The organism is Evansella halocellulosilytica, assembly GCF_002335745.1.
Lineage (GTDB): Bacteria > Bacillota > Bacilli > Bacillales > Salisediminibacteriaceae > Bacillus_CA > Bacillus_CA halocellulosilytica.
Genome location: NZ_NIST01000001.1, coordinates 5,291,196 through 5,348,866 on the forward strand (window position 1 = coordinate 5,291,196; position 57,671 = coordinate 5,348,866).

A 57,671-nucleotide genomic window follows, 5' to 3' on the forward strand; every position below is an offset into this window, starting at 1 on the left:
TCTTTTCATAGGTTTTTTTGTTAACCAATACAAATGCTAATCCAGGTGAAACTGCTAGTCCTTTGTTGGAACTAATAATAGTAACATCAATTGAATTAAGATCCATGTAGTACGGGTCTGCCAGAAAAGAACTTATAGCATCTACCACTAATAACATTTTGTTTCTCTTACAAAAATTCGCTATGAGGTTAATAGGATACAATTGACCAGTTGAAGTTTCGTGAATATTAACTAACATCCCCGAAAAACCTCGATTATCATACCTTTCTAATAAATCCTCATTTATTTGCTCACCAAAATTCAATATCAATTCTTCAAACGGGATATTGTATCGCTCACATATTTCAGAAAACCTTTGACCGAACCCTCCACCATTAATAATTAGTACTTTATCCAAAGAAGAAAAAACATTTAAAACTGCCGCCTCCATCGCTCCGGTACCTGATGACGTTAAAATAGCCAACTTCGAAGACTTATCTGTAAAGACAAGACTTTTCATTAAAGAATTAACATTTAGCATTATGCTCGAAAATTCTTCTGTTCTAAAATAAGGTGGCTGTTTTCCTCCTAGTTCTAATATACTTTGTTCCATTTCAACTGGTCCGACAGTAAATAATTTCAAAAGGGTCACCCTTTCCAATAACAGTGGGTAAAATGAGTTGACTGGTTTTCCACTTCGGGAATAGACATATAATCACCGTAAAGGTCTTCTAAAATGTTATGATGGTTCTTTGGTGCCAACAATGATAGTCCACAAAATTCCACAGGCATTAATGGATAAACATCTTCTTCGGTATATGTTCCCCCTAAAAAACGATCACTTATTATGAGATACTTCTTTTTTGAAATCTTCTCTATACTTTTATAGGCGAAAACTAGTAATACTTTAGTCGTTTGAAGAAGCAATTGATATCCATATCTTGTTCCACTAATTTGAGTTAACAATTTATTATTAATCATTTTTATAAATGTATAGTTTAGTCTGTTGTATTTACTACATTTCTTAATTTTAAAAAAATCTATATATAATCCATTAAAATTTGATCGTTCTGACTCAACAATACTCGTTTTTGAATCTCTTACTCTAGCATCTATATCCCAAGTTAAAAGGTCATCACCTTGATAAAATACAGCAAGGGTTGGTTTACATCTGAGATCTATAAGCTCCATCGCTTCTTCAAAATACTCTTCTGGTACATGGATGTCTATATCATCATCCCAAGGAATAAACCCTTTATGTCTTATAGCACCTAATAAAGTTCCAAAACTCAAAACGTATGGTATTTGATTTTGTTTAAAGACATCATCGATCTGTAGCAACATATCAAATAATCGATTTTGAATTTCTTTAATACTCATGAAATTGTCGATTTTATTATTCATAAATTTTCACATCTTCCATACTTAATAATGACTATTAAATAAATATTTGCAGTATGGTATTACTAATTGTGCCACTTCAAATTCATGATATAAAACGCCGGGCTTATTGACATTTATTTCAATCAAATATAAATTTTTCTCTTCATCAATTGCAATATCAAAAGCAAGTTCATTAAGTGGATGATCATTCATTTCTTCAAAATGTACTGCAAACTTTTGAGTCATTTCTTTTATTGCGTTAACAAAGTAGTCATATTCATTAATGGAATATGTTCTTTTAATAAAGCCTTTAAAATTGCTAATCTGTCCGCCTTCATCAAGTGGAGAGATGGTAGCATAATTAAATCCAATTCGTGGATATATAATCGCGTAGTCCCATTCACCTTGATCGTTCTTCAACATATGGGCTCGTATATCAAAGGGGTTCCCCTCTTTCGTTCTAGTTCGAATATATTTTTGAACAATTAGAGTGCCTTTTCTTATAAGTGATCTAAAATAATTGGTAAGTTCGTTGTAGTTCAAATATTGCTTATTTCCACCTTCAACTACGTAATACTTGTCCAATTTAATTTTTTCTACTAAATGAACACCTTTTGCAAAAGAACCAATTTCTGGTTTAATAATAATAGCTTCATAATTATCTAAAAACTGATGTACATCTTTTATCCTATCTATTTTTCGATAAGGGATAATGTATGAATTCAATTCTTCTACAGATGACATTCTATTATATACCTCTAACTTACTCATGGAGTTTCCAAAAAACTCGTTTGTAAACGGTATACCTTCAAATTCCTGGTAAATTTTATGAAAGCTTTTAATTCCTCTTAAACGCAATCTATCATAAATAACATCTGGATATTTTGTTATTTTATTCTCCCATTTATGATTAATATAATAATGACCTTTAATTAATTTTTCCTCATAATCAATATCGTTTGGAGTAAAGTAATAAAAATTCACATCTTCATAATGAGCAACATATGCACAGGCTTTTTTTAAAGCCTCATCTTCATTTTCATCACCAATTAGCAATCCAATATTAATTCTATTATTTTGCTTAATCTCGGGTAACTCAGATAGTTGTGAATTAAAGCCATATTCTTGAGTTGTTTTATCGAATTTATTAGTTAAATACAACCCATTTTCCCCAATATATTTCGCATATGCAATTGTATTTACCGCTCTTTCTTCTTCATGATAGGTTGTTTGCGGTCCTCCATTTACTTCGTGAATCCAGATCTTGTGATTTGTATCGATTGCTAAATCCAGTCCTAATTCATCAATAGCGGAGCCATACAATTTATCTGTCGTCCATGTAATGTCCATAGTTAGTTCAATAAGTTGTTTTTCTATTGCTGAAGCGTATTGGCCATATTCTTTTGACAAAAAACGACTAAAGGAATCTGTCTTTCCTCCACGACTAATGTTACTTAAAATGCTCTTTTTACTGCCTATCCTTGGATATATTTTAGTAAGTTCCCACTCACCTTTTCCATTCTTTTGGACATGTGCACGGATATCAAATGGAGCTTTGCCTTTTGTAACACTTTGAATATATTTTTGAATCATATATTTTTCATTTTTATCTAACAATACTTTTATGAATTCAAACAACTGTTCTGATGAAAATATCTTACTTTTTTTATGATCCTTTATATGATAACTAGTACCTTTTTTTTCTATGAAATAAATTTTTTGTCCCTGTCTCCCATTAACAGGTTTAATAACTGCTTTATGATTTTTATTTAAAAAGTCTATGGCAAGATTCACATGGGTAATAATTTTAAATGGCACTAAATATTCTACAAAAACGTTTTCTTTTACAAACTTCTTTGGAACATTCAATTTGTCACCTATTCCAAATGTCGTAAATGGAAGTAACCGTTTTAATTTTTTTTCTGTAGAAGACTGTTTAATAAAAGCTGAAGGGTTAATATTGTGCACAACATTCGGAAAGTTAACTTCTTTTACCTTATTATTTTCTGATGAATAAAACTTTGCATGAATTGTTTCTTTATCAAAGTTTACATCCTCTGATGAGAAGAAAAATAATTCAACATTTTGCTTTTCAGCCTCACTCACGAGTGCTTTAATTCGGGGTTCAGGCATAACGTCTAGAGGACAAACTTTACATAAATAAACCCCTATCGAAAAACTGTTACTACTTTCATTATTAAGATTAAACTCTTCTTCTAACAATTGTTTATGCTTTTTGAATTGAGGAATTAAACTAAATTGCAATATTTCTAATATTTTCGAACTATTTCCTCTTTCTAACTCTCTTGCCAATAATAAAACATTTTCTTTTATTTTACGATTAGCTTCGATTATTTTCGAACTTAATTCTGATTGCGTATTTATCCAGTTCTCAATGACGGTAACACCATCTACTAAACTTCCATATAAAAGAATACTTTCTTTCTGTTTTTTCTTTTTCTGTAAAACTAATAACTGCTCCAATCCTTCGATTATCGTATCATTAATATGTAACAGCTGATTAACTTGCTTATGATCAATCTTTACCATACTTTCACCAACTAACTTTTAATTTTTATCACCCCACTTTTCGGATGACATTCCCATAAATTCATTTCAAAACATCCATGTAAGAAAAAAGACTCCAGCAGATGCTGGAGCCTCCTTGAATCAGCCAATAAATTAACCAAGCAATTGAAGTACTGATTGTGGCATTTGGTTTGCTTGAGCAAGCATAGATTGAGAAGCTTGAGAAAGAATGTTAGCTCTAGTCATCTCCATCATTTCTGCAGCCATATCTACGTCACGGATACGAGACTCAGCAGCTGATAGGTTCTCAGATGCGTTGTCTAAGTTAGAAATGGTATGCTCTAAACGATTTTGTACCGCACCTAGGTCAGATCTTTGTGCAGAAACTGCTTCGATTGCATCATTAATCGTTTCAATTGCAGTGTTAGCACCTTCTTGAGTAGCGATATCAACATCGTTGATTTCTAAACCTTCAGCAGACATATCTTCAATTGAGATTGTAATGTTTTGGTCAATGTTTGCACCAATGTGGAACGTACCTTCAAATTCGCCACCTAATAGGTTTTGAGTGTTAAATTCTGTATTGTCAGCAATTCGAGTAATTTCCTCTTGCAGTTGAGCTACTTCTTTTTGAAGCTCTTCACGGTCAACTTCTACGTTTGTGTCGTTTGCAGATTGTACTGCAAGCTCACGCATACGTTGAAGGATGCTGTGAGTTTCATCAAGAGCACCTTCAGCTGTTTGGATAAGAGAGATACCATCTTGTGCGTTACGGCTAGCTTGATCTAGACCGTTAATTTGTGCACGCATTTTTTCAGAAATTGCTAAACCTGCTGCGTCGTCGCCAGCACGGTTAATTCGCATACCAGAAGAAAGCTTCTCCATAGCAGATTGTTGTGCACTTTGGTTGATTCCCATTTGACGGTGAGTGTTTAACGCTGGGATGTTGTTGTTAATAATCATAATAAAAATTCCTCCTTGAAATTGTTTGTGTTTTCTTCCGTTCACATCCTTGTGAGTGGAAGGTAAATTTGATGAATCACTAGTAAAAAAGTCGGCCGCACTTTTCACTAATGATTGCTACATTTCTTTTATCGGATGATTAAGCATAATGTTTAATAGTTTTTATGAAAAAAATAAAGATTTTTGTCTGATTTTTTGCTGGACTTTGCTGATTTTAGAATTAATCATCCCAGCTATGCTTTTTTGGTTTGACTCCCTTTGCATGTATTGATTCAAATTAGTGAGAAGCTTACGCGAAATACGGACGAGTTGTGCCCCACAGAATGGTCCCTCGATCAAGCTCACCCTTTCGTCCATGTGAAAGCTAATAAGACGCGTGAGAGGATTTGGTACTTATGCCAATAAGTATAATCGAGCTGAAAAGCTTCCATCTATCCGTGTATACAAACGCCATTGTTTCGCTTTACTCCGAACAATAAATCAACAAAATAAAAAAGCAAAGGATTTCTCCTCTACTTCGTTTACCTATATGCTTCTACCCAGCCGCGGCGGATTGCGGTACTAATTGTTTCGGTTCGATCTGATGCTCCAACTTTTCTTAGCATATGCGTGATGATCGTACTCACTGTCGATGGTGCTAGAAATAGTTTTTCGGCAATGACCCGATTGTTGTGACCTTCTAGAATGAGCTGTAACACGTTCTGCTCATTTTCATTTAATAATCCATTTAATGCTTCTCTCTTTAAAACAAGTTTTTCAATCGGTTTATTTTTGACTTTTTTTCGTTCAATTTCAAACGCTAATTCTCGTAGGATTTGTGGATCAACGATTATTTCATTACTTTTCACAATCTTTATAATAAATGGAAGGTGCCCATTCAAATAGGCTTGTGTCACTAATCCGTCGATTGGATAGTTTAGATAAGTAAATATACTTTTATTTTCAACATTTTTAATAACGAGAATAATTCTTGTCTTCGCGTAAGGAGGCATTCTGAAAAGCTTCTCTAATAATGTCACGGTTTTTCTATCATACGTATGAACCATAAGCAAAAGGAGGTCGCAAGGCCTTGAGTTATGTATGAGAGCTGATAATGGTTCAAAGTGAATATCTTCATAATTTTCTCTCAGAGCATCAAGTGTATCGTCGGGGACATCACTTTGAATATCAAAAATACGCACCTCTGTTTTCACCTGAGGTTCATTGGTCGTCGTTATCATATTCATATCCCCTTTCTTCATTTATTTAAAACTAACAAAAGGATACATATCGTCACAAGATTCGATAGTCATCATTTTATTAGGATAAAAGTCATCGTTTTTACTTTTTCACATATTTTTACACTAATAGATAGGTCTTTACTTAATTTATTTTCCATTTAATACCCATTTTAATAAGCTATTATGACTATCCATTAGCAATTTAACAGTTGACTTTATTAGTAATTTAATAGTAGTCTGTTAAATCTCAACTCAATTAAAAAAACGCAATAAATTATTGCGTTTTAGTCGAATTTTTAACCGAATCATTCAATTGTTTTAATAAATTTGCTGAACTTTTGGAAGCAGCATTGTTTTCCTCTTGTATCGCTAAATAAATTTCTTTCCTGTGAATATCAATATTTTTAGGGGCATTAATGCCTAGTTTCACTTGATCACCATCTACACCGATGACTTTTACTTCAATATCATCACCGATTTTTATCGCTTCATTCAGCTTGCGAGTCAATACGAGCATCACTCATCCCCCTTTTGCCCGGATACTGCGACAGTTACTAATGGATGCTTCGTATGATAATCGGATTCATTAAGAACAATTTGTTTTCCCTTTTGCTTGCTGCCGTTTATGATGATTGGACCACGTAGATTCGCCGTTGACTCTTCTAACGTTTCCTTTAATGTAAGAACGACGAAAGTCGCGACCTCTTCTTCTTGTTCAATTTCCAAGTGCTCGACTGTACTATCTGAAAGCTTTAATTCATAATCTGGAAAAAAAGAAAAAGGAGTCATGACGACAAATGCTAATCCTGCCGTTTGAACTGATTGCAGGATGTAAAAAGGACTAGGCTCCTCACTAAATGGGAGTAAAATAAATTCCTTTTCATCTTCAAAACTCGGAATCCCTTGCTGAAAGGTAATAATATTTTTTTCGTTCACTTCCATTTCTCCAGCGTATTTCGTTTCTATTTTCATCAACATCACTCCACGCTCCGTAATCTTCTTGCACGTTTATTTTACATGTTTTTTCATTCGGGTTAAAACGATTTTATACGTTTTTTATAGCGTACGGTCAATCGTTGGATCCACGTAAAAAAACTGAATGCTTTCTTTTTGCTGTATATAGACGTCTGTTTCCCACCGTGGGATATGAACGTCTGGATCGTTCGTTTGGACACGAATGTCTGGACCTGGCCAATCGACATTCACCTTTATGTCAGATGGCGTGTAATCAAACTTCACTTTAAATGCATTTTCCGGGACAAATCCAACATTGACTTCTCGTAGCGGGCGTTCACTGTTTTGCTTTGCAATTGAAGGAAGAGCATTTATTCCATTTTCGATTCGTTTCAGTTGTTCTCCTTGTCGGGCCGTCTTTGCCATGTACTGCATGACATTTTGTTTCGCGTCCGCAGCCCATTCACTCAACCGCCGAAATGGTCCTTTTAAATCAGCATCAGCAAACGCTTCCGATTGGTCTATATAAAGTTTTGACGCTGTTGTACTAATCGTTAAATTTCCGTTGAGCTCTTGATCGATTGAAATATCCGCTGGACGTTGACTAATCGTCATTTGCGGTTTATGTTGCTGCATACCGATCTGCGCATGTTGAGTTTGAATATCTACCCGAGGTAATTGCACTTGTATCCCTCCATTCTATACATAGAAGTTTGAAAAGCCACCGGGGTACCGATGGCTTCCATTCGTTATTATCTTAAGAAATCAATAAGTGACGGTTGCATAATTCGTGCACTCGATGCAAGTGCAGCACGATGAACAGTTTCTTGCATCATTAATTCCGTGATAACTTTTTCAATATCTGCATCTTCATTGTCAGACATAATCCGCTTTGCAATCACTTCTTGATCCTGAACTCGGTCATCAATCATTTCAACACGGTTTTGGCGGGCACCAAGTTCGGCACGTTCGTCAACAATTTTATTTATTTGATGGTCAAGCTGCCCGAGCATTTCTGTTAGCTCTTCAGGCGTTGCTTCGGGATCTTGAAGGGCTTTCTCTAACTGAATCAGATCACCGAAAAAGTCGTTTGAAAAAACATTACCCGCATCAACATTTACCGGGACATTAACACCCTTCAACAACTCAATTTCCACATCTTGACTATTTGTAGATACAGCATCAATATGTGAGAAAACGATTTGTCGCTCTTTGAGCTCTGTTTCTTCTCCATTTTCCGAAAGCGTAATCGACATATTTTCTTCATCGTCTGGGTCGTTTACTTGAATCGACTTATCACTATTTAATGAACTGAATACAAATTGCTCATTGTCAAAATCGCTTGCTTCCGGGTCGAGCTGATATCGCTCCCCATTATGGGTTATTTCAAATGGAAACGCATTAGCACCATCCAGATCAAATTCGCCAAGCTGTCCAGAGAAACCGTCCACTCCTATATCCATCAACTCTTCTCGAACTGGAGCGTTCGTCGTATTTGTCCCATTGAAAATATATTTGTTGTTTGATTGTGTATTCGCCAATGACTGAACGTGCTCACGCAGCTGGCTTACTTCTTTTGCAATATTCGCACGCTCTGTTTCATCGTACGTATCGTTCGCAGCCTGGACAGTTAACTCACGAATACGGTGCATCGCCTGAGTGGTTGTATCTAACGTTGAATCAGACGTATCCATCCAATTATATACTTCAGATAAGTTTCGTTTAAATTGTTCAACCTCCGTCACCTGTGTACGATAACGCATTCCATTCATGGCAACCACAGGGTCTTGGGAGGCTCTCGATATTTTTTTTCCAGTCGCAAGCTGGTCATGAAGACGATGCAACTCTACATAGCTCTGGCTAAAATGACGTAATGAACTGTTTGTGATCATCGATTGTGTAACACGCATATTTTCACCCTTTTCTATATTGCTGTCGTTCAAAAAAATAGTGATTATCCGGCTATCTCTGCTTAAGTAGTCTTGGCGATTGGCTCATTACTTGTCTTTGGACTTTTAGCGGACATAGGATTCGTTATTATCACAAAAAGCGCTCTTTTTATTGTATTGAAGGACATGAGATCCGTTATTAGATGAAATAGAGAAGAATAGAGCAGCATATTCGTATAATAGCGGAACCCGTGTCCTTTCAACTTCCATAAAACAGCTTTTCAATCCTCATAGCGGAACTCGTGTCCTCCGAAGACGCAGCGGTTCTAAGTATTCCTCTCAAAAAACTGACTCTTACTTTATCGGCCGACAACGCCCATTCCATTAATAATCCGATCGAGCATTTCATCAATGACAGTCATATTACGCGCAGCAGCATTATAGGCATGCTGAAATTGAATTAAGTTAGACATTTCTTCATCGAGAGATACCCCACTTACAGACTGCCTGCGGTCCTCAACCGAACCTCTAAGCGTCTCAGAATTTCTCTCCATTCGCTCCGCTTCATTCGTGCTGACCGCCATATCTCCGATCACACCTTGGTAAAAGCTTTGGACATTCGTCGTTGTCCCCCCGAAGTTAAGGTCTGTATCTTTTACATTGGCGAGAGCAAGAGCGTTTGATCCGTCACCTGCAAACGCGTTGTCTCCTGATGCTGAAGCAGGTTCACCTGGTTGGATATTCGCTAACGTAAAGGATACATCATCTTCTTGTCCTTCGAATTGAGCTTCGTTCATATGAATCGTTAAACCGTTTACCTCTAATGGCAGTTCATCAATTTCTGTCCAGTCACCTTCACCGTTTAATTGGTATTGCCAAGCACCATTTTCAAAACGGACTTCAAGATCAAGTGGTCCGGTCGCTTGGAGCTGTCCCGATACCATTGGAGGCTCAGCATCTTCTCCTCCAGCTTGCTCCATTAAGAAGTATTGACCATCAGATGTCGCTGAAGCAGCGATATTGTCAAGGTCATCGATAGCAGAATCTAATTGAAGATATTTTGCAGCTCCTTTCACCCCGTTTTCTGGATCAAATTCATCAGCAAAATCAAAGAAGTTAAATCCTGCACCACCGTTTGCTTTTTCACCAGCTTCAATTTCGGACAGACTCCAGCCAGAACTATGAACATTATTAAATTCTTCTGTAAACGTATATACCATCTCATCTAATTGATGGAGCATCTCCGGATAAAGCCCGACTTCTTCTCCATCACCATTCATAAAACCGTACGCTTCAATTGTCGCTCGTAACTCACCAAATGACCGGAATTCATCTACTGTGAACTCCTTCACACCACTTTGCCCGCTAAGTTCACGAATATCATTGACACTATCTAGTGCTTTTTGATTAGCAATAAAGATTTTGTCTACAAGGTTCGTGTCTTCATCATAGGAAATGTGCAGCTCATTTGCTTCGAGTTTTCTTCCATCGACTAGCGTTACTCCCATATCATGACCTGCTTCATCAAGAAGCTTTATCGTATATTTTCCTTCAGCATGCTCTTTCGAAAGCCCGCCGCTGCTTACCTGTTCGACACTTATATTCACATATTGTGAAAGCTCGTCTACTAATAAGTCCCGCTGGTCATATAAATCATTTGCCAAGTCTCCATGTGGCTCCAGTCCAGCAATTTGTTTGTTCACTTCATTAATTTGACGTGTTAATGAATTAATTCGGTCTTGTTGAACACCAATTTGATTTTGATAATCACGCTGGATCGATTCTAATGAATTGTACGTATAATTAAAAGTTTCAATGACTGCGATGCCTCGCTGCCTGACGACCGAACGTGCTCCTGAATCCTCAGGGTTAACAGATAGGTCCTGTAATGCACGCCAAAATTGATCCATCGTATTTGCGATCCCATCATTCGAAGGCTCATTCATAATATCTTCCATTTTTTCTAAAGCAGCATGTCTCCCTGACCAATACCCATACTTATTATTCTCATTGCGGTATTGCATGTCGAGAAACGAATCACGAATACGCTGAATATCCCCAGCCTTCACCCCAGTTCCAATTTGCCCTGGAATGTTTGGTTTGTTAAAGCCTGGACTTGGATAAGCTTCCGTAGGTGTAAAATTTACTCGTTGTCGAGAATATCCTGGTGTATTTGCATTGGAAATATTGTGCCCGGTTGTATGAATAGCCGCTTGTTGCGTAGAAATCGCCCGCCGCAGCGTTTCTAAACCGTGAAATGTCGATGTCATTAAATCCTCTCCTACCTTTCAATTACATATTCGTCTATGCTTTCGAGTCAAACAATGAGTGCTTAGTGTCTGTGTTTTCTTTATTTTTCATATTTGGTACTTGATAATTTTCAAATTGTGATTGAGGCTGCATTGCATCTAGAGACATGTTCACAAAACGTAACGACTCTTCTAAAAGCTGTTGATTCAAGTCGTTTTGCTGTTTCAATTCCATGATTTCGCTAAGGAGACGGTCTTGCCAATGCTCGACTTCTTTACGTTCTCCCTCTGAAAAAAACGGTAGTAGTGTCTCGATCGTTACGTCTTCTTTTACAAGCCCCTTGTCTGCTGCCAAGACCTCGACTTCATGCAGTCGGGTTGCTTCAAGCTTATGGAGTTGCTGAATGAGGACGGATTCATCCTTCATAATTCGTTCGAGGGCAGTCATATCTCCTTCTTTAATTACCGTTAGTTTTTCTTTTGCTGACTTATTGAATTTTTCGTGTAAAACGGTCATTGCTTGAATAATTTGGACGAACTGCTTACTCAATGGGCTCAACTCCTATATTTTCATACTCATGCCATAACGTCCTGATGGTGTGAACGTTCAACTAGTGGTTAGTAATGGATGGACTTTAAACACTAGGACCAAAATTCGTAAAACTTACGAGCAACCTCTTTTGGATCAACGTTATACGTTCCATTCTCAATTTTCTCTTTAATTTCTTGTATTTTATCTTCACGGTCTACTGAACCACTTTTTGACGCTTGCATTTGCTTTGCCTCAGAAGAAATATTCACTTCATCTCGTTTATTTGATTGATTATGATCCTCGTTCCCTTTTACTTCCTGCTGTTTTCGGTACATATTGAGGGAGTGCATTGGATTAATTTTCATGGCAAACACCTCCTTGGTATCTGTTCATCTATTTTTTGAAATCGTTCATCGTTTGTGACCTATCATGTTCACATATCTACAATTAATATCGGCACGTCTTAAGAAAAGTTTAACATCTGTAAATGTTTATGATGAAAGAGTTTCTCTTGACCAAAGGGCTTCCATTCCATGAAGAGGAAGTTGGTACAAAATCGCGGAGGTTTAACAAAACTTGACCTGTCATTAGTAAGTGAATGAAGCTTACTGTGAGACTCTTATGTTTTCGTACAAGTCTTAATGACGAATGCGTTAATTGCCGTCATACAACCATCGATCGGTTTTATAAGTTTTGATAGTAAAGAACAAAAGCGCAAGCGCCTTGCACACGAGCGACACTCTTTACCTGCGACGAGTAACCGCAGGAGCAAGCACTGGAGGCCTGGAAAGAAGAAGTCCGATCTTAGACTTCAATTGACAGGGCGAAGTGACCTCGAGCGAGTAGGCGCTGAGCTAGACGTAACAACTATTTCGAGAACTTAGCCACATGATCTAAATCTATAGTTTCCTAAACGAACAAAAAACAACCAGCTCACATAAAACTGATTGTTAGTTTCTATTTATACGATTATCTAATGAATGATACGTTGTCACTTTATTTCGCTCTTCATTACGTTTGCGTTCTTCAAAAGCTTTTTGACGATCGACGATGTCCAAATCTGATTTTATACGATCACTGCACGTTTGACAAAGTCGTCCCTCACGAATCGTCGTTTCACATTTCTCACATGGATAGCCTAAATTCGGGAACTGAGATAGGTTAAGCCTTCCTTGACGAACAAATTCGATGATTAAGTCCTTTTCCACTTCGGTTTTCGCGTGAACTTCTTCCAAAGAAGCCATTCGATTTTCCCGCTTTCGGATAAATGTATAGACAGTTTGAAACTTAGCTTCTACTTCTCGGTAACAAGCTTCACAAACCGGACGAAATGCTTTGACAAACAGTTTGCCACAATTAGGACAATTTGATAAATCTGACATATGGACTCCTCCTATCGTCAATACTCCCCAACATTATATCGACTATTTTTGGAGACGCCAATATTTGTCATAAAAATTCAAAAAACAGAAGACTCGATACCTATATTTATTCCTTTTATTTACAATAAATTTAAGGATGCTTGCTTTTTCCCCACACTTCTTGCAAGTGTTACTGCACAAACGTTTTTTGCACCTGATGCGTACAGGCAAGCTGCCGCGCTCCGAATCGTCGCTCCCGTCGTGTAAATATCATCAATGATGACAATTCGCTTATCGTTAAGGTCTGCTTTCTCCTTCACATGAAATGCATTTTGTAACGCAGCCATCCTCTGTTCACGAGATAATTTGCTTTGCTTCATCTTAGCATCTCCCGTTCTCTCTAGAACCTCAACTATTGGCAAATCTTGACCAAGAAGTTCAGCCTGGTTAAAACCTCTCTCCCAGTGACGCTTTTCATTTAATGGAATAACTGTCACGACATCAAACCTGCCAAGAGAACGAACGAGAGCTTTTATTTTTTCGGAAAATAACGTTGCAAGCTCTGCATCCCCGCGATACTTAAACTGTGCAATGACTTCCTGAAGAAAGGGAGTATACTCAAATAGAGCCCGGTGCTTAAATGAGTGCTTATCCCAAGGGTGGACATTTTTCCAACGGGTACAGTCACTACATTCAATAGTGCCGCTATCATTCGTTGTTGGCCGTCCGCATATGTAGCAGCCGATCTTCGAAATTTCTTTAAATTGTTTTTTACAATGCGGACAAAGCTTAGAATGACTTTTAAACCCTAAAACAAAAGACCAGTCTATCGACTCTTGAAAAGAATCGTGACACAAAAGACAACGCTCCGTCTCTTGAACTGAATCTAACCACTTCGCCATCTAACTCCCCCCCATAGACAAATCATTTCTTCATTTTTTTAATTCACTCATCCATTTATTCATTTTTAATCATCTTCAATCACCTTCATTAATCCCCAATAATATCTAATCATCTTCATGGTTTTCAAAAATTTTTAATCATTTCTAATCAGTTATTCCCATAAATACCCATGTGCCTGGCACATGGATATAAATTGGATACAAATTGGATATTTTGAGATGTATTGGATTGATATTATTTGATTTTTTAATTATTTTTTAGTTATTTTCAGATGTTTTTGGATGTCTTTTATTAATAGGTGCTGATGTTTTCATTGATGTTTTGATTTGGTGATTTTTTTAGAGTCCATTAGTCTGTTAATTCCTTTTCTCCTAACCTGTTCATTTCTTTTATGTGTGTAACTGCTTTGACCATTTCGTTTGTTTTGCCATAGTTGAAGTAAACGACGTCACCTGTCGGTTCTTCGGGACTTCTCCCGACTCTCCCTGCAATTTGCACGAGCGCAGATTCGCTGAATATTTGCTCTTCTGCTCCTAGTACAGCAACCTGAACACCTTTTACTGTGACACCTCTCTCTAAAATAGTCGTGGTCACGAGCACAATTGTTTTCCCTGCCCGAAAATTTTTGACTTTCTCTCTACGCTCAGGATCTGCTGAATGTACTCCTTCTACGGAAAAGCTAACCTCCTTCCTCAAGAGACTAACGACATCTTCCATGACTTTCACAGTCGAGACAAACAAGAACATTTGCTTTCCGTTTTTCTCATGTTCGATCATCCAATGTCTCAGTTTTGTCGGAATTGTTCCGAATCTTAAACGCTTTTTCCATGCACCAACCCATACTAATTCCGGGACTGGCAAAGGATATCGATGGTACCTTCTAGCAACTTTCACCGTTTCTAAACGCCCTCTCTCAGATAAACTTTTCAATTCAGGATTTGGTGTTGCAGTAACGTAAACAGACAAACTTTCGGCCTTTTGTGCTTTTGTTACTGCATATGTTAATTTCTTATCTGCTGTATAAGGAAAAGCATCGACTTCATCAATAATGACCAAATCAAATACATTGTAAAAACGAAGCAATTGGTGTGTCGTACTAATAACGAGTTCCGCTTGAGCATAGCGGTCATCGACGCCACCATAAAAAGCATGAATAATCGTATTTGGAAACACCTCTTTTAATCGTGGTTCAAGCTCCAATACTACGTCCGTTCTCGGAGTTGCTATTAAAACACGGAGTCCTTGTTGAAGTGCGGTTTCGATGCCCTTAAAAACCATCTCCGTTTTCCCAGCACCGCAAACAGCCCATATGAGAAATTGACTGTACTCGTTTTTCCCCTCTAAAAAAAACGTTTGAACTTTTTCACACAGTTTGTCTGATGCTTTTTTTTGAAAAATAGAAAGTGTTCCATCCCATTTCAACCTATGATGTAAACTTGGGGATCTCGTTTTCTCTGCAACTTGCCACGAGAGCAGCGGTGTACAAGTCGCAACACGTCCCATCATGATACAACTGCGACAATAATAACAAGTTTCCTTGCATCGAAAACATCGATAGTGACCAAATAGACGGGAGTCTTCATTGCCACATCGATTACACATATAATGGGACCTCGTTTTCGTCAGGCCAGATTCATATCGTATAAATCCAAGCCTAACATGCTCGTGGAGTTCAGCAAGTGAAAACGGAAGCTCATCGATTAAAAGTCTTCTGCCATATAAAAATCGTTTCAAATCTTGATTATAACTAGCTGATTTGCTTTGCAAGGAATGAAAAACCTCGGTTTGATTAAATTGGATAATAGGCTTGGGGTTGCTCAATTCTAATCGGGGTTGATGTGAGAAGAGTTGTTCGAGACTATGTTGCTTAGTATCACATTGTGATAAAAGCGGTGGCGGATCACACCCAGCAACTTGATCGATTAACGGTTCCGGAATTAACCAAAAACCATGCTGCTCACCTCCCTTCATTTCATAATCCTGCAACGGCAATAAATGCTCAAACATACAGTATTGTTCTCTGTACCTCATATCAAAAGAATAAAACCGCATAAACATTCCTCCTATACAACATTGAAGTCAGGCCGGTGTATAAAAATACAAAACCTATAATAAAGGTGCCTGGCACATGGATAAAGTTGGAAATCGCAATTTGGAAAATAGGAAATTATAAAATTGAATGAGGTTAGAAATTAAAATTGTATGGGTGTCGGTCGTATTGCTGGTGGTAACTGGGGTACGGTTGAGGAGATCTCGGTGCTGTTTTGGTTTAACGGTTGGTAAGTGGTGACCTGCGGCACTTACTTACCGCAGGTCGTACATCATTACATTTATTTATCCTTTGATCCAGCCGATCCCCATACTTCCTTCACCAAGGTGAGTACCGATAACTGGGCCAAAATAACTCACAGTGACATTGGCATGTTGATATTTTTCACGAAGGTCAGCAGCAATTTTTTCTGCTTTCTCCAGACGGTTCGCATGAATGACGGTAATATCGATTGGTCCACCATCTTTAGCCGATTCATCTAACAAACTGTAAATGCGGTTCATTGCTTTTTTCTCAGTACGTACTTTTTCAAACGGAACGATAACTTTATTCTCGAAATGGAGAACTGGTTTAATTTGTAACAAACTCCCGACAATAAGCTGGGCTCCATTTAATCTTCCTCCACGATGAAGGTGGCTCAAGTCATCTGCCATAAAATAAGCTTGCGTATTCCCCTTCATCTTTTCGAGATGTGCTAAAATCTCGTCTGCAGCTTTTCCCTCTCTTACTAATTCAGCTGCCTTTAATGCATAAAAACCTTGTACCATACAGCTAATCCCTGAGTCAAACACGTGCACTTTCACATTTTCCAACATTGATGATGCACTTACTGCTGTTTGATAAGTCCCACTAATACCACTCGATAACGTAATGACAATAATTTCATCGTGGTTTTTTGCAAGTTCTGTAAACGTTTCTTCAAACAATCCAACAGCAGGCTGGGATGTTTTCGGCAGCTTCTCGGAGTTTTTCATTTCTTCATAAAACTGCTCTGCAGTAATTTCCCACTCTTCTTTGTATGCTTCTTCACCAAAAATCACGTTGAGTGGTACCATTGTAATATTGTTTTCATCACGCATTTCTTGCGGTATGTATGCAGTACTATCAGTTACTATTGCTATTTTACTCATTAAATCATCACTTCTTCCATTTTTTGAATAATAATTAGTTAAAACTATGGAAATGAATATAAACCGTCCTGTCCATCTATTAAATGTAATTGTCAGACTTCAAAAAAATGACTATTCCTTATCTATTTATAGTACCAAGATTTATATTCGATTGTCCATATCCATGGCCCATAAACACTACTCAAACAGAATAAAGTCCATAATTACAGACCACCAACCGTGTACTAGGTGTACGAAAAAGAAACATGATCCTGACTAATGGTGCTTAAGTTCCTTTGAATATTTATATTTTTTCACTGGAAAACTATGTAGTATATAGCCCCCTCTACGTCCACTCGCCCCCTGCTAAACGCTTACGGTGATCATAGTCGAAACCCCTTGATTTGGTAGTTTTTCACCTATCTGATCTTGACTCAAACCTTCGCTTTACATTTCTCTAATTTGTTCATGCACCTTCTCGGGCTCACGAAAACATTTTGCAATCTACACTATACATAACTTAGCTTGTCGTAAAAGGGGCTTAGCAAGTGTATGCTGCCAGCCTATAAACTTTTATACTTTCTATAAATGCCGAAAACCTTTGTTGTGGTTATACTATCACCCATAGATTTTAAATTCTGATAGTATAAGAAAATCTAAAAATCCCTAATTCGAAAAAATAGGCTGTTAGAATTCACAACGAGCCCTTTAATTGACCACTAATTAAGTAATTTGACTAATATTACTGTTCCTATTGTTATAGTCTTTTACCTTTTTTAAATTTTTGGACAGATGATATAAACAATCTTCCAACAATATTCGTAGTATATCCAGAATAGAATAGTTGTAGAGGAGATGTATATGTTTATGGTAGGTTTTTCAAATCCACTTATCGGAGTGTTCACAAACAACGGGGTGATCCGAAAGTTAAATAAGCAAAAACGTAATTTCAAATCTTACTTTCGTATAGATTTTCTTACAAAAGAAAGTATAAAAGCGGACATCCCATTATATTTTTTTTCAATCTATGATGTCGATTTTAAAAATTCGACTGTAAGAGGTACGTACTTTAATCAGCATAAGGGTATTTGGAAAAAAAAGAAGTTTCCTTTGCCTGATATTCTTTATGACAAAGGTGGAGGGTTTCTAAAATCACAGAAAAAGAAAGCAAAAAGGATAAGAAGAAAATTCTCCGAGTTGGGTATAAAAACGTTAAACTCACAACATTATTTTGACAAATGGATCACTTATAAATCCCTCAAAATGGATCCCGAAATACTTCCACACCTTCCTCAAACAGAACGTTGTGACAATCTTAATGACTTAAAAGCATTCATGAATGGAAAAGATAAAATATATATAAAGGGGATCTATGGTAGTAGAGGCAAAAAAGTCGTTTGCTTAAAAAAGACCGAAGATGGGATCTACGAATTAAATTATTTTATTGAGAAATTGGTGAGCAGAAAAGAACAGAGTCTTGAGGATGTATACGACTTCTTAACTTCTTTCTTAGGGAATGAAAAATTTATTATTCAACAAGCAATTTCCTTGATGGTCATCAATGATAAGTTGATTGATTTTCGTGCAGAGTTACAAAGGAATAAAAGTGGAGAGTTGGAAGTTGTAGCTGTTCCTGTTCGTTTTGGAGTAAAACAATCCCCAATTACTATTCACTCTGAAGCATATTCATTTGATGAATTCTTTCGCAAATTTTTTAATTATAGTGAAAATGAAATCATCCAAAAAAAGAATGAAGTAGACAATTTCCTAAAAAAAGTTTATGAAAGTGTTGAAGCATATTTTGGACCTTTCGGAGAAATCGGTATTGATTTTGGGATGGACGATCAAGGAGATCTTTGGCTTATTGAATGTAATGCAAAATCAGCAAAAGTTTCTTTATGCAAAGCATACGATGAAGAAACAGTTAAAAAAGCCTTTTTAAATCCGCTGGAATATGCAAAGTTCATTTATAATAAGTCATTTATTGAGTTTTCAAATGTAACTGTAGAAAACATTCGAAAGGCAATTTATGATTACGTTGAAGAATCCGTAGACCGTAAAATGAATAGGATTGTAAAAGAGAAGTTTGATAGGCTTTTAAATGAAGATATGGAAGACCAAGATGATGAAGAGGAGCCAACCTTTTGATGCCGTTGCTTACGTCGTAGCTTCTGAAAACTGCTTAACGCTCTGTTTAAAGGAATCGGATAAGAAATTGATATTGTATTAATCGCAAAAAGAATAAAGCTGTTCTAAAAGGTTATAAGACGCTTTGGATAACAGCAGCGTAGTTGTCATTCCCAGTGGAATCGTGTAGAAAAGGGAATGATAAATTTTATAATAGACCGTTAAACCATTTTACCTTTTACCAGTAAACTATTTTCCATTTTACCGTTAAACCATTTTACCATTTTCATCCATGTGCCTGGCACATGGATAATGCTGGAATATACTCGCCGCTGTCTTTGGTATGGTCCTCCTAAGGTAGACAGATTGAAAAATAAAAATCTGTTTCTCCTTAGGCGGATTCTTTGTGGGAATTTCCACTTAGATTCTCATAGATTTTAATGGTTATTTTTATCGTTTTGCATGGGGTTTTTACAAGGTTAAATAGGTTCCTACTTTCCTCATTCTTGATATTTCGTTCTTTTTTTGAATATTTTGTTGTATTTTCTGGAAATGGTGTAGTATAATATTTTCTAACCTCATAGTCTTCCATATTTTCACTTTTCCCATAACAATTTGATAGAGAGCTTTTCAGATTTAGTAAGCTGCTATTTTTGTACTGAACAGCCAATAATGTGTTTACTCTTTTAAAATGGTCATAATAATTCATCTTTCGACAAACGCATTTCATATTGCAGTAATATGAGATAGAAATGCCATCTTTAGGCACAATAGCATAAATGATTAGTTAAACTCAATTCTAGTAGTTGCTAAAACTATACGTTTTTTCTGGCTAATCGTTAATCCACTGTCCGCCTCCAAAGCCTTTATGCCACTCTATTCGACTGGGAACACACACAACAAGAATAATGATAATCAATACAATAAATAGAATTAGAGGTGATGCAATGCCTAGGAAAAAGCGGATATGGCTGCCTGATACGTACTATCATGTAACCGACCGCGGAAACCAGAAGCAAACGTTATTTTATGACAAGAGTGATTATTTTGTTTTTCAAAATGTGTTAACGTATGTGTGTAATAAGCATCCCTTCGAAATCTGCGCATACTGCCTCATGTCTAACCACTATCATTTCATCATTAAATCAATAAGTGACCCACTGTCCATTATTATCGGATTAATCAAAAAGCGATACGCAGACTACTTTAACCGAAAATACAATTTAACAGGTCATGTTTTTGAAGAACGATTCTTTGCAGATCCATTATCCTCCTACGTTAACATCCAAAGGACAAGCTACTATGTCCACTATAATCCAGTGAATGCTTCAATCGTCCCGACTCCACAAGATTACATATGGAGCAGTTTCCAATATTATCTCGATGACTTACCTAAGGAGTGTAAAAATCTCCCTCCTTTCCTATCTACAGATCCAATCCTCTCAATTTTTAAAGGTACAGATTGTGAAAAGAAAAAACAATATATCTATTGGTGCGAAAAAGCCCATTTCGACTACAAAAACAAGAATAAAAAAGGAAATAATAACCAAGTGCCTGGCACGTGGTGAGAAATGGAAACAATCGTTAAGGTGGTTATGTTGGTGAAAATGGTGAATTTGGTAACTCCGGAATTTAAAATATTCAATTTAATTAGAGGTGATTATATGTCAACGATCGATCATGTAAGGTCAAATGTTCACGATAATGAACAGGTGATCTCTTCCCTTTCAAGCAAATCTACTAATATTACGAATAAGTTCATTTTAAAAGAATGCTTAGAATTTCAATCTACACTCGCTTCACACTTACATGATGAATATTTAGAGGAAATTTCCATGCTCATGGGGGATATCAGTCATATTTTCTCACAAATAGGCGCAGCTAACTATAAAGAAGAGTGGGAAAGCCTTTTTATGATTTTCGGCTATTTTATGGAATCATGGGCTACTTTCCATACTGTGATGAAGGGAAACACAGCTTCAGTTTTCGCTGAGATATTTAACAAAAACAAAGATCAATTCCGCTACAAAGAAACAGAGAATTCTATTCAAACATGGTATGAGACTAAACCTGCATTTTACAATGTTGAAGAAGTTGCGAATGTGAGCACACTTCTTTCTGAGATCAATTCAAACAAATACTACCATGTATACCACCTGAATACCTCCCCACCGAAAAAAGGAAGTAAGCTGCTAGCAATGCTTGTTCCAGTTGGGGAAAACTACGTTTTTTATACTCACCCTTTACCGATCCCTAGCGAAAATTTTGATGACTTAATGGCTCATTTAGAACACGGTCGCGCTTTTTTCCGCCCCCCATCACACAGTTATCAAACGATTAAGGAATTCCTTATACATGATTTCCCAGCTGCAGCGACAGTAATATTCCAATGGTTCACTGATCCTTTCTTTAACCAGCTCCACTTCTCTTGGCCAGACAAATCTGCGACTCAAGTAGTCAAACTGATCGATAGTTACCAGCTAAAATACCGTTCACATCAACAATATAATATGATTGAAAAAACACTGTTTAAACATTATTATGAAAAGGTTTCTCCAAATATCCAATCCCCTCAATCGTACGCAGCAGCAACTATTTTTTTAGCTAATAAAAGAATCCATCAAGAAGACCCTTCTCTAACCATCGAAGACGTTTGTCGTCAGCTGGACGCAAATTTATTTCAAGTTCTTCATTTATCCCAAAAAATTGAAGAGTTAATCGGTGGAAAGCTAGATGAGCTATCGAACTTCGTAAATGAAGATAGCGATTATTATACGTTTGATCCTGAAGATGATGATGATTATGAAGCAAACTGGCCATTTTCATATGTGATCGACCCACTTTATGTCGATGGTCCTGAAGAGGGAACATTTTTCACTTCAATATATAATTTTGAAAAAAGTTTAAAAGAAACGTCATCCAAAACAGAAGAGCTTCTTGAATTAAAAGCAGCCGCTATCATTTATCATGCATTGGAAAAGTCAAATGATGAAAAAATCTCAGCAATCATTGAAGCATTATCGATTGCACCTAAATGTATCGAAGCCTACTCACTTGCAGGAGACATTGCTCCAGACTTTCAGACAGCATTATCTTGTTATGAAAGAGCCATAAGTATTGGTGAAAAGCGTCTGCCGAAAAAAAAGGAATCAGATCGTTGGAGAACCGGAAATGGAAAATTCTATAACAGACCATTTTTACGGGCTAAAGTTAGTTTAGCGAGATTATTTCGTCAAACAGGAAATGAACAAGAAGCCGTTGCAAACTATATGGATGTAGTCTTCTTTATTGATGTTCATAAAGATCCTCTTAATTGTCGTTATGAATTACAGACCTATTTATTCGAAATAGAGAATTATAATGAGCTGAAAAAAGTGTTATATGCATTTAGAAATGACCTTGCTTGTATGACCTATTACAATGAGGCTCTTTTAGAATTTATTCAACACGGTCGTACAGAAAACTTGACTCACTTGCTTCATTCGAGCATTAGGTTCAATAAGAAAGTAATTGAATGTTTGAAAAGCGATGATGATCTATCCGACTTGCAGTTTCTTTACTTGGAAACTGGTGAATACAATGAAGCTCTTCATTATGCAAAAGAATGTAAACACCTTTGGCAACAGTATCCCGAACTGCTGAGTTTAGCTGAAGATGTGCAAGCCGACATTGAAGCAATGGATAAGCACGAGCGAAGCAAAACAGATAAACGATAAATCAACACCATCTCCACGTCCAAACCGATTGAGCATATATGCCCATTTTTCGTTTTCCATTTTTCCCCATGTGCCTGGCACCTGGTTAATACTGGAATCCCCCTTCGTCCTCAGCATACTTTCCCTACTCATAATAACCCCATTTAATTTCCAGGTGCCAGGCACTTTCCAATAATATACAAAAAGCTTCCGCTCGGTTTAGCGGAAGCTTTTTTTTAATTTACTTTGACCCAACCGTTTTTGATTGCTTCAACGACGGCTTGTGTACGGTCATTCATATTCATTTTTTGAAGAATATTACTTACATGGTTTTTTACCGTTTTTTCACTAATGTACAACGTTTCGCCAATGGCACGGTTACTCTTTCCGTCTGTCATCAGCTGAAGTACTTCACACTCACGGCGTGTAAGGAGGTGAAGTGGGCGACGATATTCAACCTCTCGGAAGCCAACTTCTGTTTCCGGTTTATCGTCATTCGCTAAACGACGATATTCATTAATTAAATTCGCGGTTACCTTCGGATGGATGTATGCTCCTCCAGCTCCGACAACTTTCACCGCTTCTAGTAATGCCTCTGTATCCATTTCCTTCAATAGATAGCCTGAAGCACCAGTTTTTAAGACGTGTGTCACATATGTTTCGTCATCATGAATAGAGAGAATCAAAACTTTTACATTTGGAAAGGTTTCAACTAGATTTTTTGTTGCTTCGACTCCATTCACGTTAGGCATATTAATATCCATTAAAACAACATCAGGTTGATGTTCACGAACAAGATCTATGACCTCGTCACCGTCGCTCCCTTCAGCAACGACTTCAATATTTTTTTCCATGGATAAAATGCGTTTAACACCTTCTCGAAACAATTGGTGATCATCAATTAATACGATTTTGATATGATTCTCTACTTCACTCATGTTTTCTCCTCCTCCAGGATATCTTTTTTCCTGAAAAATTCTATTCTTTTCCAAACAAGTTTATCTTCTTATTTTATCGGATAACCCCGATAGAAAGTACATAAGTCAAAACTTGCGGTTTTTCTCCGACTTATTCCTTATTCATTCCCATTAATCGGTATTTGAACCATGATCAAAGTCCCCTGATTCGGTTTAGAATCAATACTCATTTTACCATCTATCATATTGACTCGCTCTTTCATTCCAATTAAACCGAAGGAACCTTCTTTTTTCACACTAGGATCAAAACCTTTCCCATCATCTTTTATGACGAGAATCGCATGAGAAGGTTTAAGTTCAATTTTCACAAGAAGTTCTGTTGGTTTAGCATGTTTGTATGCATTTTGCGCTGCTTCTTGAACAAAGCGAAAGATGGCGACTTCCATTTCAGAAGGGAGTCTTCTTTCTTTGCCCATATTCTTGAACGTAATGTTCATATTTGTATGTTCAGCGAAGTTCGTTAAATATTTTCTTAGCGTCGGGACGACCCCTAAATCATCTAACGCCATTGGCCGTAAATCATAAATAATCCGGCGAACTTCAGCTAATGACTCCTTAACCATCTGACGCAAATCAGAGATTTCCTTTATTGCTGCAGATACCCCATGCTCATTATACACTTTTTCAACAATTTCTGAACGGAGCATAACGTTCGCCATCATTTGGGCTGGACCGTCGTGAATTTCCCGAGAAAGACGTTTTCGCTCTTCCTCTTGGGCTTGGATGATTTTTAAACCGAGCTTTTGCATCTCAACTGCATCTGCAACCATCTCAGACACTTGCTTTAAGTCCCCGGTTAAATAATGCATCACAACATTTATTTGATTCACAAGTGCTTCGGCACGCTCTACAGTATCTTTCAGCTTCATTAACCGCCGCTCAATCTGATCACGGCGCTGCCTAAGCTGTTTTTCCTCTTGTGCAAGTACTGCTAATTGCACTTGATAATCATTCGCTTGCTCGTATGCTTCACGCACTTCGTTATCCGTGTACTTACTAAAGTTTTTACTAACTTCAGCAAGCCGGTTGCGTGCAAAACGAGAATGAAGCTCCATCATTTCCAATTTATCAATCACTTTGATGACATCCGTTTGGATTTGTTGGAGTTCATTTTTCAGCTGGTCATATTCCACACGGGACTCTTCACCAATCTCAAATATTTGAGATTTACTGGAGTCTACAGTTTCTATCATTTTTTCTACAACCGTCTCTAATGTTTTGTCCATGTCCATTAGAATCCCCGCTTCTCTTATAGAAAACTACTTCACTTCTCTCACTAGAGCCCTACTCCTATTGACCCCCTGCACATATGAATCGATGTTCATCTAGCAATTATGGGGGTGATTTACACTTTTTCCAGGAAAACTTTGAGAAATTATAGGCCATAAGGTAAAGACAGTTTGTCCACTTTATATCATAGATGATTTTTTCGTGTTTGTCGAAAATTTGTACTATTTTCCTGCAAGTTAAGTGACTTTTATATTAAAAGTTTGAATCCTTGACAGGCATATACATCCATCATACCCTAAAAATAATGAATAGCCACTTATTTCACAAACTTTTTGAGAATTTCCCAAAATAATTCAATGATCATAACATAGAGGCTACTATTTTAAGGAGCGATATTCATGCTTTCATCTTATTTTACAATAAAAGGATACGGAGTACACGAAATTTCTATCCAGCGTTCAAGATTTATTACATATGTAAACCGAGTCACTTCAGAGGATGAGGCACAAGCCTTTGTTGAAAAAATAAAAAAAGAGCATTGGAATGCCAATCATAATTGCTCTGCTTATATGATCGGTGAAAATGATCAAATTCAAAAAGCGAACGATGATGGCGAACCGTCCGGAACTGCAGGGGTCCCTATGCTCGAAGTACTTAAAAAGCGTCAATTAAAGGATACTGTCGTAGTCGTCACACGTTACTTTGGCGGAATTAAACTAGGTGCTGGCGGATTAATTCGAGCTTACAGTTCTGCTACTTCAGAAGGGATTAAAGCAACAGGTGTTGTCGAACGAAAATTAATGCAAAAATATACTGCATCTATGGACTACCATTTCTTAGGTAAAGTCGAAAATACTCTTCGTACTTCACCATACCTAATTGATCAAATTCATTATTTAGAAAACGTACAAATTGACACGTTTGTTGAAAATGGACAGGAAGAAGAATTCGAGGAATTTATGACAAACTTAACGAGCGGACAAGCGACACTAGAACAAACCGGAGTCCAATACTTAGAAGTAGATATCGAACACTAACTGATCAAGCGCCGAAACTTTCATATGTTCGGCGCTTTTTTCAAAAAAATGGGATCAACCTTTTTAAAAATGTCAATATACAACACGAAATTGTGCGGTACCAGGTCCCGCACAATTTTCAAAAATAAAGTTGCAAACTTTTCCCAATCACTAGTTCTCCACCTATTTTATTTAAGTTCCTCTGAACGAGGTGACAGTAAAAATGAAATTCATCATCTAGTATTGCCGATAGCGACTCATCTTCCAAAGAACGAATCTCGACCATTACACTCATCTCATGATTATAATAAAAGGTTACATACATTGAATTTGCCTCTTGGAGAAAGTCCACCCATTTCTTTATAAGAAGTTGGGTAAACATGCGAACTTTATTTTTATCAACCAAAATTTTCGCAGACGTATTTTCACTCCCAGATGCCTTCCAATTAATAAATGGCGAGATTTCTGGGTTTTCCTGTTCGAGAGACTCTTTCACATAAGTGAGAAGCTCATCTAATGTACAACGGTCTTTATTTGAAATCTTAGGATGGTTCAGGGATAGGAAATCTTGAATATATCCTTTACTTTTCATAATCCCTTTTTTGGATTGTTCAATGAGCTCTTCATACGAATGAAAATATGGTTGACCCTCAATCAACTGCAGCATCCCGGATATCGGGGTTAATGCATTGAGCACTTCATCAGCGTACCTCATACTCACTTGCCGCATTAACCTTTCTGTTTTCCGATCCCAGTGCCCCTCCTCACTCATATGTATCGAATTCGTTAAATGTTCATAGTCATTCGTCTCCGTCATATTTGAGAGTTTGTTATTTTTCCTTTCACTCTCTTTGTTTATATCAGGACGAACTGTGTGCTTCACCGATGAAAAAGCTGACTCTTGAATCGGTTCGGCCTTTTTTGAAGAGAGCTCTTCCTTTAGTGTTGAAGAATAACCTCGGTTCAATTTAGTGAACAAAGAATTTCTACTCATATAATCCCTCCTTTTCTCCAACACCTATATAGTGCGGAAAAAGCTAGACAAGTAGAGTGCTTTGATTCCTAATACCCCCCCTCCTAGTTTCAAAACCTGCTGTTAATAAAAATGTATAAAAAAACACAAGGTACAGCTTCGCAATTTAACAAGAGCAAAAGCGTATGTACCTTGTCTCTTCATCTACTAGTAATGATTTGTTTGGTGCACACGAGCGATACTTTATACTTGCGATGAGTCTCTTGACGGCGTAAGTATAGGCTTTTTCTACCGTCAACGCCTCCAACAACATCTCTTGACGGTACTATAACTACCTTTTTCTACCACCAACGAGCCCTATTGCGCTGCAGCATATCCATCGGGCAAATCAATGCTTATTCGTAATGTAAACGCTCGTCGCTGAAGCTAGAAACAACAACTAATTTAGACAATAATTCGACAAAGTCAAATCTAAGTTTTCGTAAACAATAAGAAAAGCCTGCTCCTATTTTGGAACAGGCTTCTAAACACTTTTTAATTGTAATAATCTGCAATCCCATTGAAAATAGCTTGAGCAATTTCGTCTTGATTATTTACTAGCTTATTTAAATCAGACGAATTTGTCATAAACCCAGCTTCGACAAGGACAGATGCCATATGTGTGTATCGAATTACTTGGAAATTTGATTCTTTTGCACTTCGATCTCTAAATCCGACATCATTTACTAACCTGTTTTGAATTGCTAGTGCGAGACTTCGACTGTCAGACCCTCTATTAACACTGTTATAGAAAACTTCAGCTCCACTTGCTTGCGAAGTACTGAATGAGTTTGCATGTAAACTAATAAACAAATCTGCTCCAGAGTTGTTCGCTTGACTGACCCGCTCATTTAAACTGACATACTTATCAGTCGTTCTGCTAGTAACAATGGTTGCACCTGCTGCTTCAAGCTGAGATTTCAGTTTACTTGAAATACCTATCGCAATGTCACTCTCTTTTACACCGTTTACATATGCTCCTGAATCGTTTCCACCATGACCAGGGTCAAGGAAGATCGTTTTCCCTGATAAATCAACATTTCCCGGATTCGGCGAGTTCCCTGAGCCTTTCGTGATATAATCTTTATGAACAAAAGCATAGTCGTTATTAAAATTGATCTTATACCAAGAACCTTGCTCCTCATATATATCAACCATTGCCCCTCGACTTAAGCTCCCGACTATCGAAGAATTTGTACTTGCACTTGCTCGTACGTTCAATCGGCTCGCTGTTACTTCCCCACTGCCTATCTTTTCATCTGTGGAACTTCCTGAGCCATTCGAGGAGCCATCCCTTTTCACATAATCTTTATGCACATAGCCCCAGTTTCCATTCACTCTCACTTTATACCAGGAGCCTTCTTCCCCATATAAATCTACTGTCGTTCCATTCGATAGACTCCCTATGATGCTCGAGCCTGTCGATGCACTTGCTCGTACGTTCAATCGGCTCGCTGTCACTTCTCCACTGCCTATCTTTTCATCTGTGGAGTCTCCGGAGCCATTCGAGGAGCTATCTCTTTTCACATAATCTTTATGCACATAGCCCCAGTTTCCATTCACTCTTACTTTATACCAGGAGCCTTCTTCCCCATATAAATCTATTGATGTTCCATTAGATAGACTCCCTATGACGCTCGAGCTTGTCGATACACTTGCTCGTACGTTCAATCGGCTCGCTGTCACTTCTCCACTGCCTATTTTTTCATCTGTCGAACTTCCTGAGCCATTCGAGGAGCTATCTCTTTTCACATAATCTTTATGCACATAGCCCCAGTTTCCATTCACTCTCACTTTATACCAGGAGCCTTGATCTTCATATAAATCTATTGATGTTCCATTCGATAGACTCCCTATGATGCTCGAGCTTGTCGATGCACTTGCTCGTACATTCAATCGGCTCGCTGTCACTTCTCCACTGCCTATCTTTTCATCTGTGGAACTTCCTGAGCCATTCGAGGAGCCATCTCTTTTCACATAATCTTTATGCACATAGCCCCAGTTTCCATTCACTCTCACTTTATACCAAGAGCCTTCGTCCTCATATAAATCTACTGTCGTTCCATTTGACAGGCTCCCTATGACGCTCGAGCTTGTCGATGCACTTGCTCGTACATTCAATCGGCTCGCTGTCACTTCTCCACTGCCTATCTTTTCTGTAGATGCGCTTTCAGAAGAAGTATGAGTGACCTTAACATAATCACTATGTATATAACCTGTTCGAGAACCAACTTGCACTTGATACCACTGGCCATTTTCCCCATTCAGATTGATCGAAGTTCCTTTACTTAACCTCGCGATAATTGGTGCAGAGGTAGATGGACTCTCTCTCACATTAAGTAAACTGGCAGTTATTTCCCCTTTATTAGCAGAATTTCCGTATACTTGATGAGTATGCTCTGAATGTAAAGTGAAAATAAAGAGAAAAGAACACAAAAATATGATAACTGCACTCGCCTTTTTCAAAGCAACCTCACCTCTTTTTTAATTTGATCTATTAACCGTAGCTTAAAAAGTATTTCCAAACCGTATCTAATAATTTGGCGAGTCCGAAAAGAAAAACACCTATGCACGCTAGACTGACCGGTGATGTCCAAGAAATCCCTTTCATTGCATCCTCCTTTTATACCATTATTTAGATAAAATAGCATAAATCTCTTAAAATAGAAATATGTCTTTTTTACATATTTCTACTTTATTCTACTAGTTCAGCAGTCTCAGTCATTCAACACTTCCTTTCAACACCTCCAATCACATACGAAATATCAAATAATCTAAAAAACAAAAAATGGCACTATCCTTTATGACTGAATTTGTCGTATAATTATGGTTGGGTTCTGAAAATTTTTTATAGTGCGTGTGTTCATAGAGAAATTTCTCACATGTTTTGAACACCTTCGATATATTTTCATAAACTCATATAAGATTATAGAAAGCTTCATAATGCAATCATGCATTCAAGTGAAACTTTAATCATATACTGGCGTCAAATATATAGGAATCATAAAATATTATTCGTAGAGGAGTGTCTAATTTTGGCACAATCAAGAATTGAAATGAAAAAACAAAAGAAGAAGACGCCCTTCAGGCGGTTCTTAAAAATAACAATGATAACGTTTATGACCCTATTTTTAGTTACTGGCGGAACGTTAGCATATTTCGCATATAAAATGGCATCTGTAACGTCAAGTTCTCAAACAGACTTAGAGCGTGGAGACAGATCAGATTTAAGGGAAACAGCTGTAAACCCAAGTAACGACCCAATATCCGTACTCTTCCTCGGCTTAGACAGCAGAGATGGAGATTTATCTGGAAGAACGGATGCAATGGTTTTAGCGACATTTAATCCAGAAGAAAACTCAGTGAAAATGCTGAACATCCCACGAGATTCCCTCGTAAATATCGTTGGGAGAGACAGACAAGATAAAATTAACCATGCACATGCATTCGGTGGTCTTGATATGACAATTGATACTGTTGAACACCTGCTTGATATTCCAGTTGATTACTTTGTTTCCATTAATTTTGATGCATTTATGGAAGTCATTGATGAGCTAGGCGGGGTCGATGTCGATGTTCCAATGACATTTACGGAAACGGATAATCAAACTTACGGTACTATTACCCTTTATGAAGGGGAACAAACATTAAATGGTGAAGAAGCTCTCGCTTATGTAAGAATGAGAAAATCAGATCCACGCGGTGATTTAGGACGTGGTGACCGCCAAAAAGAAGTAATCGAAGCGGTCATTAATAAAGCAACAAACTTAAGTTCTATTACTCGATTTGGTCCAGTTATGGACAGTTTAGGCAATAATTTAAAAACAAATATTAGCTTTAATAATCTTTTATCAATGCACACGTACGCAACTGAACTTAATAATGTTGAGTCTCTCTCATTTGACGGAGACAACTATACTGAAAATGGCGTATACTATTATCGTTTACACGAAGAATCAGTAAATGAAATATCAAGTCGCCTGCGAGTTCACTTAAATATTGACGAAGCCGAACCAGAAGCAGATTCAACAACAGAATCTGAAGAACCAACTGACGAAACAAATACAAACAATTATTAAAGTATCCGCCCGTTTTACGGGCGGTTTTAATTTCGCCCAATAGGGGCACTTGACCACCAGAGTCCTTTAAGGGACCTTATTTAATTTGGTCCGTGCCAAAACTTTTTGAGGATATCCCTTTTCATAATCATATAGAATTCGAAATCGCTATAGGCGGACGCTTTCACTCCAAAGCACAAGTGCGACATCTACTCGTGCTGCACTTCGTTTGCATTCGTAGTGTCTTCTTTGCAGCGGGCAATGCCTCAACTTCTTAGGTGTCACACTGTGTACACCTAGGGGATTTTCGACGATTGCTTTTCTCGCCTGTCACCGCCTGGCGCTCTTTCGAGTAAATGATGACATTTAAAATAAAAGCCCTTGAAGTTATTCAGTGTATTTCACTAAATGACCTCCAAGGGCTATTCTTTATAAAAAATTATTTATTTTCACGGTAATAATTTATTGTTTTTAAGATTCCTTCTGGGAGCGCCACGTTCGGCTCCCATTTATAGTCAGTTCTTAAACGATCATTCGCTAAATAACTTTCCTTTATATCTCCAGGGCGTTCTTCCTTATATTGTGGTGAAAAATCAATTTGAAGTACTTTGCACATTTCTTGCAAAAGGTTATTAATACTCGTTTCATAGCCTGTACTCACATTATACACTCGATCAATACGTTCAGAACTGGCGTCTAATAAGCACGACATGACTGCTTTAGCTACATCTTCGACATAAACAAAATCTCTCGTTTGTTCACCATCACCAAAGATAACTGGCTGTGCTCCACTCATTAACTGTTCAATGAAAATGGTAATGACCCCCGCCTCTGTTTCAGCACTTTGTCTTGGGCCATACACATTGGCAAACCTTAAAGCATGTACATTCATCTCATATAACCGACCAAATGCTTTTACATACTCTTCTCCGGCATATTTAGAAACCCCGTAAGGAGACAGTGGCTGTACCGTTGTTTCTTCAACTATTGGCAATGTTTCCGTATGACCGTATACAGCAGCTGATGAAGCATAAACAACGTTTTGCACGCCATGCTTCCGGCATAGCTCTAAAAGATGAATCGTTCCATTTATATTTATCTTTGCATCATAATTTGGATCTTCGACTGAAGGAGTGACTTTACTTTGCGCTGCTAAATGAATCAATCCTTCAACGTCTATATGATCCGCAAAGACGTCTTTTAATCTGTCATCATTAATATCATATTCATATAAATGAATACTTTTGTGCTGTTCGATATTTTCAATTTTTCCCGAGCTCATATTATCAATGACGATAACGTCTTTACCTCGTTCAATTAATAAATCGACGACATGAGAGCCGATAAATCCAGCCCCACCTGTAACGATCACTTTTCCCATTTGATTCCCTCTTTTTAGAGCAATTTTAAACCTTACTTATCATACTTTTCTCTGAGCTTTTCTTTTTTGAAGTTAGATTCTTGTTTTTTTTTGACTCAGTTCCTTCTGCTTTCGTTTTATCAAATAAGACGATAAACGTTTTAAGCAAAATAACGATGTCTAGCCAAAAGCTGTATTTTCGAATGTAATACAAATCAAATCGAAGCTTATCATCTACTTCAGTACTATATTTACCCATAATTTGCGCATAACCCGTTATTCCTGGCTGCACCGTGTTGCGATAGCCGTAGTGATAATACTTCTTAGATAGCTCTTTAATAAAGAAACCGCGTTCTGGTCTCGGACCGACTAATGACATATCCCCTTTTAAAACATTAAACAACTGTGGAAGTTCGTCTAGTCGAGTCGATCTCATAAATTTACCTACTTTTGTAATTCTATCGTCATTTTCAGTCGCTAGTACTGGACCCGTTTTATTTTCCGCACCTTCAATCATGGAACGGAATTTATAGATCATAAATGGTTTATTGTTTTTCCCATATCTTTCTTGACTGTAGATAATACTTCCTCTTGGATCTTCAAGCTTTATTAGTAGTGCGACTAATAAAAGAATCGGTGAAATAAGCACTAAAATAATACTTGAGCATACGATATCAAACACTCTTTTCACGACCGTTTGATCCCAAGTTAATCCGAATGGCTTCACTGACATCATTAACGTATCATCTAATGGTGCTACACTTGAGCGCTGTAACAACAATTCATATAGTGACGGAATGACGTAAACGACTTTATTGTGAGCCATTGCATGGTAAATAATTTGCGATTTCGTCTCTTTACTCATGTCAGGACAGATGACCACATAATCGACCTGTCTTAAATGATGGTCAATTTTGTCAATAGACGTGTTAGGCTGGATATGCCTTACACTCGTCCCTTTCATCATCGGGTGCTTGATTTTTGACATTAGCTGCTGAGTACTTTCATCATCTGCAATAAGCAGCACTTTCCCAACAATATTCTCTCTTGTCAGCTTTAAATATAAGACCTTAAAGGACACCATTAAAATGATCGTAAAAATACTTCCAATTAAAATAATAGAACGCGGCATCGCAAATTCTCGGAATAAATATGAAGCCGACATCGTTAGGAATGCCATAAAAATAACAGCAATGACTGTTTTTACGGCGATATCCCAAAACGTACTTTTACGGTCTAGTGCATATAATTCATAAACTGAAATAAAGAATAGCCCGATCAATAATATCCACGGTAAAAGGGAAACAAATGACTCCCAGTTTTTCGCCGGAAATCCACTGTATCGAATATAAAAGGCTGAAACATAAGCAGCTAAAATACACAAAAGGTCAGCTAAGATAATAATAAATTTATGATTTCTCAGTTGTGCTATATCAGGCATGTGAAATACCTCTCCCTTAAAAAAAGCAATAATTAGTATTTAGTATCGTTAAAATACAAAAGTTTATTTACACAAAAAATGAAAATGCGTCATTAAATTACATCAATAATAACTATACTAAAAATATTGTTTTATGACTACAATAAATTAAGATGTGCAAATAATTAAACATTTTTACACATAATTGTGCCCTCCTTGCTGTTATATAAACAAGGAGGGCGTATTTTACCATACATTTATTCGTCTTTTTTCCTTACTTTACGTCCGGTCTTCCAATCGAATGATAAATAAGATTTGCTTCTTCAGCATCTTCCAATTTAAAGCAATTCCTTCCGTCGATAACGATCGGCTGCTTCAGTAACTCATTCACCTTTTTAAGATCTAAATCGAGAACCTCTTGCCAGTCTGTCAAAATCAAGCATGCCTCCGCACCTTTTAAAGTTTCCTCAACATTTAATGAATAGTGAATTCGCTCACCAAAATGATGCTTCGCCTCTTCGATCGCTATCGGATCAAAGGCAGTGATAGTAGCACCTTCATTTAGTAGTGCAGGTATAATGTCTAATGAAGGCGCGTCTCTCATATCATCCGTATTAGGTTTGAATGCCAGCCCTAAGACAGCTATTTTTTTCCCTTGCAATTTTGGTACGATGTCTTTTAGCTTCGTTACCACTTTCATTTTTTGATGCTGATTCGTTTCAATTACGGCTTTCACCATTTTAAAGTCGTAGCCAACTTGTTCTGCGATGTGTACTAACGCCTGCGTATCTTTCGGAAAACAGGATCCACCGTACCCAATCCCTGCTTGTAAAAATTTTGCTCCAATTCTTGAGTCAAGGCCCATCCCTTCAGCCACTTTCGTAACATCTGCACCGACCCGTTCACATATGTTAGCAATGTCATTAATAAAAGAAATTTTCGTTGCTAAAAATGCATTTGAAGCATATTTAATCATCTCAGCACTTTCAACATTAGTTGAAATGATTTTCGTATTGAACGGCTCGTGTAATTGTTTAATGATATTCGCTGCTTTTTCACTTGTCGCACCAATAACAGCTCTTTCCATATTCATCGTATCAGCTACAGCCGATCCTTCACGTAAAAATTCTGGATTTGATACAACATCAAATTCAATGTCTTCCTGTAATTGTTCTTTCACAATCTGTTGAACAAGTTTTCCAGTTCCAACCGGGACTGTACTTTTATTTACGATAATTTTATAACGATTGAGGTTTTCACCAACCGTTTTTGCAACATTTTTTACATATGTTAAATCAGCTTCACCTGACTCCGCCATTGGCGTACCGACACCAATATAAATGACGTTAGATTCACTAATTGCCTCTGAAATATTCGTTGAAAAAGAAAGTCGACCTGCATCAACATTTTTCTTAACTAACTCTTCTAAGCCTGGTTCATATATTGGAATTTTCCCTTCATTCAACATCGTAATCTTACTTTCATCAATATCACAACAAATAACTTGATTTCCTACTTCAGAAAAACAAGTTCCAGATACTAAGCCAACGTATCCAGTTCCCATTACTGCAATTTTTTTCATGAGTCTTCTCCTAACCTTTTGATTCCGTTAACTGATTTCTATAAATATCTTTCAAATATTCAGCGACATCGTTCGATAAGTCTTCTCGTTGCAGGGCAAAATCAACTGTCGCTTTTATAAACCCTAATTTGTCACCGACATCATAGCGAATTCCAGCAAAGTTGTATGCTAAAACAACTTGGGATTGATTTAACTCTTTAATCGCATCTGTCAATTGAATTTCATTTCCGGATCCTGGGGGAAGTGTCTCTAAAATATTAAAGATCTCCGGTCGTAACACATACCGGCCCATAATTGCATAATTTGACGGAGCGTCCTGAAGTGCCGGTTTCTCTACAAGCGTGTCTGCGTGAATGACATTCTGTTCCACTTCTGTTCCTTTCGGAGCAACAATTCCATACTTTGAAACATCGTTGTCAGGTACTTCTTGAACACCGACAACCGACGAATTGTACTTATCATACACGTCAATTAATTGTTTTAAGCACGGAGTATCTGACTGAACGATGTCATCTCCTAATAAAACAGCAAATGGTTCATTCCCAATAAATTTACGTGCACACCAAATTGCATGACCTAGTCCATTCGGTTCCTTCTGTCTAATATAATGGATATTCGTCATACTTGAAATAGCTTGAATTTCTTCGAGAAGTTTTGTTTTCTGCTTTTTTTCTAGCGTTTCTTCTAGTTCAAACGATTTGTCAAAGTGATCCTCAATCGCTCTTTTCCCTCTTCCTGTTACAACGATAATATCTTCGATGCCAGATGCTATCGCTTCTTCGATAATATATTGAATTGTCGGTTTGTCGACAATCGGTAACATTTCTTTCGGTTGTGCTTTTGTTGCTGGAAGAAACCTTGTCCCCAGCCCAGCAGCTGGAATAATTGCTTTTTTTACTTGCATAGATGTTCTTCCTTTCTTCATTAGAATTATCCATCGTTCATTATAATACGAATACGATGAATTATCTAGCTCACTCATTTCCTATAGTAAAGAGGAACTCAATTTTGAGTCCCTCTTTAATTAATTTCGTTATTTATTTATCTACTGTTCCTGTTGCGATATGCCTCATCTGCAACGATTAAACCAACAGAATCATTTTGATTCCAAACTCGATTCCAATTACTTAATGGAACAGGTCTGTCTCCAACATATGGTGAAATTTCCGGTGTTAAGCCTGGCTTTCCTTGCTCTAAGACAAACCAGTCTGAAAAACCACCACCACTATTACTCCATGTTAAATCGACAATATTGTAGCCCGTTTTATTAGATACAATATTAGCTACGTGACCTGGATGTCTTGTATAAATCACTTCACCTGATGAGTGATAAGATAAAGCAGTTTTAAAATCTCTTGTTAATACGAAATCATACACTGCCCTTGCTTCAGGTTCACTTAGTGGATTTGGACCTTTATAATGACTCTCACTCGGTCTTCCAGGATCACCACTGATTGTATCCCAAAGAGCAGGAAATTGCCGGTTAATATCAACACCTCTGACATTTGCTTTCCAACTAGTAAAGTTCGTGCTTCCATTATTAATTCGAACAGCCTCATTAGCTAAACTACTGCTATTAATTCCTCCAGGGCCATCTTGCACTAATGTAACTCCATCTGGATTCCACATAGGGACAAACCATATACTTGTTCGATTTAACGTCCGCTGAACGTTATAACCATCAATGGAGTTCCCATTAGCATACGCATAAGCATATTCGTCCATCATCTTCATTAAAACATTTGTCGTCATGTGCTCACGTGCATGTGAAGAAGCATTAAAGAAAACTTCTGTACTGCCTCTCCCTAATTTGACGGCATAAATATCTCTTCCATCTAATGACTGACCGATCACAGTCGTTTCAACAATATTCGGGTATCTCTCTTCTAATTCTCTAATATCTGAAACCATTTGGTTATAAGAATAATTCTGTCTTCCGTTGACAATCTTCCTTGGAGATGGTTTTACCTCTCTAATTTTTAACAGCGTTGCTTCATTAACGATCCCTGTTGCTGAAAGACCAAAATTTCTTTGAAATTCTGCGACTACATTTGCAGTAATTGAACCATATGCACTTGATGGATTGCTTGGAAAATTCCCAAATCCTATTTCTGTTAAGTCTCTTTTCAGCTTTACAATTCCTTGGTGATTATCCCCAATTCTATAAGGCGGTAAAATTTCTTCTATTTTTGCTAAAGTCACTTCATCCGCAATTCCATTGACTACTAATCCATAGTATTGCTGGAATTCCTTTACGACACCAGCTGTGACTGAGCCATATGCATTTGATGGATTACTCGGGAAGTTTCCAAAACCTAAAATCGTTAATTTGTTTTTTAATTCCGCAATACTAGAAGAACTGTTTCCTTCGGTATATGGACTCGTTAAGATTTCGTTCATTTTTGCTAACGTTACTTCATCTGCTATTCCACTCACTGCTAGTCCATAATAGGCTTGAAATTCTTCTACGACTCCGGCTGTAACTGAGCCATATACATTCGTTGGATTACTTGAAAAATTACCGAAACCTAGCTTCGTTAAGTCTTTTTTCATATCTGCAATACTTGCTGAGCTATTGCCAGGTGAATAAGGACTTGCTAGTACTTCATTTATTTTGGCTAACGTTACTTCATCTGCTATTCCACTCACTGCTAGTCCATAATAGGCTTGAAATTCTTCTACGACACCAGCTGTGACTGAGCCATATGCATTTGATGGATTACTTGGGAAGTTTCCAAAACCTAGTTTCGTTAGATCCTCTTTCAGTTCTACAATGCTTTGTGACCGATTACCAGGTGTATATAGTCCTGTTAATATATCATGCATTTTTGCTAACGTTGTTTCATCCGCAATCCCATTTACCTCTAACCCATAGTATTCTTGAAATTCTTCAACTACTCCAGCCGTTACTGAACCGTATGCACTTGAAGGACTCGATGGGAAGTTTCCAAAGCCTAATCGAGTTAAATCTTCTTTCAACTTAACGATTCCATCATGATTATCCCCTGGTTCATATGGAGGTAAAAGAGAATTAATTTTCTCTAATGTTCGTTCATCTGCTATTCCGCTTGTAGGTAAGCCATAATATTCTTGGAACTGTTTTACTACCGCTGCTGTAACATTACCATAAACGTCCGACGGTTCAGCAGGGAAATTTCCAAAGCCTAATAATGTTAAATTCTTTTTCATTTCCACAAATTCATCTGCACTGTTTCCTGGTTGGTAATGCCACACAAGAATTTCGTCAATCTTATCCAATGTTTCCTGATCTGCTACACCTGTCACTGGTAATCCGTAGTACTCTTGAAAATCTTCTACAACTCCTGCTGTTACACTTCCGTATACATTCGATGGAGATGCAGGGAAGTTTCCAAATCCTAAGCGAGTTAACTTTTCCTTTAAGTTAACAATATGTGCACCTTGCTCACCTGACTGATAGGGAGGTGACAATATTTCTTCCATTTTTGCTAACGTTTTTTCATCAGCTATACCGCTTACTGGCAAATCGTAATGTTCTTGAAAATCCTTTACTACTCCTGCTGTTACATTTCCATACACATTCGATGGAGATGCAGGGAAGTTTCCAAATCCGAGCAATGTTAACTTTTGCTTCATCTCTACAAATTCATCGGCGCTATGTCCTGGCTGGTAATGCCATGCGAGAATTTTATCGATCTTATCCAATGTTTCCTGGTCTGCTACACCTGTCACTGGTAATCCGTAGTACTCTTGAAAATCTTCTACAACTCCTGAAGTTACACTTCCGTATACATTTGATGGATTTGTTGGGAAGCTACCGAATCCTAATTGTGTAAGCTTCTCTTTCATTTCTGTAATATAGCCGTGGCTATCTCCTGATTCATACGGCAAGCTCAACAGGTCCTCTATCTTTGCAAGTGTCACTTCCTCTGCGATCCCACTTACAACTAGTCCGTGATACTCTTGAAACTCTTTCACGACAGAAGCTGTTACATTCCCGTAAACATTTGACGGGTTTTCTGGAAAGTTTCCAAAGCCTAACGCAGTTAAGTCCAGCTTCAGTTCTATAAATTCATCAGCGTTGTTTCCTGGTTGGTAATGCCACACAAGAATTTCGTCAATCTTATCTAGCGTCTCTTGATCCGCTACGCCCGTCTCTGATAACCCGTAGTACTCTTGGAAGTCTTCAACCACACCCGCTGTTACACTTCCATATACACTTGATGGATTATCTGGGAAGTTTCCAAAACCTAACTTTGTCAACTTCTCTTTCATTTCCGTTATAACTTCGTAATTATCTCCTATTTCGTACGGCGGAGTAACTCCCTCATCTGAACTACTGCTAAATGTTTGGACCTCTGTCTTTTCTTCTGAAGTGGCTTCATCAGCTACTTGTTCTGGTTGAAGTGATAATTTGAAAAACTCTTCACTTTCATTTCCAGCTGCATCAATCACTTCAATAGTAAGTTCACTTTCTCCTTCAGGTAATGAGTCTTCAATGTCAAAATAACCGTCACTTTCAAGAGAAAGCTCACCTTCATCATATCGTTCTCCATCTTGAACTATTGAATAAGACCCGTATAGCTCTTCGTCATTCAAAGAAGTATGAATATGACCAGAAATGAAGTTTTCTTCTAAAATAACAAGGCCGTTATCTTTAACTTGAGACAATAATATCTCAGGCTTTTCACTATGTATAACAAATTCAGTTTTCCCGACCACTTTATTAGATGTGTGATCAACTGCTTCTAAATAATACTTACCATCCGTTATCTTCTTTTTCTCTTGAACAGTTTGATCATCAACTATCATGTCCCACGTAAAAATATTTTCGATATCATTAAAATTCTCAAATTCTTCTATTTCACCAATATATTCTTTCGAATCATCATGATATATGTGTAATGAGAGATGACTTAATTGATCATTAGCATCAATTTCTATTAATATTTCTTCTACTTGATCGTTAAAAATATTCGGGCTAACATTTATTTCTACATGATTCGATTCATCAGTTTCTATTATTTTTTCTTCTGCTATGACTGTAGAAAAATTTGAAAATAGTAATATAAATACTAATATAAAACTGACCATTGGTTTATATTTTCTTTTCATCAATTCTCCTCCTTTTATCAATTATTCCATGCTTCATTAAAGAAAATGCCTGATTCTAAAATAGAAATCAGGCAAAAATGAAATTATACTATATTAATTATTGATCCTCTATTAATCGCTCATCATAATCAAGATATTGAGCACTGACCCAACCTTCTAAGTTTCCATCACTGACTCTAAACCATCTGTAAGAGTAAACCCCATCGCCTTGAGGATCATACCTTACATCTGTGTTGTAGCCAATTATGTTAACAGTTGTATTTTGACTATAAGAACCGATTAGCGTTGTAGGATTTAACCATGGGATACTTCTCACATTTAAAGAAGATGCAGTAACAGTAGCCTCAACACTCTGGTTAAAATTCACAACATTTGGAGGTAGTGGTTGACCATCTGGAATAAGTCTATCATATGATCCTGGATTCGAACCATTCTCTACAATTGGTGCGACACTTCTATAATTACCAGCATTAAACTCTACAAATCTGTTCATAATGCTAGCAATCTTTGAATCCCAATTTGGGTCTGTAGCATAACGGACATTCATACCTTCCAATGTGTATCCAAAATCCTCTTGAAAATATGCACCATCGGCTGAAAGGTAATCACGTTTAATTCGATAAGCTACAAAATCTATTCCTTCTTGTACTGTTGGGAAATAATACGCACATGTTACAGGACATACATCATATGCACCATAACCATATAGGTTATTTTTGTATTCTGTTAAATTAGATCCTCCCCAACCGGTTTCAAGAATAGCATGTGAAACCAAGTAAAGAGCATTGATTCCATATTTGTCTTGTGCGTTTATAAACTCTTCCGCATAATCTTTTAAAATACTATTAGGGTGACCAGCATTATCAAATCCTCGTCTAATCTGCTCAACGGTAATATCTGATGACTTTCGCAAATCCAAATTTAAGTAGTTAGGATCTGGTCCTTCTAACAGCTCATAAATAGTTGCTAATGTTACTTCATCAGCGATTCCGTTAACTACTAATCCATTAGATCGCTGAAAGTCCTCCACGACACTCGCAGTTACAGTACCATAAACACCTGAAGGGTTCGTTGGGAAATTTCCATAACCTAATTGTGTTAAATCATTTTTTAAAGCCACAACATGATTACCACTTTCACCAATTTTATACTGAGATGAAAGAATTTCATTGATTTTATTTAGCGTAGTTCTATCAGCAACACCACTTGCTTCTAACCCATAATAACCCTGAAACTCTTCAACTACTCCTGCCGTTACCGAACCATATGCACTTGAAGGATTCGATGGGAAGTTTCCAAAACCTAAGCTTGTTAAATCTTTTTTCAACTTAACGATTCCATCATGGTTATCTCCAGATTCATATGGTGGTAATAGCTCATTAACTTTACTTAATGTGATTTCCTCAGCAATACCACTTACAGGTAGACCATAATACTCTTGAAACTCTTTTACTACCGATGCAGTAACATCTCCATACACATTCGATGGATTATCTGGGAAGTTTCCAAAGCCTAACATAGTCAGGTTCTGCTTCAGTTGCACAAATTCATCAGCACTATTCCCTGGCTGATAATGCCATGCAAGTATTTCATCCATCTTATCTAATGTTTTTTGGTCCGCTACACCTGTCACTGGTAATCCATAGTACTCTTGAAAGTCTTCAACCACACCAGCTGTTACACTTCCATACACTGTTGATGGGTTATCCGGGAAGTTTCCGAAGCCTAACTTTGTCAGCTTCTCTTTCATTTCTTTAATATACTCGTGGCTGCCCCCAGGTTCATAAGGTAAGCTTAACAAATCCTCTATTTTTGCTAGAGTTACTTCCTCCGCGATTCCACTTACTGCAAGTCCATGATATTCTTGAAAATCTTTTACTACCGCTGCAGTAACATTACCATACACATTCGATGGGTTGTCTGGGAAGTTTCCGAAGCCTAAAGCTGTTAACTTTTGCTTCATCTCTACAAATTCATCAGCACTGTTTCCTGGCTGGTAATACCATTCGAGAATTTCCTCAATCTTATCTAGCGTTTCTTGATCCGCAACGCCTGTCGCTTCTAGCCCGTAGTACTCTTGAAAGTCTTCCACTACTCCGGCTGTCACAGGCCCATAACTTCCAGATGGGTTAGATGGGAAATTTCCGAAACCAAGTGCTGATAAGTCTTTTTTTAGTTGTTTGATCTCATTGCTACTTAGTTCAACCTCAAAAGAACTTGAACTAAATACTTGAGTTTCAACATTCTCTTCATCAAATTCTGATACTTTAACCGATTCATCTTCAACTGCTTCTTCGCTTTCACTATTGTTTTCTTCTGTCACATCAGATTCAATTGCTTCTTCATAGTCTTCTTCACGAAACTCAATAGTGAAAACTTCTTCACTTTTGTTCCCAGCTTCATCCGTAACTTGAATTGTCAGATCACTTACACCTTCATTAAAGGAATTAGCAATTTCAAACTGACCATCTTCAGATAGCAATAGTTCTTGCTCGTCATAGAGTTCTTCATCCTGAGTAAGCAAGTAATATGCTTCAATCTCTTCTATGGAAAGTTCAGTTTTTACATGACCATGAATCATATTAGTATCAATAAGATACTGACCTTCTGATTCTAAATCTAAAAATACTTCAGGAGCTTCACTATGGATAAGTACTTCTAAACGGTCAGTGACGAGATGTTCATTACTATCACTTTGAGCAGTGAGTTCAATGATGTATTGACCATCTTCCACTCTCTCATATTCTTCTGATGATTCAGTTTCATAGATTGTTAGATCCCATAAATATTCATGGTTTCCCTCACCGAGCTCATCAAACTCTTCAATCACACCAATGACTTCCTCAGTCTCATAATCGATTAAATGTAAACTTACTACATCCAACTTTTCTTCTATCTCTACTGAAATAGAAACTTCTTCAAGACTAGAGTTAAAAGTATCCGGCTCAACAAAAAAGCTGAATGAATCATCAGTGAGACCATTCTCATTAGAGTCCGCATCTGCTGCATAAACACCAGAAATGCTTGAGGTGAATACTAAAGATAAAACTAAATAACTAATTACACCTCTTTTTATAAAGTTTTTCAGCAAACTATCATAACCCCTTTCTCCTAAAAAATGATCATACAATCAACTTTTTTTACAAAATGAGACTATATATTCTGAAAATATGGTCTAAATATGTAAAATAATAAAGTTAATTGTAAATCTATGACTTTATTATTATCCATTAACTATATTTTTTCAAGAGATTTCCACTATAAATTAGACTATATTAAATAGTACTAGATAGTCATTTTGAGGACGAAGCCATATATCATGCATTTTTTTAAATAAATGATAATTTCTTGAAATTATGTGCTATACTATTTTTGACTACATCATAAAGGAATGAATATTTTGAAAAATACATTAGAATCTATTTATAAAGCCCTACTTAATGAAGATCTCACACTCGTCGAAGTAGGTCTAAATACCTGGATGGAAGTTGAAACTTTAGAAAATCAGCAAGTTGTTTTCCTTACTATTAGCGACGATTCAACAAGAGCATATACAACCTTCAGTAAAGCTAGTTCATTAATAGATGCAATTAAACAGGCTATTATAAGTTACCTTGATAGCAGACCTAATAACCACAAAGTATTATCTGTAAAACTTGATATTTTAACAGGCATTTCTTCACTAATGAAATCTAAAAATAACACTGAATTATTTGATAACAAACTAAAAATTAAAGAAGGCTTTGAAGGGATAGCTTTTGGAACAAATTTTGACGTTGCATTTTCTCCAGGTGAAGTTGCGGCAAATGAAATCATTACAAACGATAAGTTAGTCCCTGAAAACTTATTAAATGCATATAAACAAAACTTATCAATTTCTAGTGCAAATTTTGCTCAAATACTAACTGGATCTGACCCTGTAGAAGTATATAAATTTAATACCAAATCATTTTATATTAATGATAAAGAATTTCTTACATTGTATCGAGGGCATAGAGAATTCCCTACCATTACGAAAGAAGACCTTTGGAATGCAATTGAATTAACAAAAGATCATTATTTTAAAAATGCTGTTAATGGTAGAGGAAAGTTTATTTATTCTTATTTACCTCAAAGTAATACCATAGAAAAAAAATATAATATCTTAAGACACGCTGGTACTGTTTATTCCATGATTGAGACATATGAACTGATGCCGGATGAAAGCTTGCTCAATCATATTCATAAAGCGATTAGCTTTCTCTTAAAGAAAATAAAGGAAGTTCAAGTTGATCACTATAATACAAAAGTTGTCGTAGATAAGGGTGCTTTTAAGCTAGGTGGAAATGGATTAACTATTGTCGCATTAGCTAAATATACACAGGTAATGAAAGACGATAAATATGTACCTGTGATGCAAGATATGGCAAAATGGATCCTGCTTACTCAAGAAGAAAATGGTCGTTTTCCAATTCATAAACAAATGTATTCAACAGGTGAGGTTGTTGATTTTACATCTCGTTTTTATCCGGGAGAAGCTATTTTATCTCTAGTGCGGCTTTATCAAATTGACAAAAATGAAGAATGGCTTGACGTAGCAGAAAAGGCTGCAAATTACTTAATCAACATTAGAGATAAAAATGAAACATTAGATACAATTACACCAGATCATTGGCTCTTATATGCTCTAAATGACTTACATCGTGAAAGGCCAAAACAAGTTTATATTAAACATTCCTTATTAATGTCTAATGCTATATTCAACAAGCAAATAACAGACGAAAAAGATAATCTTGATTGGAATGGAGGATATGGAACAAACCCTCCACCAAAATCAACCCAAGCTGCGTGTTATAGTGAAGGGTTAGGAGCAGCATACAACTTAGCTAATGATCATGGCTATAAAAAAGAAGCTGACGAAATAAAAAAAGTGATTGATAGAGGAATTAGATTTCAATTACAGCTACAACTAAGACTGGAATCAACTATGCATTATGTAAACAAAAACTTATGTATTGGAGCAATCCAAAAAAGCCCTACACATCTCGATATTCGGAATGATTATACTCAACATAATATCTCTAGTTTTATCGCTTTCTATAAAATACTAACGAGTAATTAATAGACCAAAAAAGTCCCGTCTTTTGTACGGGACTTTTTCGGGCGTAAAATCAGCTAATTTCTTTAGATTTATTATTCATTATACGCTTTAAGTTATCTAAAACGATACGAATTGGATACGTAAATTTCCACATCCTGCTATTCATTAATTTAGTATACTCTTTATCTAGTCTAACTTTCTCTTCTTCTAATCTAATTTTATCTTTTTCTAACTCGTTTATTTTTTGGGATTGGGTGCTTAATGAAGATATTTTTTCAAAACTATTATGTTGCTCACTTTGTGGTTTCAATATATGAAATCCAATTTTTATTGGCTTCTCATATTCACATTCAGTAACATTCTCGACAATTGCCTTTTCAGGTCCTTCTGAGCAAATAAATTTAAATTCATTAACAGCATCATTTGTCCCTGACGCAACAACAAGTACATCTCCATTGTCTAAGTTTTCAACATAACCATGTAATTTATATGCAAGTGCTTGCCTTTTTATCCACTTTCGATAACCTACTTTTTGAACTTTTCCAGAAACAATGTATTTCTTACTAACCAACTCACCACTTGGAGGCGGAGAAATTTCAAGTTCTTTTACGGTCCTGCTTTTCAGTGGATCAATGATATCATTAAAATCAAAATATATATTACTCTTTTTATTATTTATAGTTTCTGGGAAATAATAATCCACGATTTCTTTAGCAATATCTCTTGGGGCGCCATGCATTGGGAAAAGATGACCACCGAGTCCAGGTCTAGTATTAGCTTCTATAATGACACCTGTTGTTCTCTCATCATTTACAATCATATCAATTCCAGATACACCTAAGCCAGGAATTGCTTTTGTAGCATTTATTGCAATTTGCTTTAAATCTTCAGATAATTGATCAGTAACATCTACAGAGTCGCCACCGGTTGACAGATTGCTAGTTAACCTCAAATAGACTCGTTCCCCGTCTCTTGGAACAGAATCCATTGAAAAACCAGAAGCTCTTAACACTTTTTTCAATTCATCGTCAACTTTAATTGGACGACTTTTAAGATGAGGGTTTTTCTTTCTCAAAGCATTTTTCTTTTTAATCAATTTTTTAATAGAATTTTTTCCATCTCCGACCACATTGGCTGGAATTCTATTTAATGCACCTACTACTCTATCTCCAATAACAATTAGCCGTAATTCATCACCCGAAACAAATTCTTCAACAATTACTTCATCATAGGCCAATTCGTGACGTACATAATGCAATGCTTCTTCAAATTCTTGTAACGATTGAATATTGGAAAAAACACCTTTCCCCCCGTTTGCATTTGTTGGCTTAAGGACGAGAGGATATCCTAGTTGATCGGCAAAAGAAATTACCTCATGATCACTTTCATATGAAGAAAACCTTTTACCTTCTGGTACTGGTACACCTGCCATAGATAAATACTCTTTAGTTAAATGTTTATTATCACATATTTCATAAGCTTCATCAGAGATCTTATCTCCTCTTGATGACTCAAAGTGGTGTACTTTTCCATTATTACTTAACGAATATCTATACTTTAGCAAATTTTCTTCATCAGTCACAGTATAAAATTTTAACGATAAACCCCTTCTCCAACCTTCTAAGGAAATCGTATAATGACTCAACTTTTTCCCATATCCAGTAGTCGGTACAGCTCCTTCTAAATGCTTTAACCAACTTTGTTCCATTTTAGAAAACCCCCGTGGATTAAAATACTTAGATGATTAACACAAGATTTTCGACTTATAAAAATCAACAATTACCTTAAAACATTATTTAATGTTTAGAATACAACTAATAGACACTTCTCACAAACAGTTTCCATATTAACACAAATGACCATTAAGATAAAGATAATTGAGGATTTAGGTACTTTACAATTTTTAACTTTTTATGTTATAGAAACCTTTTCACATAAAACCAATCGTATAAAGCGAGAAAGAAGCTATAAGTACTTCATAGCCTCTTTCTAATAGAACAATGCAATTATATTATCTTTTTATTAAGCTATATAATTTACGTAGTCCTCTTGTATATCTCCACGTTTTACTTTGCAATAATCGTTTGTTTTTAGCTTCTAAACTTCTATTTTTATTGTTTAGTTGTATGATTTCTTGTGACAAACGTTCTTTTTCTTTTTTTAAGTTGTTAATCCTTTTGCTTTTAGCTTTTACTCGAAATTTTTCATTTTCTAATTCAGTTATTTTTTCATCTAATTTATTTACAGTAGCATCGAATTTCTCGTTTATAAGTTCTAGCTGCTTGCTTTGCTTTTCTAATTTAGCTAATGCTTTTTCTTTTTCAGACTTTTCTTTTTTTAGGTCCTTAACATTTACACTATTTGCTTCTTTTACGATACAAAAGCCTACTCTTACTGGCTTTATATAATCATTAATTTCTATTGATGAAATCCCAAATTTCTCTTTCTCCTGATCAATAGCGTGCGTAAAACTAATTATTTCTTCTTCATTTATTGCTGCCACTACAATTTCAAGATTTTCACTAGAACCCTCTATTTTTTTGATATATCCATGCAAACCTCTTTGTAAGGCTTGTCTTCTTACTAAACTTTTAAAGCCTTGGTCTTTAGCATTCCGTTTAATTATATATTTTTTTGTGATTAGTTCACCTAATGGAGGAGGTGTTAATATAATCTCATTTGTAGCGTAACTTTTTAATGGTTCTAACACACTATCAAAATCAAAATATAAATTGGTTTGTTGAGTATCAGCAGTTTCAGGGAAATAATAATCGATTGTAGGTTTCAGAACATCGTAAGGTTCACCTTCTAAAGGAAATAAATGAAGTCCAATCATCGGTTTTGAATTTGCTTCAATAATTACCCCTTTATTTTTATTTACATCTACAATCATATCAAGACCACATTGAGCTAATCCTGGAATTGCACTTGATGCTCTAACAGCAATATCCTTCATTTCTTCAGTTAGTTGATCTGTAACATCTATTGGGTCTCCACCTCTTGAAACATTACTTTTATTCCGAAGAAAAACTTGCTCACCATTTTTCAATACACTATCCAAACTATACCCTAACTTCTCAATTGAATTTTGCACCTCTAAATCGATTTCTAATAAATTTTTGTATAATAAAGGATTCTTTTTTTTATTTATATTTTTTCTTTCGATTAACTCCTTGATTGAGTGAATGCCGTCACCTACGATATTAGCAGGGACCCTTTTAACAGCACTCAAAACTTTGTTCCCAACCATATAGATTCGAAATTCTTCACCTGGGATAAATTGCTCCACAATAATGTCTCGATATTGTAAGTCTCCTCTAACATGTTTTAAAACTTCTTTTAATCGCTCTTCACTTTCTATATTAGCAAAAACTCCTTTTCCGGCGTTTTCGCTTATAGGTTTTACTACAACTGGATAGTTTATTTCTTGAGCAAAATTAATTATTTCACCATCATTTATATCAGACTTAAATCTTTTACCATCTGGTACGGGAACACCTGCTTTTCGGAGATAATCTTTCGTAAGCTGCTTATTATCACAAATTTTATAAGCTTCATCTGTAATTTTATCTCCTCTCGAAGACTCGAAATGATGTTCTCTACCATTAAGTGAAAGTGAATACCTAATTAGCAATTTATTTTCTGGATTATCAATTGTATAAAATTTTATTTTTATACCTCTTCTCCATGCTTCTAAAGCAAGGGTATACATACTTAATTTATTTCCATAACCTCTAGTAGGGACGCATCCTTCTAGCTTAGGTAACCATTGATCATTTATCTTCCCCACTCAACCATCTCCAATCAAATATCCAAATAATAACTGACTTTACTATACATTATATCCAAAACGTCTTATTTAAAAGCCTATAGTTTTTACAAATAAAAAGTTCAAGTAAGATCTATCTTTTTTTCTTGAAAAAATCAAATAAATAACGGATAGGGGAAGATATCTTCCACGACGTACTATTAACAATTTTGTTATAATCTTTTGAAAGACGTTGTAATTCTTTTGTTACCCTTTCATTCTCCAATTTTAACTCATCAATATTTACAGTTGATTCGTCCAAAATCTCAAAACCAATTTTCACTGGTTTTGTCCATTCTTCTTCTATAACATCATCTACTATTGAGTTTTGAGATCCTTCAAAGCAAACTTTTTTAAAATCTTCAATATCATGTTTATTTGTACTTGAAACAATAATTTCAACTTCACCATTCGAAAGGTTCTTTGCATAACCTTGTAGTCTCAACCTTTGGGCTTGCTTTTTTACCGATTTCCGGTAGCCTACCCCTTGCACTTTACCTGAAACAATATAACGTTTACCATATAATTTGCCTAAAGGTGGGGTTGATAGCTCAACCTTTTTTACCGAACGACTTAATAAAGATTCAACAATGAGATCAAAATTAAAATATAAATTAGATTTTTCAATATCTACTGTTTCAGGGAAGTAATAATCAATAAATACTTTTGTCATGTCACGTGGCATACCTTCCATAGGAAAAAGGTGTCCTCCCAGACCTGGCCTTGAATTTACTTCGATGACTACACCTGATTTATGTTCATCATCTATAATCATATCTACTCCACTATGAACTAATCCAGGTATGGCTTTTGTTGCCTCTATAGCTATCCTTTCCATTTCTGGAGTAACAATATCAGTGACATCAACAGAATCTCCACCATTAGAGAGGTTACTTTGCTCTCTAAGAAACAGCCTTTTACCTTCTTCTAATACTGAATCTAAGGAATACCCTGCATTTTCAACTAAATTTAACACTTCTTTATCAATTTTAATAAGTCTACTTGTTAAATGTGGATTCTTTTTCCTAAATTCATTTTTCTGTTGTATTAATTTTCTAATTGAGTGAACTCCATCTCCTACAACATTAGCAGGTATACGATGCATCGCCCCTAACACCTTGTCCTCTAACACAATAAAGCGATATTCTTTTTCTCCTGGAATACGTGTTTCAATAATCACATCACGATAATTTAACTCATCTCGAACATATGGAATTGTCTCTCTTAACATTTCTTCATTAAGAATATTTGCAAATACACCCTTCCCTCCATTTGCACTGACTGGCTTCAGTACAATTGGATAGCCTAATTGATTGGCATAAGAGATGATTTCATCATCACTACGATCATTTAAAAACTTCTCCCCACGAGGGACTGGTACTCCCGCTTTTTCTAAATATTTTTTAGTTAGATCTTTATCATCACATATATCAAAAGCTTCTTTCGTTACTTTATCTCCTTTTGATAATTCAAAATGGTGTTCATTTCCTTTATAACTGAGTGAATAGCGAAGTTTAAATTTGTTTTCTTCATCTATTAAACTATAAAAAGTTAAATCAATCCCTCTTCGCCAGCCTTCTAACGCCATCATATATGTGCTAATACGCTTCCCTTGTCCAGCAACAGGCACCGCATCTTCAAGATGCGGTAGCCATTTATATTCAGCATTCACCATTATATTCCTCCATTATATATGCAAATTTTTAACTGCTCTTACCATAAGCATTATATCAAATCATACAAATTATGCAGTGTGCTTTAATGTTATCATTTCCCAAAACTATTTGATAAAGTTTTCACATAATTAGCAAAAACTCTAATCGGCTTTGTACACTTCCAAGAAAAGCTTTTTTCAATCTTTTCATTTTTAGTCATTATATTTTTATATTGACGTTCTAATGTACTAATTTGTTTCGATACTGCCGTTAACTCTTTTTCTAACTCCTCAGGATTCAAATCATTAATTTCATCTTCGATATGGAACCCTGCCATTATTTGTGCTGACCATGTATCACTATTTACATATAAATTCTTACTCAAGCCCATCAGAACATCTTCAAAACGTTGAACTTCTTTACGATCTAGACTCGCTGCCACAATATCAACTTTTTTATCATTAACGCGCTTGACGAATCCATGGATATTTTTTTCTATTGCTTTTATATATATTTTATTTACTATATCCTCGTGTTGGATTTCACCACTTACCGTATATTTTTTACAGTATAAAGTTCCTTGTGGAACAGGTATGACTTCAATTTCGTCTACACTTTTACGATTTAGCGCTTTATATATACTGCCATAGTCAAAAAACATATTGATATCATAGACATTTTTATTCTTCGTTTCCGGGAAGTAATAATCGATGATTGCTTTTGGAATATCTTTAGGTTCCCCTTCCATCGGGAATAAATGTGAACCAAGACCGGGCTTCGTATTTACTTCTAGAACGTAGGGCATTTGATCCTCTTCATTAAGCAATATATCTACGCCACTATGAGTTAATCCAGGGATAGCATTTGAAGCATCAATAGCTACTTTTTTTATATCATCTGATATATCACTAGTCACATCAATCGGATCTCCCCCGGAGGAAATGTTACTTATTCTTTTCACAAAAATACGTTCACCTTTATTAGGGATACTATCTAATGTAAAACCTAATGAGCGAATCGTATTGTAAAACTGTCTATCGAGTTTGATTTGTTTATTATATAAGTGAGGGATCTTCTTTCGTTGTTCATTTTTTATTTCTATAAGCTCTTTTATAGACCGTTTGCCATCCCCAATCACATTAGCAGGTATTCTTTTGATCACACCTAGTACTTCATTGTTTAGTACATAAACTCTAACTTCTTCACCTTTAATATATTTTTCAATTATTAATTCGGTAAATTTAAGCTCTTTTCTAATATAAGTAAGGCTTTTCTGTAAATCTTCAGCATTCTGTATATTAACAACTACCCCTTTACCAGCAAATCCATCAGTTGGTTTTGCTACGACTGGATACCCAATACTTTCCTCTGTATATTTAATGATCCTATCTATAGAATCTTCAGCATTGAATTTTCTACCAAAAGGTGTTGGAACATTTTTTCTCAGAAGTACTTCCTTTGTCTTGCTTTTATCTTTACAAATTTCATCAGCCTCTTCAGAAATTTTATCCCCTTTAGAACCTTCAAATAGGTGAAAATGTTTTTCGTTTTCTAAGGAGTATTGCAGTTTCAATTGACCGCACTCTCTATAATAGGAATAAAATTTTAACGTTAAGCCTCTTCGCCAACCTTCTAAGGCAATTGTGTACTTACTTATTTCTTTCCTGCATGCCTCATTTAGAATAGCACCTTCTAAGTGCTGAATACGATTTTGTTCCATTAAGCTACCTCCGTCTTTTAAACAAACCATCCTTAATTGATTTGGGTAGAAGTAATTGTTATTTTAATATACGTTTTACAATGTTATATATAGCACGGAGTGGTTTAGATATCTTCCAAGATGTACTTTCACGATATAATTTGTATTGCTTTTCAGCATTCCGTTTCTTTTTGCTTAAACTGTCCCGGTTCGTTCGCAGTGTTTTAAGTTCATCGATTAATTTATCAGGTTCATTTTGAATTTCAAATCCCATTTTGACAGGCTTATCCCAATTTTGTTCACTGATTGTGAAATCACCATTATTGTTCCAATTTAAAACATCTTTATATGTTAAAATTTTTTTAATATCTTCACCTGCGATTATAACTTCGATTTTCTGCGGCTCAATTTTGTTAACGAACCCATGCAGATTCCTACTTAAAGCTTCATTTTTTAATTGGCGTAAATAATATACATCGTCTATATCACCATAGATTGTATATTTCTTCCCATAGGTTTTACCTTCTTGGATTCGTGAAACCTTTGTCATAAGGTTTGCTTTATTTTCTAAAGGAGAAAGAACATCTTGAAAGTCGAAATAGAGAGTCGATTTTTCCTTAGAATCCGATACTGATTCAGGGAATAAGTAATCAATTATTGCAGCTGGAACATCCCTTCCTTTCCCTTGACTAGGGTACAATAATGACCCTATTTGAGCAGTTGGGTTTAGTTCAATTACTGCTACTGTTTCATTATTACTTGTTCGATCATTAATAATGATATCTACTCCCCCATAGAACAACCCAGGAACGGCTTTTACAGCATCGATAGCAATTTCCTTAGCTTTATCAGATATTGTATCAGTAACATCAATAGGATCTCCGCCAAGAGATATATTACTTTTATTTGTTAAAAATAATTGTTTTCCTTCTTGAAGAATACTGCTTAAACGATACCCAGATGCTTGAATAAATTCCTCCAACTCTTTATTTACTTTTATAGGACAGCTAATGAGGCGAGGGTTTTCCCTTCTGTTTTGATTCTTCTTTTCAATTAACTCTTTAATAGTATCAATACCGTTACCTATTATATTCGCGGGTATTCTGTGCATTGCTGCAACCACTTCATCTCCAACAACATATACTCTGTATTCCTCGCCAGCGATATACTCTTCTACAATAACGTCATTATATTTCAGTTCGTTTCGTATATACTTTACAGCCTTTTTCAATGATTCTTTATTAATAATATTCGTGATCACTCCTCTGCCAAAGCTACCGTCAACAGGCTTCACGACGAGAGGAAAACCAATTTCCAGTGATTCATCAACTATTTGCTCGTCAGAGTAGGATGAATTAAAGCGCTTCCCATTCGGTACCGGTACTCCCAACTTGGATAACACCTTTTTTGTATTATCTTTATCTGAACCAATTTCAACCGCTTCGTTCGTTATAATGTCTGATCTCGTTCTAAAAAAGTAATGTGTTCGAGAACTCGTACTTAGTGAGAATAATTTTCCTGGTCGGTCAACATACCAAGTTTTCATCTTATTAAATTTCTCAAACTCACCACTATACCATTTAAGCTCAAGACCACGTCTCCATCCTTCTAAGGCCACCAAATAAGCACATAATTCATGACCATCAGCTTGAGAGACAACATTGTTCGTCAGATGAGAAGGCCAATACGGTTTATCTTCCATATTAAAGATCACCTAAATATTTTGATTTTTTATCTCTATACATTCACTGAATTTTTCCTTCTTTTAAAAAGTTTCGGAAGGCCAAAAACCTCTTCCCATTAATAAAGTCTTTCCTAAGGCGGGCTTCTGCTTCAATAAAATAATCCCCTAATAGTTTGTCTATTTTTGAATTAAACTGATCATAATTTCCTGGTTTAGGAGTAAACTCACCAAATACCATTCCATTTGAACCGTTTAAAAAGTCTATTCTTATAAAAGGTGAAGGTATTTCTTTGCTAATAGTTTCAACCAATTTAATTTGATCATGAGGTACACCATTTCCATCAAAAAGCTTACCATCATATTTCCCAGTTTTTATTCTTTCTCCTGTCGAAGTCCACCAGCAATATTTCACATTTGGATAACGAATAATTTCTAGAACTAGAGCGACGCGCCCATAAAAGCAATAAAACTTAAGATCACGTGCTGGAATTTTACTCTCGTTATCTTCGATGACGAGCTCTTCTATAATCCATTCATCTTTATTGACCCATCCAGTGGATAAATCCTCCTTAACGAAAAAATCCAGTTCTTCCCATGAATGAAGTGTCTGTCCTCTTTTTACATCGATCATTTTATCCAAACCTAGAATGAGGTATACACCTCGAGCCCCAGCCCCGGAAGCTGGTTTAATAACAATACCAGCTTTTTTCGGTATCTCTTTAAATTCGTATGAGTTTTCTGAAACCCACGGTCTCTTTATATTTAAAATGTCAATAAAGGAATAAGCGTTCACCTTGTTATCGAGAATCCACTCTGGCAGCTGACGATCAAATTGCCTCATTCTCGACCGCTGACTTAAGTTAGCCTTAAAAGAGGATACATCATTTAATGATAATTCATCCGTTTCTTCCGTTAATCTTACGATAAATTCAGGTATTTCCTCTATTTTTAACCCTTTAATCACACTATTGTAAACTCTTGTCTTTAGCTGAGTCTCTCTATTCATATAAAGCTTAGCAGCATATTTGAGAGCAGCCTCATATTTCTCTTCATTATAGGATTTTTGTATTATCAGCTTATCAAGAACATTTAAGATTTCTCCTGATTCTTCAGCACCTTTAACCATTTCTAAAAGTTTATCTTCATTTATTGATCCTAATTGAGATAATAACTCTTGCTCTTTTTTCTCTTTGTTATTTATTTTTATTTGTGCTGATTTCAGCCTTTCCTGATTAACTTTTATACTTCTGTTCAATTTTTCATTTTTCTTCTTTAGTTCTTTATTTTCAGTGACTACCGCTTTAAACTTTCGTCCAAGGAGAACTGTTAAAATGTAACTCCTTGCTTTACTTATCATTTTAACAGCCTTTCGAAGTGGAAGAGTTAATTTCCACCCTCTGCTTTCTGTAATCGTTTTATAATTTTTATTTATTCTATCTTTCTCTTTTTGAATCTCCTTGTTTTGTCGTTCAACTTTCTGATATTCAGCATCATATTTCAGCAACTTATCGAAGAGTACTTCTTGTTCTTCTATACACTTTCCAGCGCTACTCTTAGTCTCATTATTTAATATCTGTAATAGATCACTGTCATCTAATTCAACTAATGGACTTTTTCTATCATTATTTTTATTAAATGGTTGCTGATCATTTTTCAAAGGAGATCTCCTCCAGATCCCAATCTTGCTCTGCAAGAGTAATGGATGTTATTTCATTCGAATATTCATTTAGCAACTTTTGGCGAACTTGCTCATTTTCTGGATACCATATGCCGTTCATTCCAAAGTATTCGTTCAAATGTTTGTTACAAAGCTCAAGGTTCAACGATACTCTACTTTCATCCCTCTTACTAATTGATGTCTCGCTTAAAACAACTGATATTTGGTTTGCATGAATATTAGGTATATACTTCTGCCATTCATCAAGAATTATTGAGTTTCTAATAATTAGCCTTTTTGTTTCTACTTTTTCTCCATAAACGATCATTTCAGCTTGTCCATTATTTAATATATCTCTTACCGTTCTGTTTATTTTTGATTTCGGATCTACATCATATTCTGACATCTGAACTAATCCGACTCGAAGTCCTTTTAGTCTACACTTTTTTACTTCAGCTAGGACTTCATTAGTGTCGTCTTCATCATAACGAAAATCGAATACATATATAATATCAAACTGACGGTAGCCACTAACTTTTTCCTCTTTGCTCGGCCACATTGGTTCAGGAACTGCAAAAGGGCGAACTTCTTGAGGGAAAGAGTAATAGAGATTGCTACTATTTTCGTGAAAATGATCATGACTCTCTTCATACTCTTTTCTCGCACCCATTTTATATCCATGGTAACCAAAAGCTGAATTACCAGTTAATGATCCTGTAGTCTGCCTTTGAAAAGAGAGGGGGCCTGTTTCAAGTTCACAAATTGATTTTTCACCGAACACTTTTTTAATTCGTCTTATGAATTCCGAATCAGCAGCAAATCGGACAGAATCCCAATAACCAAGTGATTCTACTACTGGCTCCCTTCGAAATAAGAAAGATGACATGTTACTAAATATATACGTTCCAGGCTTCCCTCTTCGATAAAATTTCATATCATTGGTGGCTCTTGCCTGTTGTGATGTGTTCCCAACCATAGTAGGGTTTTTCAATAAATGATTAACTTGTATTTCAATTTTTTCTGGATGTGACCAGTCATCAGCATCATTGATCGTAATAAAATCTCCAGTAGCCTCTTTTAATGCAGTATTCCTTGCTACATATGCTCCACCATTTTTATCGACAAGTATGAGTTTGACTCTTTTATCTTTCTTCTCATACTCCTCTAAAATTCTAACCGTGTCGTCGGTACTGCAATCATCAGCAACTAACACTTCCAAGTTCGTCCATGACTGCGATAAAATTGAACTTAACGAAGTATGAATAACCTCTTCAGCATTGTACACCGGCATAATAACAGACACTTTAGGTTGGCTTGCGAGATCTTTGTTTTCATCGCTACTAGGAGATGATGTTAGACAATCATAAACGGGTAATTCTTCAGAAGTCGATTTAAT

General features: G+C 36.2%; 40 protein-coding genes (2 of these 40 cut by a window edge). 6 read left to right on the forward strand and 34 right to left on the reverse strand.

The genetic code is table 11. The annotated features are described in order from the left end of the window. The 16 genes from CD001_RS24950 to CD001_RS25025 form a co-directional block, all read right to left on the reverse strand. A protein-coding gene (locus CD001_RS24950; RefSeq protein ID WP_096190266.1) for a pyridoxal-phosphate-dependent aminotransferase family protein crosses the window boundary here: on the reverse strand, nucleotides 1-622 show its 5' portion. It extends 440 nt beyond the left edge of the window; the window shows 622 of its 1,062 coding nt (coding positions 1-622); it begins with the start codon at nucleotides 620-622; its stop codon lies beyond the left edge, outside the window. A gap of 5 nt (nucleotides 623-627) precedes the next feature. After that, entirely contained in the window at nucleotides 628-1,383 is a 756-nt protein-coding gene (locus CD001_RS24955; RefSeq protein ID WP_096190267.1) for a LicD family protein, read from the reverse strand. Between the two features lie 21 nt (nucleotides 1,384-1,404). Next, nucleotides 1,405-3,912, reverse strand: coding sequence for a YheC/YheD family protein (locus CD001_RS24960; RefSeq protein ID WP_096190268.1), 2,508 nt, complete (start codon nucleotides 3,910-3,912; stop codon nucleotides 1,405-1,407). 132 nt (nucleotides 3,913-4,044) lie between these two features. Then, on the reverse strand, nucleotides 4,045-4,854 hold the full coding sequence (locus CD001_RS24965; protein ID WP_096190269.1) for a flagellin N-terminal helical domain-containing protein: 810 nt from the start codon (nucleotides 4,852-4,854) through the stop codon (nucleotides 4,045-4,047). A 521-nt stretch (nucleotides 4,855-5,375) separates the two neighbouring features. Beyond that, entirely contained in the window at nucleotides 5,376-6,074 is a 699-nt protein-coding gene (locus tag CD001_RS24970; protein ID WP_179298895.1) for a response regulator transcription factor, read from the reverse strand. Nucleotides 6,075-6,348: 274 nt separating this feature from the next. Beyond that, nucleotides 6,349-6,591: a carbon storage regulator CsrA gene (csrA, locus tag CD001_RS24975; RefSeq protein WP_096190271.1), complete on the reverse strand. Its 243-nt coding sequence runs from the start codon at nucleotides 6,589-6,591 to the stop codon at nucleotides 6,349-6,351. Continuing rightward, nucleotides 6,591-7,046 carry a flagellar assembly protein FliW gene (fliW, locus tag CD001_RS24980; RefSeq protein ID WP_096190272.1) on the reverse strand — a complete coding sequence of 152 codons (456 nt, stop codon included), beginning with the start codon at nucleotides 7,044-7,046 and terminating at the stop codon, nucleotides 6,591-6,593. Before fliW ends, csrA begins: the two co-directional genes overlap by 1 nt. A gap of 84 nt (nucleotides 7,047-7,130) precedes the next feature. Beyond that, nucleotides 7,131-7,712 (reverse strand): DUF6470 family protein, encoded by a 582-nt coding sequence (locus tag CD001_RS24985; protein ID WP_096190273.1) that lies wholly within the window; start codon nucleotides 7,710-7,712, stop codon nucleotides 7,131-7,133. A 68-nt stretch (nucleotides 7,713-7,780) separates the two neighbouring features. After that, nucleotides 7,781-8,938: a flagellar hook-associated protein FlgL gene (gene flgL / locus CD001_RS24990; protein ID WP_096190274.1), complete on the reverse strand. Its 1,158-nt coding sequence runs from the start codon at nucleotides 8,936-8,938 to the stop codon at nucleotides 7,781-7,783. Nucleotides 8,939-9,276: 338 nt separating this feature from the next. After that, on the reverse strand, nucleotides 9,277-11,187 hold the full coding sequence (flgK, locus tag CD001_RS24995; RefSeq protein ID WP_096190275.1) for a flagellar hook-associated protein FlgK: 1,911 nt from the start codon (nucleotides 11,185-11,187) through the stop codon (nucleotides 9,277-9,279). Between the two features lie 34 nt (nucleotides 11,188-11,221). Then, entirely contained in the window at nucleotides 11,222-11,716 is a 495-nt protein-coding gene (locus CD001_RS25000; protein WP_096190276.1) for a flagellar protein FlgN, read from the reverse strand. 92 nt (nucleotides 11,717-11,808) lie between these two features. Beyond that, nucleotides 11,809-12,063, reverse strand: coding sequence for a flagellar biosynthesis anti-sigma factor FlgM (gene flgM / locus CD001_RS25005; protein WP_096190277.1), 255 nt, complete (start codon nucleotides 12,061-12,063; stop codon nucleotides 11,809-11,811). 585 nt (nucleotides 12,064-12,648) lie between these two features. Next, nucleotides 12,649-13,080 (reverse strand): TIGR03826 family flagellar region protein, encoded by a 432-nt coding sequence (locus CD001_RS25010; protein WP_096190278.1) that lies wholly within the window; start codon nucleotides 13,078-13,080, stop codon nucleotides 12,649-12,651. Between the two features lie 119 nt (nucleotides 13,081-13,199). After that, entirely contained in the window at nucleotides 13,200-13,961 is a 762-nt protein-coding gene (locus CD001_RS25015; protein WP_096190279.1) for a ComF family protein, read from the reverse strand. Nucleotides 13,962-14,310: 349 nt separating this feature from the next. Beyond that, complete coding sequence (locus CD001_RS25020; protein WP_257009937.1) at nucleotides 14,311-16,014, reverse strand: DEAD/DEAH box helicase; 1,704 nt, start codon at nucleotides 16,012-16,014, stop codon at nucleotides 14,311-14,313. Between the two features lie 282 nt (nucleotides 16,015-16,296). Beyond that, nucleotides 16,297-17,142 carry a DegV family protein gene (locus tag CD001_RS25025; RefSeq protein ID WP_096190280.1) on the reverse strand — a complete coding sequence of 282 codons (846 nt, stop codon included), beginning with the start codon at nucleotides 17,140-17,142 and terminating at the stop codon, nucleotides 16,297-16,299. Between the two features lie 840 nt (nucleotides 17,143-17,982). On the opposite strand from CD001_RS25025, the gene CD001_RS25030 reads away from it, so the two are divergent. After that, entirely contained in the window at nucleotides 17,983-19,269 is a 1,287-nt protein-coding gene (locus CD001_RS25030) for a YheC/YheD family endospore coat-associated protein (RefSeq protein WP_179298896.1), read from the forward strand. 370 nt (nucleotides 19,270-19,639) lie between these two features. Here CD001_RS25030 and CD001_RS25035 read toward each other — a convergent pair whose 3' ends face one another. Then, on the reverse strand, nucleotides 19,640-19,840 hold the full coding sequence (locus tag CD001_RS25035) for a hypothetical protein (RefSeq protein ID WP_142303645.1): 201 nt from the start codon (nucleotides 19,838-19,840) through the stop codon (nucleotides 19,640-19,642). A gap of 355 nt (nucleotides 19,841-20,195) precedes the next feature. Between CD001_RS25035 and CD001_RS25040 the strand changes: the two genes are divergently transcribed. After that, nucleotides 20,196-20,816, forward strand: a complete 621-nt coding sequence (locus CD001_RS25040; RefSeq protein WP_179298897.1) for a transposase — start codon at nucleotides 20,196-20,198, stop codon at nucleotides 20,814-20,816. Nucleotides 20,817-20,849: 33 nt separating this feature from the next. Beyond that, a complete protein-coding gene (locus CD001_RS25045; RefSeq protein WP_096190284.1) occupies nucleotides 20,850-22,964 on the forward strand; it encodes a cyclin family protein in 2,115 nt (704 codons plus the stop codon). 215 nt (nucleotides 22,965-23,179) lie between these two features. Here the strand turns inward: CD001_RS25045 and CD001_RS25050 are convergent, their stop codons facing one another. Both CD001_RS25050 and CD001_RS25055 read right to left on the reverse strand, forming a co-directional pair. Next, on the reverse strand, nucleotides 23,180-23,881 hold the full coding sequence (locus CD001_RS25050; RefSeq protein WP_096190285.1) for a response regulator: 702 nt from the start codon (nucleotides 23,879-23,881) through the stop codon (nucleotides 23,180-23,182). 137 nt (nucleotides 23,882-24,018) lie between these two features. Beyond that, nucleotides 24,019-25,152 carry a sensor histidine kinase gene (locus tag CD001_RS25055; protein ID WP_096190286.1) on the reverse strand — a complete coding sequence of 378 codons (1,134 nt, stop codon included), beginning with the start codon at nucleotides 25,150-25,152 and terminating at the stop codon, nucleotides 24,019-24,021. 396 nt (nucleotides 25,153-25,548) lie between these two features. On the opposite strand from CD001_RS25055, the gene CD001_RS25060 reads away from it, so the two are divergent. Next, nucleotides 25,549-26,187, forward strand: a complete 639-nt coding sequence (locus CD001_RS25060) for a YigZ family protein (RefSeq protein WP_096190287.1) — start codon at nucleotides 25,549-25,551, stop codon at nucleotides 26,185-26,187. Between the two features lie 118 nt (nucleotides 26,188-26,305). Here CD001_RS25060 and CD001_RS25065 read toward each other — a convergent pair whose 3' ends face one another. Continuing rightward, complete coding sequence (locus CD001_RS25065; protein ID WP_096190288.1) at nucleotides 26,306-27,160, reverse strand: hypothetical protein; 855 nt, start codon at nucleotides 27,158-27,160, stop codon at nucleotides 26,306-26,308. Between the two features lie 513 nt (nucleotides 27,161-27,673). Continuing rightward, a complete protein-coding gene (locus CD001_RS25070; protein WP_096190289.1) occupies nucleotides 27,674-29,644 on the reverse strand; it encodes an SH3 domain-containing protein in 1,971 nt (656 codons plus the stop codon). A 569-nt stretch (nucleotides 29,645-30,213) separates the two neighbouring features. Between CD001_RS25070 and CD001_RS25075 the strand changes: the two genes are divergently transcribed. Continuing rightward, on the forward strand, nucleotides 30,214-31,257 hold the full coding sequence (locus CD001_RS25075) for an LCP family glycopolymer transferase (RefSeq protein WP_096190290.1): 1,044 nt from the start codon (nucleotides 30,214-30,216) through the stop codon (nucleotides 31,255-31,257). A 418-nt stretch (nucleotides 31,258-31,675) separates the two neighbouring features. Here the strand turns inward: CD001_RS25075 and CD001_RS25080 are convergent, their stop codons facing one another. The 6 genes from CD001_RS25080 to CD001_RS25105 form a co-directional block, all read right to left on the reverse strand. Continuing rightward, the gene (locus CD001_RS25080; RefSeq protein ID WP_096190291.1) at nucleotides 31,676-32,617 is read right to left on the reverse strand and encodes an SDR family NAD(P)-dependent oxidoreductase; all 942 of its coding nucleotides are present in this window, start codon (nucleotides 32,615-32,617) and stop codon (nucleotides 31,676-31,678) included. Between the two features lie 25 nt (nucleotides 32,618-32,642). Next, entirely contained in the window at nucleotides 32,643-34,037 is a 1,395-nt protein-coding gene (locus CD001_RS25085) for a sugar transferase (protein ID WP_096190292.1), read from the reverse strand. A gap of 253 nt (nucleotides 34,038-34,290) precedes the next feature. Further along, a complete protein-coding gene (gene tuaD, locus CD001_RS25090) occupies nucleotides 34,291-35,598 on the reverse strand; it encodes a UDP-glucose 6-dehydrogenase TuaD (protein ID WP_096190293.1) in 1,308 nt (435 codons plus the stop codon). A gap of 10 nt (nucleotides 35,599-35,608) precedes the next feature. Beyond that, complete coding sequence (galU, locus tag CD001_RS25095) at nucleotides 35,609-36,502, reverse strand: UTP--glucose-1-phosphate uridylyltransferase GalU (protein WP_096190294.1); 894 nt, start codon at nucleotides 36,500-36,502, stop codon at nucleotides 35,609-35,611. Nucleotides 36,503-36,639: 137 nt separating this feature from the next. Next, the gene (locus CD001_RS25100; RefSeq protein WP_096190295.1) at nucleotides 36,640-40,692 is read right to left on the reverse strand and encodes a peptidoglycan-binding protein; all 4,053 of its coding nucleotides are present in this window, start codon (nucleotides 40,690-40,692) and stop codon (nucleotides 36,640-36,642) included. Nucleotides 40,693-40,789: 97 nt separating this feature from the next. After that, a complete protein-coding gene (locus tag CD001_RS25105; RefSeq protein WP_096190296.1) occupies nucleotides 40,790-43,783 on the reverse strand; it encodes a peptidoglycan-binding protein in 2,994 nt (997 codons plus the stop codon). Between the two features lie 309 nt (nucleotides 43,784-44,092). Here CD001_RS25105 and CD001_RS25110 point away from each other — a divergent pair, with 309 nt between their 5' ends. After that, nucleotides 44,093-45,793 (forward strand): glycoside hydrolase family protein, encoded by a 1,701-nt coding sequence (locus CD001_RS25110; protein WP_096190297.1) that lies wholly within the window; start codon nucleotides 44,093-44,095, stop codon nucleotides 45,791-45,793. 49 nt (nucleotides 45,794-45,842) lie between these two features. Here CD001_RS25110 and CD001_RS25115 read toward each other — a convergent pair whose 3' ends face one another. From CD001_RS25115 to CD001_RS25145, 7 genes are all read right to left on the reverse strand, one after another. Then, entirely contained in the window at nucleotides 45,843-47,480 is a 1,638-nt protein-coding gene (locus CD001_RS25115; RefSeq protein WP_096190298.1) for an acylphosphatase, read from the reverse strand. A 303-nt stretch (nucleotides 47,481-47,783) separates the two neighbouring features. After that, entirely contained in the window at nucleotides 47,784-49,562 is a 1,779-nt protein-coding gene (locus CD001_RS25120; RefSeq protein ID WP_096190299.1) for an ATP-grasp domain-containing protein, read from the reverse strand. Between the two features lie 112 nt (nucleotides 49,563-49,674). Continuing rightward, nucleotides 49,675-51,255, reverse strand: a complete 1,581-nt coding sequence (locus CD001_RS25125) for an acylphosphatase (RefSeq protein ID WP_096190300.1) — start codon at nucleotides 51,253-51,255, stop codon at nucleotides 49,675-49,677. Nucleotides 51,256-51,347: 92 nt separating this feature from the next. Continuing rightward, complete coding sequence (locus tag CD001_RS25130) at nucleotides 51,348-52,955, reverse strand: ATP-grasp domain-containing protein (RefSeq protein ID WP_179298898.1); 1,608 nt, start codon at nucleotides 52,953-52,955, stop codon at nucleotides 51,348-51,350. Between the two features lie 58 nt (nucleotides 52,956-53,013). After that, a complete protein-coding gene (locus CD001_RS25135) occupies nucleotides 53,014-54,636 on the reverse strand; it encodes an ATP-grasp domain-containing protein (RefSeq protein WP_096190302.1) in 1,623 nt (540 codons plus the stop codon). Nucleotides 54,637-54,679: 43 nt separating this feature from the next. After that, nucleotides 54,680-56,275, reverse strand: coding sequence for an ATP-grasp fold amidoligase family protein (locus CD001_RS25140; protein ID WP_096190303.1), 1,596 nt, complete (start codon nucleotides 56,273-56,275; stop codon nucleotides 54,680-54,682). Continuing rightward, nucleotides 56,265-57,671: the 3' portion of a glycosyltransferase family 2 protein gene (locus tag CD001_RS25145; RefSeq protein WP_096190304.1), read on the reverse strand. Its footprint extends 585 nt past the window's final position; the window shows 1,407 of its 1,992 coding nt (coding positions 586-1,992); its start codon lies off the right edge, out of view; the stop codon is at nucleotides 56,265-56,267. Before CD001_RS25145 ends, CD001_RS25140 begins: the two co-directional genes overlap by 11 nt.

Excerpts from the sequence above, each read along its gene's own strand:
- flgL (WP_096190274.1), bottom strand. The coding sequence starts at position 8,938 with ATGCGTGTTACACAATCGATGATCACAAACAGTTCATTACGTCATTTT.
- CD001_RS24965 (WP_096190269.1), bottom strand. The coding sequence starts at position 4,854 with ATGATTATTAACAACAACATCCCAGCGTTAAACACTCACCGTCAAATG.
- CD001_RS25060 (WP_096190287.1), top strand. The coding sequence starts at position 25,549 with ATGCTTTCATCTTATTTTACAATAAAAGGATACGGAGTACACGAAATT.
- CD001_RS25115 (WP_096190298.1), bottom strand. The coding sequence starts at position 47,480 with ATGGAACAAAGTTGGTTAAAGCATTTAGAAGGAGCTGTACCGACTACT.
- CD001_RS25130 (WP_179298898.1), bottom strand. The coding sequence starts at position 52,955 with ATGGAACAAAATCGTATTCAGCACTTAGAAGGTGCTATTCTAAATGAG.
- CD001_RS25040 (WP_179298897.1), top strand. The coding sequence starts at position 20,196 with ATGCCTAGGAAAAAGCGGATATGGCTGCCTGATACGTACTATCATGTA.
- flgM (WP_096190277.1), bottom strand. The coding sequence starts at position 12,063 with ATGAAAATTAATCCAATGCACTCCCTCAATATGTACCGAAAACAGCAG.
- CD001_RS25035 (WP_142303645.1), bottom strand. The coding sequence starts at position 19,840 with ATGGAAGACTATGAGGTTAGAAAATATTATACTACACCATTTCCAGAA.
- CD001_RS25055 (WP_096190286.1), bottom strand. The coding sequence starts at position 25,152 with ATGGACATGGACAAAACATTAGAGACGGTTGTAGAAAAAATGATAGAA.
- CD001_RS25050 (WP_096190285.1), bottom strand. The coding sequence starts at position 23,881 with ATGAGTGAAGTAGAGAATCATATCAAAATCGTATTAATTGATGATCAC.
- CD001_RS24960 (WP_096190268.1), bottom strand. The coding sequence starts at position 3,912 with ATGGTAAAGATTGATCATAAGCAAGTTAATCAGCTGTTACATATTAAT.
- CD001_RS24955 (WP_096190267.1), bottom strand. The coding sequence starts at position 1,383 with ATGAATAATAAAATCGACAATTTCATGAGTATTAAAGAAATTCAAAAT.
- CD001_RS25010 (WP_096190278.1), bottom strand. The coding sequence starts at position 13,080 with ATGTCAGATTTATCAAATTGTCCTAATTGTGGCAAACTGTTTGTCAAA.
- CD001_RS25100 (WP_096190295.1), bottom strand. The coding sequence starts at position 40,692 with ATGAAAAGAAAATATAAACCAATGGTCAGTTTTATATTAGTATTTATA.
- csrA (WP_096190271.1), bottom strand. The coding sequence starts at position 6,591 with ATGCTCGTATTGACTCGCAAGCTGAATGAAGCGATAAAAATCGGTGAT.
- CD001_RS25015 (WP_096190279.1), bottom strand. The coding sequence starts at position 13,961 with ATGGCGAAGTGGTTAGATTCAGTTCAAGAGACGGAGCGTTGTCTTTTG.
- CD001_RS25020 (WP_257009937.1), bottom strand. The coding sequence starts at position 16,014 with ATGCGGTTTTATTCTTTTGATATGAGGTACAGAGAACAATACTGTATG.
- fliW (WP_096190272.1), bottom strand. The coding sequence starts at position 7,046 with ATGAAAATAGAAACGAAATACGCTGGAGAAATGGAAGTGAACGAAAAA.
- CD001_RS25025 (WP_096190280.1), bottom strand. The coding sequence starts at position 17,142 with ATGAGTAAAATAGCAATAGTAACTGATAGTACTGCATACATACCGCAA.
- galU (WP_096190294.1), bottom strand. The coding sequence starts at position 36,502 with ATGCAAGTAAAAAAAGCAATTATTCCAGCTGCTGGGCTGGGGACAAGG.
- CD001_RS25030 (WP_179298896.1), top strand. The coding sequence starts at position 17,983 with ATGTTTATGGTAGGTTTTTCAAATCCACTTATCGGAGTGTTCACAAAC.
- CD001_RS24970 (WP_179298895.1), bottom strand. The coding sequence starts at position 6,074 with ATGATAACGACGACCAATGAACCTCAGGTGAAAACAGAGGTGCGTATT.
- flgK (WP_096190275.1), bottom strand. The coding sequence starts at position 11,187 with ATGACATCGACATTTCACGGTTTAGAAACGCTGCGGCGGGCGATTTCT.
- CD001_RS25080 (WP_096190291.1), bottom strand. The coding sequence starts at position 32,617 with ATGGGAAAAGTGATCGTTACAGGTGGGGCTGGATTTATCGGCTCTCAT.
- CD001_RS25065 (WP_096190288.1), bottom strand. The coding sequence starts at position 27,160 with ATGAGTAGAAATTCTTTGTTCACTAAATTGAACCGAGGTTATTCTTCA.
- tuaD (WP_096190293.1), bottom strand. The coding sequence starts at position 35,598 with ATGAAAAAAATTGCAGTAATGGGAACTGGATACGTTGGCTTAGTATCT.
- CD001_RS25135 (WP_096190302.1), bottom strand. The coding sequence starts at position 54,636 with ATGGAAGATAAACCGTATTGGCCTTCTCATCTGACGAACAATGTTGTC.
- CD001_RS25125 (WP_096190300.1), bottom strand. The coding sequence starts at position 51,255 with ATGGTGAATGCTGAATATAAATGGCTACCGCATCTTGAAGATGCGGTG.
- CD001_RS25085 (WP_096190292.1), bottom strand. The coding sequence starts at position 34,037 with ATGCCTGATATAGCACAACTGAGAAATCATAAATTTATTATTATCTTA.